This window comes from Sessilibacter corallicola (assembly GCF_021290925.1).
Taxonomy (GTDB): Bacteria; Pseudomonadota; Gammaproteobacteria; order Pseudomonadales; family Cellvibrionaceae; genus Sessilibacter; species Sessilibacter corallicola.
In genome coordinates this window covers 909387-967057 of the sequence record NZ_JAJSLX010000002.1, presented here as the reverse complement: position 1 = coordinate 967057, position 57671 = coordinate 909387, and the positions used below count along the sequence as shown (strand labels likewise).

General features: G+C 42.7%; 37 protein-coding genes. 15 read left to right on the top strand and 22 right to left on the bottom strand.

The features are described 5' to 3' along the window. Nucleotides 1-15: 15 nt before the first annotated feature. From LU361_RS11380 to LU361_RS11365, 4 genes are all read right to left on the bottom strand, one after another. Nucleotides 16-1761 (bottom strand): sugar phosphorylase, encoded by a 1746-nt coding sequence (locus LU361_RS11380; protein WP_233088965.1) that lies wholly within the window; start codon nucleotides 1759-1761, stop codon nucleotides 16-18. A 238-nt stretch (nucleotides 1762-1999) separates the two neighbouring features. Next, nucleotides 2000-3226 carry a glycosyltransferase family protein gene (locus LU361_RS11375; RefSeq protein ID WP_233088964.1) on the bottom strand — a complete coding sequence of 409 codons (1227 nt, stop codon included), beginning with the start codon at nucleotides 3224-3226 and terminating at the stop codon, nucleotides 2000-2002. Next, nucleotides 3219-4097 (bottom strand): HAD-IIB family hydrolase, encoded by an 879-nt coding sequence (locus LU361_RS11370; protein ID WP_233088963.1) that lies wholly within the window; start codon nucleotides 4095-4097, stop codon nucleotides 3219-3221. The genes LU361_RS11375 and LU361_RS11370 overlap by 8 nt, the downstream gene beginning before the upstream one ends. A gap of 239 nt (nucleotides 4098-4336) precedes the next feature. After that, nucleotides 4337-5269: a hypothetical protein gene (locus tag LU361_RS11365; RefSeq protein ID WP_233088962.1), complete on the bottom strand. Its 933-nt coding sequence runs from the start codon at nucleotides 5267-5269 to the stop codon at nucleotides 4337-4339. A gap of 1951 nt (nucleotides 5270-7220) precedes the next feature. On the opposite strand from LU361_RS11365, the gene LU361_RS11360 reads away from it, so the two are divergent. From LU361_RS11360 to LU361_RS11350, 3 genes are all read left to right on the top strand, one after another. Then, on the top strand, nucleotides 7221-8597 hold the full coding sequence (locus LU361_RS11360) for a uracil-xanthine permease family protein (RefSeq protein WP_233088961.1): 1377 nt from the start codon (nucleotides 7221-7223) through the stop codon (nucleotides 8595-8597). Between the two features lie 22 nt (nucleotides 8598-8619). Next, nucleotides 8620-10014, top strand: a complete 1395-nt coding sequence (locus tag LU361_RS11355) for an 8-oxoguanine deaminase (protein WP_233088960.1) — start codon at nucleotides 8620-8622, stop codon at nucleotides 10012-10014. A gap of 637 nt (nucleotides 10015-10651) precedes the next feature. Continuing rightward, on the top strand, nucleotides 10652-13210 hold the full coding sequence (locus tag LU361_RS11350) for a TonB-dependent siderophore receptor (protein WP_233088959.1): 2559 nt from the start codon (nucleotides 10652-10654) through the stop codon (nucleotides 13208-13210). A gap of 681 nt (nucleotides 13211-13891) precedes the next feature. On the opposite strand, the gene LU361_RS11345 is transcribed toward LU361_RS11350, so the two are convergent. Together LU361_RS11345 and LU361_RS11340 are read right to left on the bottom strand one after the other, a co-directional pair. Continuing rightward, nucleotides 13892-17038, bottom strand: a complete 3147-nt coding sequence (locus LU361_RS11345) for an efflux RND transporter permease subunit (RefSeq protein WP_233088958.1) — start codon at nucleotides 17036-17038, stop codon at nucleotides 13892-13894. Then, entirely contained in the window at nucleotides 17038-18228 is a 1191-nt protein-coding gene (locus LU361_RS11340; protein ID WP_233088957.1) for an efflux RND transporter periplasmic adaptor subunit, read from the bottom strand. The genes LU361_RS11345 and LU361_RS11340 overlap by 1 nt, the downstream gene beginning before the upstream one ends. A 373-nt stretch (nucleotides 18229-18601) precedes the next feature. Here LU361_RS11340 and chrA point away from each other — a divergent pair, with 373 nt between their 5' ends. Both chrA and LU361_RS11330 read left to right on the top strand, forming a co-directional pair. Continuing rightward, a complete protein-coding gene (chrA, locus tag LU361_RS11335) occupies nucleotides 18602-19792 on the top strand; it encodes a chromate efflux transporter (RefSeq protein ID WP_233088956.1) in 1191 nt (396 codons plus the stop codon). A gap of 19 nt (nucleotides 19793-19811) precedes the next feature. Next, the gene (locus LU361_RS11330) at nucleotides 19812-20228 is read left to right on the top strand and encodes a GFA family protein (RefSeq protein WP_233088955.1); all 417 of its coding nucleotides are present in this window, start codon (nucleotides 19812-19814) and stop codon (nucleotides 20226-20228) included. A gap of 71 nt (nucleotides 20229-20299) precedes the next feature. Here the strand turns inward: LU361_RS11330 and LU361_RS11325 are convergent, their stop codons facing one another. The 10 genes from LU361_RS11325 to guaB form a co-directional block, all read right to left on the bottom strand. Beyond that, on the bottom strand, nucleotides 20300-20947 hold the full coding sequence (locus LU361_RS11325) for a hypothetical protein (RefSeq protein ID WP_233088954.1): 648 nt from the start codon (nucleotides 20945-20947) through the stop codon (nucleotides 20300-20302). Nucleotides 20948-21579: 632 nt separating this feature from the next. Then, complete coding sequence (locus tag LU361_RS11320) at nucleotides 21580-22647, bottom strand: class II histone deacetylase (RefSeq protein WP_233088953.1); 1068 nt, start codon at nucleotides 22645-22647, stop codon at nucleotides 21580-21582. Nucleotides 22648-22818: 171 nt separating this feature from the next. Then, nucleotides 22819-25104 (bottom strand): TonB-dependent receptor, encoded by a 2286-nt coding sequence (locus tag LU361_RS11315; RefSeq protein ID WP_233088952.1) that lies wholly within the window; start codon nucleotides 25102-25104, stop codon nucleotides 22819-22821. Nucleotides 25105-25344: 240 nt separating this feature from the next. Next, nucleotides 25345-26385: an AraC family transcriptional regulator gene (locus LU361_RS11310; protein WP_233088951.1), complete on the bottom strand. Its 1041-nt coding sequence runs from the start codon at nucleotides 26383-26385 to the stop codon at nucleotides 25345-25347. A 556-nt stretch (nucleotides 26386-26941) separates the two neighbouring features. Further along, entirely contained in the window at nucleotides 26942-28234 is a 1293-nt protein-coding gene (locus tag LU361_RS11305; protein ID WP_233088950.1) for an NAD(P)/FAD-dependent oxidoreductase, read from the bottom strand. Between the two features lie 2 nt (nucleotides 28235-28236). Continuing rightward, nucleotides 28237-28659, bottom strand: a complete 423-nt coding sequence (locus LU361_RS11300) for a RidA family protein (RefSeq protein WP_233088949.1) — start codon at nucleotides 28657-28659, stop codon at nucleotides 28237-28239. 20 nt (nucleotides 28660-28679) lie between these two features. Beyond that, on the bottom strand, nucleotides 28680-29819 hold the full coding sequence (locus LU361_RS11295; protein ID WP_233088948.1) for an ornithine cyclodeaminase family protein: 1140 nt from the start codon (nucleotides 29817-29819) through the stop codon (nucleotides 28680-28682). A gap of 244 nt (nucleotides 29820-30063) precedes the next feature. After that, complete coding sequence (locus tag LU361_RS11290; protein ID WP_233088947.1) at nucleotides 30064-30768, bottom strand: helix-turn-helix transcriptional regulator; 705 nt, start codon at nucleotides 30766-30768, stop codon at nucleotides 30064-30066. Nucleotides 30769-31118: 350 nt separating this feature from the next. Continuing rightward, on the bottom strand, nucleotides 31119-32699 hold the full coding sequence (guaA, locus tag LU361_RS11285; protein ID WP_233088946.1) for a glutamine-hydrolyzing GMP synthase: 1581 nt from the start codon (nucleotides 32697-32699) through the stop codon (nucleotides 31119-31121). Between the two features lie 197 nt (nucleotides 32700-32896). Next, nucleotides 32897-34369 (bottom strand): IMP dehydrogenase, encoded by a 1473-nt coding sequence (gene guaB, locus LU361_RS11280; RefSeq protein ID WP_233088945.1) that lies wholly within the window; start codon nucleotides 34367-34369, stop codon nucleotides 32897-32899. A gap of 433 nt (nucleotides 34370-34802) precedes the next feature. Between guaB and xseA the strand changes: the two genes are divergently transcribed. The 7 genes from xseA (at nucleotide 34803) to LU361_RS11245 (ending at nucleotide 43815) form a co-directional block, all read left to right on the top strand. Beyond that, nucleotides 34803-36170: an exodeoxyribonuclease VII large subunit gene (gene xseA, locus LU361_RS11275; RefSeq protein ID WP_233088944.1), complete on the top strand. Its 1368-nt coding sequence runs from the start codon at nucleotides 34803-34805 to the stop codon at nucleotides 36168-36170. Between the two features lie 159 nt (nucleotides 36171-36329). Next, nucleotides 36330-36938, top strand: a complete 609-nt coding sequence (locus LU361_RS11270) for a hypothetical protein (protein ID WP_233088943.1) — start codon at nucleotides 36330-36332, stop codon at nucleotides 36936-36938. A 511-nt stretch (nucleotides 36939-37449) separates the two neighbouring features. After that, nucleotides 37450-37941, top strand: coding sequence for a cysteine peptidase family C39 domain-containing protein (locus LU361_RS11265; RefSeq protein ID WP_233088942.1), 492 nt, complete (start codon nucleotides 37450-37452; stop codon nucleotides 37939-37941). 402 nt (nucleotides 37942-38343) lie between these two features. Then, the gene (locus LU361_RS11260) at nucleotides 38344-40635 is read left to right on the top strand and encodes a winged helix-turn-helix domain-containing protein (RefSeq protein ID WP_233088941.1); all 2292 of its coding nucleotides are present in this window, start codon (nucleotides 38344-38346) and stop codon (nucleotides 40633-40635) included. A gap of 1267 nt (nucleotides 40636-41902) precedes the next feature. Continuing rightward, nucleotides 41903-42544: a helix-turn-helix transcriptional regulator gene (locus LU361_RS11255; protein WP_233088940.1), complete on the top strand. Its 642-nt coding sequence runs from the start codon at nucleotides 41903-41905 to the stop codon at nucleotides 42542-42544. A gap of 85 nt (nucleotides 42545-42629) precedes the next feature. Then, nucleotides 42630-42797: a hypothetical protein gene (locus LU361_RS11250; RefSeq protein WP_233088939.1), complete on the top strand. Its 168-nt coding sequence runs from the start codon at nucleotides 42630-42632 to the stop codon at nucleotides 42795-42797. Between the two features lie 109 nt (nucleotides 42798-42906). Continuing rightward, on the top strand, nucleotides 42907-43815 hold the full coding sequence (locus LU361_RS11245) for a hypothetical protein (RefSeq protein ID WP_233088938.1): 909 nt from the start codon (nucleotides 42907-42909) through the stop codon (nucleotides 43813-43815). Between the two features lie 77 nt (nucleotides 43816-43892). Here the strand turns inward: LU361_RS11245 and LU361_RS11240 are convergent, their stop codons facing one another. Further along, complete coding sequence (locus LU361_RS11240; protein ID WP_233088937.1) at nucleotides 43893-46394, bottom strand: ABC transporter permease; 2502 nt, start codon at nucleotides 46392-46394, stop codon at nucleotides 43893-43895. Then, nucleotides 46391-47095: an ABC transporter ATP-binding protein gene (locus LU361_RS11235; RefSeq protein ID WP_233089534.1), complete on the bottom strand. Its 705-nt coding sequence runs from the start codon at nucleotides 47093-47095 to the stop codon at nucleotides 46391-46393. Before LU361_RS11235 ends, LU361_RS11240 begins: the two co-directional genes overlap by 4 nt. Before the next feature lie 575 nt (nucleotides 47096-47670). Between LU361_RS11235 and LU361_RS11230 the strand changes: the two genes are divergently transcribed. Next, nucleotides 47671-48345, top strand: coding sequence for an arylesterase (locus tag LU361_RS11230; RefSeq protein ID WP_233088936.1), 675 nt, complete (start codon nucleotides 47671-47673; stop codon nucleotides 48343-48345). A gap of 269 nt (nucleotides 48346-48614) precedes the next feature. Here the strand turns inward: LU361_RS11230 and LU361_RS11225 are convergent, their stop codons facing one another. From LU361_RS11225 to recJ, 3 genes are all read right to left on the bottom strand, one after another. Next, entirely contained in the window at nucleotides 48615-48863 is a 249-nt protein-coding gene (locus LU361_RS11225) for a hypothetical protein (RefSeq protein ID WP_233088935.1), read from the bottom strand. Nucleotides 48864-49378: 515 nt separating this feature from the next. Continuing rightward, a complete protein-coding gene (locus LU361_RS11220; RefSeq protein ID WP_233088934.1) occupies nucleotides 49379-50242 on the bottom strand; it encodes a DUF3014 domain-containing protein in 864 nt (287 codons plus the stop codon). A gap of 27 nt (nucleotides 50243-50269) precedes the next feature. Next, nucleotides 50270-52021, bottom strand: a complete 1752-nt coding sequence (gene recJ / locus LU361_RS11215) for a single-stranded-DNA-specific exonuclease RecJ (RefSeq protein ID WP_233088933.1) — start codon at nucleotides 52019-52021, stop codon at nucleotides 50270-50272. A gap of 310 nt (nucleotides 52022-52331) precedes the next feature. Between recJ and LU361_RS11210 the strand changes: the two genes are divergently transcribed. Together LU361_RS11210 and LU361_RS11205 are read left to right on the top strand one after the other, a co-directional pair. Next, a complete protein-coding gene (locus LU361_RS11210) occupies nucleotides 52332-54788 on the top strand; it encodes a M1 family metallopeptidase (protein ID WP_233088932.1) in 2457 nt (818 codons plus the stop codon). A 108-nt stretch (nucleotides 54789-54896) separates the two neighbouring features. Then, a complete protein-coding gene (locus LU361_RS11205; RefSeq protein ID WP_233088931.1) occupies nucleotides 54897-55403 on the top strand; it encodes a DUF6702 family protein in 507 nt (168 codons plus the stop codon). 18 nt (nucleotides 55404-55421) lie between these two features. On the opposite strand, the gene LU361_RS11200 is transcribed toward LU361_RS11205, so the two are convergent. Then, on the bottom strand, nucleotides 55422-57563 hold the full coding sequence (locus LU361_RS11200; RefSeq protein WP_233088930.1) for a hypothetical protein: 2142 nt from the start codon (nucleotides 57561-57563) through the stop codon (nucleotides 55422-55424). Nucleotides 57564-57671 lie beyond the last annotated feature (108 nt).

The window sequence follows — 57671 nt, the reverse complement described above, 5'->3', positions numbered from 1 at the left end:
GTAATTTAAATAAAATTACAGGTTACTGATCCAAAGCGTTTGGTAAGGCTGAACTTCTATTCCAAGTTCAATAGAGTCGTAAACTGTACCTGTGATTAAATCACACCAGTTGTCAGTACTGATTAAATTGATGTCGGACAACGATAAATTAATCACTTCGTCACTGATATTATTAATGCAAAATATACTCTGACGTCGGTCCATACTTTGACGCCAGAAGCCAAACATTTGATCGCCCAGATGTAAGGTAAACTGAGTCGCATTCGGGTGAAACGCAGGTTGTTCCGCACGCAACTTAATTAAATGCTTTAATCGCGAGTAGGTTTGCGCGTGCTGGGTCCATTCTTGGCCCAATTGATTGACAAGCTCTTCGTAATCCCACTGATGGCGATTGATGGAGCGATTATGATTAGTATGTTTTACCTTTTCATAATCGTTGCCTGTACCCAACAAACTGTGAATATAAATACCTGGAATGCCTTCAAGAGACAACATAATGGCGTGGGCACAAATAAAGCGATCAATGCCCCATTTATCTGGACCTTTTACGGTTCCCTGCAAGGCATCGATCAATGCGATATTAATTTCGTAGGCTTTATTAACACCGCCGTTGGTCGCTCGCCAAGAAATTCGACCCCCAAATGATTGCATGGTGTTAATCAATGTATTCAGTTCTTCGTCTTTGAGAAGACCTTCTGCTGGACGCAAGCCGATACCGTCGTGAGAAGCAATAAAATTAAAATACGCCGTCCCGTTTTGCGCCGGCGGCATACTCATCATCCATTGTTTTAAATACTTACAATTACCAGTAACCAATGTATTGACGAGCAGCGGCGGCAATGAAAAATTGTAGATACAATGCGCTTCATTAGCGTTACCGAAATACGTTAAGTTTTCTCGGTTTGGAATGTTGGTTTCGGTAATTAACATTGCATGTTCAGATGAATGCTCAACCAGGGTTCGAATCAAACGCACCACTTCATGAGTCTGATCTAAATTAATGCACCGAGTCCCTAATTTTTTCCACAAGAACGCGACTGCATCTAAGCGAAATATTTTCACGCCTTTATCTAAATAAAGCCGAATAATCGCTATAAATTCTTTTAATACCTCAGGGTTTTTGAAGTTTAAATCCACTTGATCGTGGCTGAAGGTACACCAGACGTGTTTGATACCCTCATTAGTTTGCGTTTCTCGCAACAGCGGGCTGGTACGTGGGCGGACAACCTGTTCTATATCGTCTTTGGGATCGGCGGTAACGAAATAATCCAAACCAGGTTGACGCCCCAGTTTAAAATTTTCAAACCACAAGCTGCGACTGGAACAGTGGTTAATAACAAGGTCAGCCATTAAATGGTAATCGTCTGAAATCGACGAAATGTCTTGCCAGTCACCCAAACTCTCATTAACCGCTGAAAAATTAATTACCGAGAAACCATCGTCAGATGAGTAAGGAAAAAACGGCAGAATATGCACACTGGTAATCACATCATTACAATAATCTTGTAAAAACCCATGCAATGTCTGTAACGGTGGTTGATTCTCAGTTTTAATGCTATCGCCATACGTAATTAATATGACGTCTTCTTGGCTCCAATGGTTTTGATGAGCAACTGGATTACACACCTCACTATCGAGACGCATTATCGACATAACTTCGTCGGCAAGCGTATCTGTGGTGATGTCCAACGTAACATCGGAGTAAATAACCGATAAATGATGAGCGACTTTTTGTTTTAAGTGATCCATTATCTCACTCATAGATGTCCCAACTCCCTGCAATCGACAGTGTGCAAAAGTGAATTATGAAGCAGTTTTTTATTTGTTGTAAACACAAATATCGTTGCACTTAGTACTCAAACGAGATTTAAGGAACCGTTAAGCAGCCTTTGCCGTTTTAGAGCCGAATATTTCTATTACACAATCATAATCAACGTTTAAAAACTCACTCTTTATCACTGCCAATCACATGGAATTGAATCAAAACCGGGCCCACGCATTATTTACCAGAGAACTCCTTATAATCCAATTCTACTGCTTCCAATAACCGTTCTAGAACATCCGGCATCGCGCTGACTACTCGGTTCCAACTCGGAATAAACGGTGTTGTATTAGTACTGTCTAAAAACACTTGCCCGGCTTCCATAATATTTCGAGCAAACATTTCCACCGATTTCTCTTCTTCGTGCAGATCGTGTTTCAGTCCGTTCATCAACGCGTCGTTGTGATAGGTTTCAACAAAATCCAGAGCGATTCTAAAATAGGTTGCTTTAATACTGCGGAAAGTTTCGGGCGTAAATACTTCACCTTGCGTTGCTAATTTTCTAAATAGGGCTTTGGCAATATCAATTGACATGCGAGACAATCCGGTCGATTTGTCTCGTAAAGACAAATCCTGATGCTTATGATCGTATCGGTGTGCAATATCAACTTGGCAAAGTCGGTTGTGAGCGTAGTTGCGGTGCATTTCGGATAAAACACCAATTTCGAGCCCCCAGTCACTGGGAATTCTTAAATCGGTTAGTACATCTCGTCGAAACGAAAACTCTCCGGCAAGCGAATACCGAAAGCTGTCCATGTACTCTAGATATTCTCGATAACCCAAGACTTTCTTTAACGCCCGTAATAACGGTGTTACCAACAATCGACAAACGCGACCATTAATTTTATCGGCCGCAACACGCGCGTAATAGCCTTTGCAAAACTCGTAGTTAAAACGAGGGTTTGCAACGGGATAAATTAAACGTGCAAGTAATTCTCTTGAATAGGTCGTAATATCACAATCGTGCAGAGCAACCGATTCTGCTTTATCAACCGCCAGTGTATAACCCATGCAATACCAGACGTTACAACCTTTGCCTTTTTCTCTGGGCGCTAAACCTAATTTTCTTAAATCGTTATCAAGGGCCTGTAACCGAGGACCGTCATTCCAGAGAATTCGATGCTCTTGCGGTAACTCAGAAAAAAAGTTAACCGCTTTTTGGTATTGGGATTGATCGGCTCGGTCCAAGCCAATAACGATATGATTCAAATACGGTACTTTGCCTAATTCGCTCAAAATATTGGGCATGGCCGGGCCTTCAAGCTCGGAATACAAACTCGGCAAAATGAGCGCCATCGGCCGTTGCTTGCTGAATTTAACCAGCTCACTTTCAAGTTCTTCCAACGGTCTTGGAGACAAGTTATGAAGCGTAGTAATTACACCGTTTTGATGAAAATCAGCCATCGTTGTTAACCTCTTTCGGCGAAGTCATTACGCCTATCATTTTAAGTAATTCTTTAACCGCAACGTCCCAACCTTCAGGGCCGGTTGCACTGGTAATCATTGCTGGAACCCGGTTGTTCTCTGTCTGCTGAAACAACGGCGGCTCGTGAACAGGAGAGCGGATGATTACTGGAAAATTTGCCGCTTGCAGCATGGCAATGTCGTTACCGCTATCGCCGAGCGCAATCGACTTAATTTGTTTGCCATTTTTTTTCTCATACAACTTTTTAAGCCACAGCAACGCTTTACCCTTATCGACATTTCCAGACACGTGAGTAAAGCGCCCTCCTCTTAGCGTAAAACCACCAAGCTCGGTTATTCGGCTGCAAAACTTCTCTAAATCTTTTGCGTTACCGGTCCAATACACCGGTTCTCCATATTGGCGATCCACGGCAAGTTCAGCTTGCCCTAAACTTAACCCCGTAACTTCTGCCACACCTTCAACGCCCAATTCTGAAAAGGTTGAGAACTGACACGGAAACTCATCTTTAATGGAGAAAATCAGTGATTGCCAATAATGGCGATTGGGACAGAAGGATTTAATCCAGTAATCTCCCGCATCTTCAATATCATCCCCTTTAGAAATCATAGACGCTAATGGAAATGCCGCTTTAGGTAATACAACCGCAGCACCATTTTCAATGACAAAAGGACAAGCGCTTTTAATTTCTAATCGTAGTGGAATTAATTCGGAGAAAGTCTTACTGGTAATTGGAATCACAGGTATGGTTAGCTTTCGCAAGTCGACCAAGAGTTCATCTACGGGTTTATGACTGTAACTGTAGTGATCGAGCAACGTACCGTCCATGTCAGTAAAAATCATAACTTCCATGACGCACACCTAACACCGTAACTTAATATAACAACCATCAGCACATCTACTTATATACGTATTATATTTTTCTAGCATTTATGAGCCTAAATTTATTGCGTTAACCGCCCACAGGCTTAACAACAACTACACTAGAATAAAGAGAAGAATAAAACAATAATTAGAACCAATTGTTATCAGAACTGTGTTTTATATCTTCTCTAGTCAATGACTATAATTAAAACTTACTCACAAAAAATTTAATTGCTTTTAACTGCTTGCACCTCTCGGTTTTTTCCGAGATCAAAAACACAGTCACATCGATCCGGTAAATCATCCAGTAAATGTTCTGTAATTCTTTGGTAATACTGAATGAATCTTCTTATTTGCTGAGGACTCATAAATGAATAACTGTTCTCTTTTTTAGAGGCAGAAAAATTGGTATCGCTTTTCAAATGAGTTTCTAATTTTCTTTCTTGCTCTAAACGCCACTCGAACACGCTTTCAAAAGAAGGTGCTTTCAGCATCATCCAATAATCGATTTTAGAAAACAGCTCTTGGTATTCGCCTTGAAGACACTGATTGACATAATCACGCCAAATACCGCTTCGGTCCTCAAATTCTTCCAATTCATTCACTGGCGATTTAAGTTGTTTGTCATTCTGAGCGGTAGCACCCAAACACCAACCCTCTAATACAATCACGTCAGCTGGGGGTTCAACTTGGGTCCACTCATTTTCGTCGTAACGGTCGTCTAACGCTTTATTAAAGCGCGGAACCTTAACCTCACCAGACTGACTCGACAGTTGATTGAGCGTAGACGTTGCGAGTGAAACGTCGTGAGTTCCCGGAACGCCTCGAGTTAAAAACAAAGGATGAACGCGATCAGCCAGCTGTTTTCTTTCTTCAAGGGTTAAATAAAAATCATCAATGGAAATAGCGACGCATTTCTTTTCATATAATCTCGTGTATATATGAACGATCAAATCAGCCAGCGTACTTTTACCCGAGCCCTGGCAACCGTTTATGCCAATGACAAATGGTTCAGACCGAGATTCAATACGAGACAGCAACGCTTGAATTTGGGGGAAATACCAACGATGTACCGTATCTATGTAGGATTTTTTTAAACTGTGTAATTCAATAAACTCATTCAGTACTGTGTCGAGCTCTTGATTATTAATATTGTACAAAAAACCATCCTCTCTCAAAGTATTGCAAACGGAACATTTGACATTACATTATTGTGGCAATCTAAATACCTTAGATTTTTGCGCTGTTTCATGAAATACGATAATACCTCTCCTTAGTCCGCTCATTAATAAAATCGAAGCAAATAACACAAAAACACCATAATTTTTGCCATCAATGTTTATCAATTAAGTACTATCAACAACGTACTATTTTGAGCTGTTATGTATTTCTACCACTGTATTCAAACGAGTAATGCGATATTAATTTCTATATACAACCTAGAAAAATGGATTTCATTTATTCTTGGAGCATGTTTCATGCCGAGTTGATGTCGTTTTTATCTAACGTTCAATTATGCGGTTTTCACCGCACAAGGAAGTGACCAAAAACTCAGAGACGATCAAAATATTCGTTTGTTGGCAAACCAGTAACCTGCAGAATTAACAGCTGCTAAGTTTTTAACCCAATAATCTTGGTTCTTTCATAAAAAATTAAAGATTAGTTATAACGAGCGTTTTATTGCAGATTAATTAATCAGATGCTCCTTAACTAAAGACTACAAACCCAGAGTTGTTCGCTGAAAATAAATCGTAAAAGTGGTTTTTCATCTTGGTAGGTAATAATTCGGGAATATCGCGCACGAAACATCGGAATTTATTTCATACTCATTTAATTTATAATCAGCATTGCGAATAACACAGACACACCATTAATAAAATAAGATGGGATATTTCAAAATAAAATAATCAGCTTACAGAAGCCGGTATTTTTAAGTCGAAAAAATATCAAGTAGGAAGAATTTCACACAGAAGGTAATTTGCGACGGGCAAAACAGAATAGAAAATTCAATAGAATTTTACAAATAGAAAAGCGCGAATTATTACTTTTAAAAAATAATGGAATACCTGGCAATCATACAACGCCTAAATTCGCTTACGTAAAAACCGAGTTACGTCAAAACAGTTAACAAGGTCAGTTACATTAAATATTTTCTAACTCTCTCAGATGAAAAAACGGGGCCAGTGCACAGCCCCTTAAGAGCAAGCTTCATGAGAGAATACCCAATGAGAAGTCTCATAGGGTACGATTACTAGAGCAGTTACCGTGCCACCTTCGACTTAAGTTCTAAATTTACTGCGCTCGACTCCTTTTTTGGTAGCGGTTTACGGCCTACCCAAAAGAATTCTTGTCGGCTCAGGTAAAAAGGAAAGTGTTCTATTCACAATAAATGGCGCTACTCGTACAACTTGCTCACAGTCTGTTCGAATTTTTACCACTTCCAAGGATGGAATACCCCTAAGTACGGACCAATATCCAGCTTGATTAACAAGGGACCAATCAGAGGACCCTTAACTAAGTTCCAATATTGGGCGTTGGATTTAAGCCAACAAATAATTGCACCCTATTGAGACAGAAAAATTTAAAGATACCAATGATAAAAGTGCGTTGTTACTCGTCTGATGAATTGATCACGCATAAAACAGAAAAAACCGGTGACATCTTCTAAAAAGCAAACACTATCTACATCAGAGCATCGTTTATTCGATTATTTTATAACTCAAACTGTTCCATTCCAGGATCTGGATCAGTGAAAATAGAACAACCAATACAGATTCGGGCACACTTAGTGCAAACAGAATTTGAAAGCACCAAATTAGTACGACAGAAAATTCTGATTGGTTCCAATATTTGCTGCTGCAAGCTCAATGGTTTGCTTGCAAGGTAAAATTTAAGGTCGCGCTCATTGAGATTCAGTCGTTTTTCCTACTTTTGCTATTCCTGCTTTTATTAGTATTCAGTTGGGTATTAGTATTCGGTTGGATATTGGTATCTGGTTGGATTTAGTACTTGTTTGGTGCTTGGTTGGATTTAACCCGTTAGACCTCCATTGCCTGTTTTCCCAGAAGAAAGCACATCGTTCGTGGAGTTAACCAGAGATTGCCCTAATTTATGAAGACAGATTCCGATATTCTCTTTCACCTGGAAGAAAAACCACCCATCGCTCAATCCGTTACCGCCGCTGTTCAACATGTATTGGCAAGCTTTGTCGGCATTATTACTCCTACCTTGGTTATCGGAAGCACTCTCGGCTTGCAAGAGGAAATACCTTATTTACTGAGCATGGCGTTAATCGTCTCGGGTATCTCCACATTTATTCAGGTAAAAGGTATTGGCCCTGTAGGATCTCGATTAATTGCTGTGCAAGGCACCAGCTTTGCCTTTTTAGGTTCGTTGATTACCGTAGGCTTCACGGTCAAAAACAGAGGTGGCAGTAACGAAGAAATTATCGCCATGCTCAACGGGATTTGTTTCTTCGGCGCTTTTATTGAGATTGTTCTCAGCCAATTTATTCACAAACTTCGAAGAATCATCACACCTTTAGTGACGGGAATTGTTATTGTCACTATCGGCGTCTCGCTGATAAAAGTGGGAATGACGGATATTGCCGGCGGATACGGCGCCGACAATTTCGGGGCACCCTCCTTTTTAGCCATCGGCTTTTTTGTGCTTCTCATCATCATTGCACTCAATGCCAGCAGCAATAACTGGCTTCGGTTGTCGTCAATCTTAATCGGCATGCTCGTCGGTTCTGCCACCGGCTATTATTTCGGCATATTCGAATTCCAAGGCATTGCATCCACATCAACGTTTGTGATTCCGATTCCCTTTAAATACGGTTTTGCGTTTGATTGGCAACTGTTTTTACCGATTGCGTTTATCTATTTATTAACCGCCATTGAAACCTCGGGGGATCTCACCGCAAACTCGTTGTTTTGTGGCCTGCCTATTAAAGGCAAGAGTTACATCGAACGCATACGCAATGGCGTTCTCGCCGATGGCGTCAATTCGTTAATAGCCTCTGTTTTTTGTACATTCCCAAACACAACCTTTGGGCAAAATAACGCCGTTATTCGCTTAACCGGAATCGCCAGTCGTTACGTGGGCTTTTTTGTCGCGGCAATTATTCTTCTACTGGGGTTTATTCCTTTTATCGGAAACGTTTTGCAACAAATTCCAAAGCCTGTATTAGGCGGCGCCACACTGGTCATGTTTGCCACGGTCGCTGTGGCCGGAGTGAACATATTGGCGAATATTGAATTCGATCGTAAAAAATCACTCATCATTGCAACGTCTTTGGGGTTAGGTTTGGGTTGTATGATGGTTCCCAATGTATTAGCCAAAACGCCTTCTATTATTCAAATTTTATTTTCCTCTCCCGTTGCCATCGCCGGTATCACTGCAATCGTCATGCAGCTTATTTTTAGCGACGAAAAAACAGAGACAGAAATACTGAGTAACGATATCGCAGTCAACAGCGAAAAATAAAAACTAACCGCACGCATTAAACATGACTACTTCAGAAATGATTGCTTCACCCCAATCCAACCAAGTGCAACAGACTTTATGGTTGAAAAATGCTGACGCCGTATTTACCGGCAACCACGAAGATGCCACTAACGGTATTGTCGTCCAAGGCGATAAAATCGTAGAGTTAGTTGCCAGCAATAATAAACCGACGGTTCTCGTCGATCAGGAAATTGACCTGAGCGGCCGTGTACTCATTCCCGGATTAATTAATTCGCACCATCATTTTTACCAGACATTAACACGGTGCCTACCCGCCGCGTTGAATAAACCATTGTTTCCTTGGTTAACCAGTCTTTATAAGGTCTGGCAAAATCTAACCCCGGAAATGATCGCCATATCGTCAAAATTGGCCGCGCTGGAATTAATGTTGTCCGGTGCAACTACAGTGTCTGATCACCATTATGTCTTCACGCCCAGCATCAGTAACGCCATTGATATTCAAATAGAGGCGTTAACATCGCTCGGTTGTCGCATGCATCTCACACGTGGTTCGATGAGTTTGGGCGAATCTCAAGGCGGATTACCGCCGGATTCCGTGGTCGAAAATGAAGATGTGATATTAAAAGAAAGCGAGCGTTTAATTACCTCTTACCATGAACGCAAAGATGGAGCGATGATTCAATTAGCACTGGCTCCTTGTTCACCTTTTTCAGTTTCAAAAAATTTAATGATTGAATCGGCTCAAATGGCAGAACAATACGATGTCTTGCTTCATACACACCTTGCCGAAACCGAAGACGAAAATGATTTTTGCCTGGAAAAATACGGTGTGCGACCTCTGGATTATCTTGAACAGTGCGGTTGGTTGAATTCACGAACTTGGTTAGCTCACGGCATTCATTTTACTGACGAAGAAATTAAAAAACTCGGGAATGCAAAAATAGGTATTGCCCACTGCCCAACATCGAATATGTTATTGGCCTCGGGCATGTGCAAAACATTAGATTTACAGCAGGCAGGTTGTCGCATCGGTTTAGCGGTAGACGGTTCGGCATCAAATGATTGTTCAAATATGATTACCGAAGTCCGGCAATCACTTTTGCAGCAACGCCTTGTGTACGGTGCGGAAAAAATCACCGCCGAAACTGTGCTCGGTTTTGCCACATCAGGCAATGCTTCTGTGTTTCATCGCTCGGACATCGGAGAATTATCCGTGGGTAAACAAGCGGATTTGGCCATTTTTAATTTGAACGAACTCAGGTTTTCGGGCGCTGGCGATCCGCTTGCTGCATTAGTAATTTGTGGTGGTCATCGCGTGGAAAAATTAATGGTTGCCGGGCAATGGGTTATTAATAATTTTGAGCACAGCGCAATCGATGCAGAAGAATTAAAAAGTTTGCACGGTCAATTAGCCAAACAATTAAGAAACCACTGATAAATTAGGGTTTAGAAATTTCTGATAAATAATCGCTTTATTCGGAAGTTCTTTTCGAGTGATTCCTTTTAAAAGGTTTTTTTGAGAACTTCTTTTCAAGAGGTTCTTTTTTTACGAGACTCTTTTTAAGAGCCTCTTTCTTTAACAGACTCTTGTTAAAAAGTCGCTGATTTAACAATTTCTGCCCTAATAATTTCCTAACATCAGAAGAGTAACACCCATAAATTTACGTCAATCAAGCTAAAACATTATCTAAAAAAATTCTAAATCATTTGCACCAAAATACTTCACCTGCATCGAGCGTGCATCATGATTGAAAGCGCACTCACTATTAACGACTAGAAATTTTAAAAGTTAGGTAATACCGACACTTCTGCGGCGCTTATTTCATCAGCTTTCCGCATTTTCTGACCACATAGACAAGTATATGGCACCATTTATGCAAACTAACTGCTGAATTATTGGTGAACATTACTTAGAATTCGCATTAACCGATTCAAACGCCGAGTTGTACTCATTAACAGTTAACGCTGCTTTGTAATTGAACAAAACTTAAACTAAACCAAGACAAAGAAGCTTGGTTAAAACACTGAAGAGTTTGACTTTTATATCAGGAAAACTCATCGCTATCCGTTACATGCCGAAGTATGTAAACACCCAGGAATCATTTTTACTCGAGCCATCCACAAACAACGGCTCGGTAATCTATTACACGCCTTTAGGGGGAACCATGAAGAAAGCAACATCCTTTAACCTATTGCCACTTACAGCGGCCGTGGCACTCGCTTCTGTAGGAGCAATGACTTCCGTCGTCGCGCAGGCCCAAACCAACACTGACGGAATTGAAGAAGTGATTGTTGAAGGTTCTCTCGGGAGTTTGCCTGGTGAAGACGTAGAAATTTTTGGTTTCGGAAAGTCTCTTTTAGAAACACCAAGATCCGCGTCTACCATCAGTGCTGAACAGCTTGAACGTTTTAATGTCGACGATATCGACGAGCTGGTTGCCTTTGCACCAGGTACATTTACACAATCCTTTTTCGGTGTTGCCGGATCATTGGACGTTCGCGGTACTCCGGGCGAAACCTATTTCCGTGGCGTAAAACGTCTGGACAACCCAGGTAACTACCCAACACCCATTGGTGCATCTAGCCGTGTTGATATTGTTCGCGGTCCAGCGTCACCGATTTTCGGTCCAGCAAAAATTGGCGGTTACTTAAACTTCAACCCTAAATCTTCCCGTGCCGATGGCGGTCAATATTTAACAGAGCACGAAGGTGCAGTGAGTTATACAACCGGCAGCTGGGACAAAGAAGTTTTCACAGCAGAAGTTGGTGGCCCACTGGCTGAGAACGTTGGTTACTACCTCTACGGTGAATATGAAGATTCTGGCAGTTACTACGACAATACCGCAACCGAGCAAACCATTTTGCAAGCGTCATTTGATATGGACGTTAGCGACAACCTTCGCCTGCAATGGGGCGGTATGTACCACGATTTCGAAGGTAATCAGGTTGCCGGTTGGAACCGCTTGACTCAAGATTTGATTGATAACGGCACTTACATTACAGGTACACCAACGCCGCTTGATACCGACGGCGACGGCTTTATTTCGCACCAAGAATATTTTGCAGCACCAGTTAGTCAATTCTTCTTTGGACAAGATTCAATTACCGCAGAAGCACTAAACCCAGAATTAGCACTGCAAAATGTTGGCACCGCTCAGCTTGATGGCAGCGACGTTCTCGTAGCCGAAGATGATACCTTAGAAAACGAAGCAATTACGTTGTACTTCGATATCATCTATACCACCGATAGCGGTTGGGAAATTAAAAACCAATTGTTCTACGATGCCTACGACAACTTAAATGAAAATGCTTACGGCTTTTCTCAGTTCCACGATTCATTTGTTATTGAAGACAAATTAGTTTTTTCAAAAGCGTTTGAATTCGACACATTTACAACTTCGTTGCAGTTATCACCTTCTATTCGTTACACCGACTTTAAACACGGCGATGACTTTACCAATGAATTTTTTGACCGCCGTGATCTAACCGGCCCATCCACCTCATTGGACCGCAGATTATTAGCCACACAAATTAACGATGATTACACCGAATACTACGAAGGCGACTACATCGACTACGGTCTTGCTGTGTTAGCCGATTTTAGTTTTGATTCAGGAATCAGCGTTGTCTTAGGTGCACGTTACGACTTTATCGATATTGAAAGCAGCACGCCGGTAGACTTGTTATTATTAAATAACCCTACCTCCGGTTTTGGTACTGTTTCTCCTGACGGCCAATTCTTAGTTAGCCCGTTCGCAGCTGATCCATTGAACCCAACCCCTGGAGACATCACTGCACCTATTAGCGCAGAAAATGAAGAAGACGCGGTTTCTTGGAACGTCAGCTTAAGCTACGACTCTCCGATTGGTTTAATTCCTTACGTTACCTTCTCAGAACAAACTACCGTTATTGCCGGTCAAGGTGCGGAAATTAATACCGCAAACGTTGCTAGCGGTGCGTCGGTTGACTCCTCAACTCTTGAAGAATTTGGTTTAAAAGGCAGCTTCTTAAACGATAGCCTTTACTTTGCTGTTTCTTACTACGAGCAAGAGCGTACCGACTTTAACGCCCAAGCCATCGTAACTAACTCTGCTGATTTAACCGAAGGTTTGGAAGCTGAAGTTCGTTGGGTTGTTAACGAAAGTCTTGTATTAACCGCAGGTTATACTCGCGTTGAAGTAACTAACTTGGATGCGGAATCAAACGGTAACGGTCGCTTTAGTTTCTTTGGTGCCGAAGATTTACCAGAAGGTGTTGATCCTTCGTTAATTTACGGCGGTGTTGTTAACGGTATTTCGTTCTCACCAAATGCTCGTAAAGCCGGTATTCCAGAAAACATTTATACCTTAACCGGTACTTATGATTTCGGAAATGGATTTGCGGTAAACTCCAGCATTATTCATTCTGAGGAAACCTTCTCTGGCTTCTCACAAGCCGTAGAATTACCGTCTTACACACTTGTTAATGCCGGTGTGTTCTACGAAACAGATCAATTTACTTTCAGCCTTACCGGGAAAAACTTAACGGACGAAGAATATTTCCGTGCTAACTTCCCGAATCTGTTCGGTAGCCAAATTGTTTTACCAGAACTTCCACGACACTTCCAAGCAAGTGTTGCTTACAAGTTCTAATATCGGATAGACGATAACAACGTCGGTGTGGACACAGTGTATGTGTTCACACCGACGGTAAGGCCAAATGTAAAACCTTCTGAAGTACTCTTAAAGAACACACGCTCAACATTATTGTTTGCTTCAACAATTAATACCGACACCCGGATATCAATACAACACCACCTAAAAATAAGTTACTCAGCATTCACTGAGATAAACTTAAATTTAACTTAATCCATGTTTATTGATAGATTGAAAGCCTGAATAAAAATATTTTATTTATTATTCAATTCGGTAGGCAGTTCATTCAAATTAAGAATTTAAAACGCATCATATTAATTTGAAATTGATTCTTGATCGGTAAATTTTTCTACAAGACAGAACTAATTTTTATCGATAACTAAGTCTCATAATTCATTATTATTATTGAGTAACTTAAACACTAATTCGTTTCACTAAGTAAGCAACTAGTTTTATCTGAACCTATTTGCTCGTTCGTGATCTCTCCTGCAGCCCTCTTCGGGGGGCTTTTTTTACGCCTTTTATTTTAATCTTTCCTAATCTAACTTCTGATTAATTTTAAACAGAAATTCAAAAATAAGATTTCAAAATTTTATTCTCAGTAACAACAAGAAATTATGGTTATTCTTGTCGCTACCGAAAACAATCAATTTATTTAATAACTCTTATTTTCAAGTTTTATACTTTCTCCGTCACAGCTACTGGTGCGCCAACCTCGTCGAGGGTTTGGTTTTCGGAGACAGCTTTCTTTCTTTTTGAAAACAAGTGAATAATATCTTCACCCACCAAATACAATGCGGGTACAAGCAGTAGCGTCACGAAGGTTGCCACCAGCACACCGAATGACAAAGAAATAACCGTCGGGATTAGAAATTGCGCCTGAATTGATCGCTCAAGCATCATAGGCAACAGTCCAACAAACGTGGTTACTGAGGTCAGCAAAATTGGGCGGAAGCGACCCACCGCCGCAATAATTATCGATTCTTTTGGCGATTTTCCTGCTTCTCTTGCACGATTCACCGCGTCTAATAATACGAGGTTATCATTGACAACCACACCCGCTGCGGCACCAATTCCAAAATAAGAAAACAGCGCCATGGGAACACCCCACAAAATGTGGCCAAACACAGCACCCATAAATCCAAAGGGAATTGCGGTTAACACTAACAATGGGTGCCAGTAGGATTTAAAGGCAATGGCTATCAGTGCGTACATTAAAAATAAGGCAATCACATACAAGCTGGTAATTTCTTGAATAAACTGTTTTTCACCTTCGGCTTCACCAATCGCCCCTAGCGCCACGCCCGGAAAATCTTGCTTCCATTGCTCGAAGAAATTTTCATCCAAATCGGTTTGAATTAAATTTCTTTGATCGCCTGAAATTTCGGTACTGACAACGGCGGAACGCTTTCTTTCGCGCCGATCAATGCGATTCACACCAGGGAAGGTTTCGATTTCAACCACGGCTAATAATGGTACTTCACGGCCATCGTTCAAACGCACTCGGAAATTTTCCAAGCTTTCTAAATTTGTACGAGTACGCGAGGGGTACCGTACCATGACGCGAACGTCGTCGCCGTCTCGGGCAAGCCGCTGCACTTCTTCACCGTAATACGCCTGACGAACTTGGCGAGAAACTTCGGCGAGAGTAATGCCCAGTTTTTCTGAACCCGGCAGTAAGTGCAGTCGGTATTCTTCGGTGTTGGCTTGAAGGTCGCTGCGAACATCGTAGGTGGCGTCGTACTCGCGCAGTTTTTCTTCCAACGCTGCAGCCGCCTCACGAAGTACAGACATATCGCTGTGACTGACCGAATATTCCAGATCGGGCTCCCAGCCGTTTAGCGAATGATTAAATGAAACTTGCTCAGCATCGGGAATTTCACCCACTAATTCGCGCAGGCGATCAGCGGTTTCTTTTGCCGTTAAATGACGAACCTCGGGCGGAACAAGTTTAACGATGGCAATAACATTGTCTCGACGTGATCGCGTATACCAATTTTCGATTAGTTCGCCACTGCCACCCGATTCTAGCGAAAGCGATTTAACTTCAGAAACCAATTGCTCTTCGGCCGTTTGCAATTGTTTTAATATTTCTAAAGCTCGGGTGTAAGGTGTGCCGTCAGGTAAATTAACGTCAACCACCACCACGTCGCTTTCAATATCGGGCATAAAATCGAACTTCAACCAACCGCTGGTAAGAATGGTTAAACTCACCATGAAGGCGCCGAAAAATATTGCCACCGTGGTGTAGCGATGAAATAAGGCGGATTCCAACCAACGACGATACGTTGTGTCGGCGAAGAAAACTAAGCTGTGTTCAATTCGACCTTGAAGTCGCGTAAACCAGTTGGTCTTATTTTTGGGTGGCTCTAACTTACGTAAATGCGCAGGAAGAATTAAAAACGCTTCAATTAAAGAAAAGCTCAGCGCGCAAATAATAATGATTGAAATTTGACGCGTAATTTGTGCATCTTCGCCAGAAATAAACAGCCAGGGTGCAAAAGCAATCATTGTGGTTAATACCGCAAAAACCACCGGCTTAATCACCAACTGCGTTCCAAGAATGGCGGCATCAGCGCCACCGTTGCCCCCGCCTTCACGGTGAATACTTTCACCAACCACAATGGCATCGTCGACAACAATACCCAGAACCAATAAAAACGAAAACGTGGAAATAAAATTAATCGAAACGTCGGTATAGGGCAGCAAAATAAAAGCACCGCAGTAGGCGGTTGCAATACCAACGGATACCCACATAGCGACTTTAGGCCGCAAGGTAAGTAACAACACCAAACACACCAACAACAAACCATACAGGGCCGAATTAGTGATGGTTTTCATGCGGCTGTTGTAGGCATCAGCGCTGTCGTCCCACAGGGTTATTTTCATTCCTTCGGGTAACGTTTGCTGACGATTATCGATCCATTCGCGCAACGATTTACTGGCCAATACCACGTTCATATTTTCGGTGGTCATCGGCTGAATTAACACAGCCGGTTCGCCGTTTAACGTAGCTAAAATATCTTCGTCTTCGAAGCCGTCAACAACTGTAGCGACGTCTTTGATTCGAATAATACCGCCAGCATCATTTTGACGAACAATAATGTTTTCGAACTCGTCTTGAGTGTTGGCAATATTTTTGGCGCGCAGTTGGATGTCACCGGTATTGGTGCGAACTCGCCCGGCAGAGGTGTTTACCGAACTGGCTCGAATGGCTCGTGCGACATCATCAAAATCAATTCCGTACTGTCGCATTGCCGCTTCGGATAATTCCACCGAAACTTCTTCTTGGCGAATACCAAATAATTCGACCACAGAAATTCCTGGCAACAGAGCAACTTCTTCTCGTAAATCTTCAGCCAGTCGTTTCAGTTCACGTTCGGTAAAGCCATCTCCGTGCACGGCGATACGTTGCATTTCGTTGCGGTAGATATTTTGGCTCACACGCGGTGGTTCAATATCAGAGGGGAAGCTGCGAATGGCATCAACTCGCGCGCGAATATCATTCATAAACTGAATGGTGTTGGTACGCGGTAAGCCCTCAACGCGCACCGTTGCCAAGCCTTCGCTCGCGGTAGAACGCAATCGCTCAACGGAATCCATATCGGTGATTGCTTCTTCAATACGCATCACCAATTGTTCTTCCACTTCTTGTGGCGCCGCACCCGGCCATGTGACATTGATAATGGCTTCGGTTACACGAATGGTTGGGAAAAATTCCCGCTCCATTTTCCAAAAACCTAACATGCCAGAAATAACGATCCCGATCATTAACATATTGGCGGCAACGGGATTTTTTACCCACCAAGCAATGGTTCCTTTCATTACTGAACTGCCTCCGCTTGACCGGCCGATTGAAGCGCCGAACCCGACTCTAACGGCGATACTCGCATACCTTGGATAGGATCGCGGACCGCAGACACAACAACCTGCTCACCCAAGCTGAGCCCCGCCGTAACAATTACTTCGTCTTCCGAAGAGTGCTGGATAGTAACCTGGCGAATATCGAGCTTGCCGTCGTCAACTACATACACTTTGCTGCCGGTACGTAGGGCGTCTCTCGGAATCGCTAAGCCCTCGTCCACGGTTTGGCCTTCAATTTCTACGGTAACGTATAGGCCAACGGCCAGAGGCATGCCTGAAAGGGCAATGGTTTCTTCGCTGTAGGGTTGATCAACATGAACCGTTGCAAAAAGAACACGTGTATCGGAATCAAACGCCGATTCAACACGAATCAGTCGACCTTGCCACTGGCGCACTTCGCCAGCGACCTGAGCAAACACACGCGCTTGGGGGGCATATTCTTCGGAGGATTGGAAACCGATTGGCAAACCTAAGGATTGCAGCTGTGTATCAGTAAGAGGCACACGAATTTCGGCAAGTTCGGTTGAAAAAGCTTCGGCAAGGGTTGAACCGGCAGTAACGTATTGGCCCAAGCCCACAGATTCGGATCGGATTCGACCGGAAAACGGCAGCGATACTTCAGTTCGCGCTAAGTTTAATTCTGCCTGTTGCAAGAGCGCTTGTGCCGCTAACAGCCCCGCTCGCGCTTCAGCTAACTGCGGTTGCTTCAATCCGAGAGCAGACGCATTTTTGCCCGCCAACTGTTGTCGGGCAACTTCAGCGTCGGCAATGCCTTGATCGACAATGGTTCTCTGGCGCGCAACTTCGGCTTGAGCATTAATCACAGCAATCTGGTAATCGCTATCTTCTATTTTCAGTAGAGTTTCGCCAGCCGAGAACACGCCGCCTTCGGTAAATTCAGGAGACACCGAAACAATTTTTCCGCTCACCTCTGCAACAAGGTTAATCTCGGTACGCGATTGCACTTCACCTTGGGTGACGATATTAAGCACGCCTTCGCCAGTTTTAACTCTGTCGACAAACACCGATCGAGCACGCGGCTCCTCAACACTGGTTTCAGGTTCCGGCTTATTGGCATTTAGAACAAACACAACAGCAATAGTGATTACTATTACACCAACAGGTAATAATGCGCGGGGCATCCGCATCATGAGAATCACTCCATTTACAGGCTATACACAAAGAATAGAAATTATTTTTTATCTTGGGGGCTTGGACGTCGGTAAATACGAAAACGTTTATTAACAACCACTGTTATTTTTGTAGTGCGCGATCGACAATCACAATGGACAGCAACCTGCGGTTAGACCATTATTTTTATTCAACCAGTAGACGATTGAACTGGGGTAACTAGCAAACCTACGCATATATTAGTAGCTGCGTATTCTAATTATAGGAACCTCTGATTGCAGTTAGAATGCTAATACAAATTAATCAGTGAATTATAGACAGCAAAAAAATCAGCCCACAAACCTGTACAATGACGCAAATTTTCCACCTTGATTAAATCTGTTCGCACAACACATGAAAAACACCCACTCCATTCGCGTTATTGACGTATTACTGACCTTTTTAAAATTAGGATGCACATCGTTCGGTGGGCCTGTCGCTCACCTCGGCTATTTTCGTAAAGAATTTGTCGAGAGAAAAAACTGGCTAAATGAAAACCAATACAGTCAACTTTTGGCAATTTGCCAATTCCTGCCAGGCCCTGCGAGTAGCCAAATGGGATTCGCCATTGGCTTGATTAAATCGGGCTGGTTAGGTGCCATCTCTGCTTTTATTGCATTTACGTTACCGTCTGTTCTGCTCCTCGTAGTATTCGCAAGCTTGTTACCTAGCCTAGAATCCGACATCGGACAAGCAGCAATTGGCGGGCTTAAAATTGTAGCGTTTGTGGTCGTTGCCGACGCAGTGCTGGGCATGTCGAAAAAACTGTGCGCACATACACTCACCCGGCTGTTGGCGTTAGCATCCGCCAGTGCTGTCTTGTTGTTCGACAGCGCCGTGGCTCAGTTGCTGGTGGTCATCATCGCCGGTGCAATAAGCAGCGTTTTTCATCATCCAGAGAGCACCCCACAAAACCACAGCTTGCCGGTGAGCTACGGACGGAAAACGGGAACCGTATTATTTGGTATTTTTGCGGTATTGTTGGCGGTGCTTTTATTAGTACCTTTTAATTCGGTGCTAGTCACAATTGCGGAAGTTTTCTATCGAGCGGGCGCTCTGGTGTTTGGTGGTGGCCATGTGGTGTTACCGCTTTTAGAAACCTCAATCATTGATAATCAATGGCTCACTCAAGAACAGTTTCTGTCGGGTTATGGCGCCGCTCAAGCTATTCCAGGTCCCATGTTCGCACTGTCTGCTTACGTTGGTGCTTTGGTTCCCGGCGCTGAAAATTCAACGCTTGCCGTTGCCATCGCCGTAGCCTTTATGTTTTTACCGGGTTTTTTACTGGTATCGGCAGCGCTTCCTTTTTGGCAATCAATATCGAGTAACGCAAAAACAAAAGGCATTATCGCAGGCGTGAACGCCGCCGTCGTCGGAATTTTAGGCGCAGCACTTTATGACCCAATTTTTACCGCTGGGATTCCCAGTGTTAACGAAGTGATTATTGCAATTATTGGCTTTGGTATTTTGAACAGCTTAAAACTGTCGCCACTATATTTGGTGATTTGGTGTGTCCTTGCCAATATGACAATGACATTAATTTAATAAAAATTTAAAGAAAACAATGAAACCAAGAATTGCACAGTGCTGTTGCGGAAAAACAAAAATCCAAGTTAAGGCGAACCCTGTTATCCACAGCGTGTGTAATTGCAATAACTGCAAACAAAGAACCGGTAGTGCCTTTGGAATTTCTGCGTATTTTTACGATGAAGACGTGAAAATTATTGAAGACGCAACGTCAGTATACGTACTGAAAAATGATCTCGGTGAACAAAAACGGTATTTTTGCCACCAGTGCGGAACAACCTTATTTTGGAAGGCAAGCGTCTTCAGAGGAATGACAGGGATCGCCGGCGGGTGTTTTACCGAAGATCCTCTACCACAACCAACATTCAACGCTGATCTAAATAATCAATGCGCCTGGGTTAGTTTTCCGCCTGAAATGAACAAACCTCTTACCAAAGACGATTTGCCTACTTAGAATTTGTTATTTCAGAGGGTTTGTTTTTCAGGAGGCTGTTATTTCAAGTTTTTTATTTCAGGGGCTCGTTCTCAGTCCATAACAAACTGAAATTTACCGGCGTAGTATTTTATCTCTTCCAAATTTAACGACGACTTTTCAGGAACAACAAACAAAGCCTGGCGGCCACAAACATCGCTGCGCTTGAGATAACGTTCCACAAAATGATAATGCGGTCGATTGGTGTAATCGTCGAAGATAATTTTTGAGCCTTCACGAGCAGACAGCAAAGAGGTTAAAAAGCAGCAAACACGAAAACGGCCATCGACAAGAATTAAATCTGGTGAAATACCCTGCTGCCAAACCCAATCGGTATAATCAGAAAAGTTTTCACATTTTTCATGACTGATTGGACGCCCCCACTTACCGAGCTGTCCTAAATCGGCATGGTGCAAGTGGATAGCACGATCACTTGGGCAATCGTCTTTTACTTTTTGAATCCATTCACCGCTACTGTCTGTGCTGTAAATTTTTGCAGTTGTATTGTTGGCTACCCAAATTGTAGAAGCACCACAACCGTATTCAGCGTAAATTTCGCAGTCTGAAATAACCGACTTGAAAATTTCGTCATCGCCTTTAAACAATGTTGAAGGCGTTGTTTGTTGGCCTGCTATTTTCGCAAGCCCTAATGTTTTGTAGAGTTTTGAGGAATGAACTCGACGCCGTATTTTCTTTATCATTCACGCACTTCCAAAGGTTCAAACAGGCGTACACTTTAACCTTAACCGCCACAAACCTACAATGCTTGCTGTCACGAGTTACAGATTTAAACCCATAAAAATAGACAGCAATAAAATTTTGTCGATGAATTTCAACGGGTTAGCAACTTAACGCTTTGCACAACTTTATTAACGCAAATATTTTGATTTTAAAAAAGCCAATTTCTTATTAAAAAACATCAATGTATGCACTTATTTGACGCACATTCTGATTAACCAAGATAACTGTCTCAAAAACTCACATATTGTTAAATCAGAACCACTCTTAACTTGGCGTGACGTTAAAAATACTTCCCACGAAAGAATAATCTAATAATGTGACACAAATATCATTTTCTTTAATTACTGCTGGCGAAATCTACACAAACCCTTGTGACAAAAATACTCAATAAGTGAAACAATTATAGCGCCAAGCAACGACTGTAGCGGATCATAGAGATAGGGATATTAAAAGAAATCCCAAAAAGAAAAGCCCAGATAACTGGGCTTTTTTAGTAATGTTATCCCAACCTGAATTGCGGATGAGGTGATTTTATTTTTATTTTCCGTATACCCAAAAAACCAAATTTCTACCAAGAGCCAAATTTTCCCAATCAAACTATATTGTCGAGTAGGTTTTCGGCAGCACTGATTGCAACATCTTGGTGAGGCTGTAACTCTTGCCCTCCCATGACAGACATCAGCCCATAAAACGGATCTTCCACACCAGTTTTTACACCTGAAAGCTCCTCCATTACAGCCAGAGCATAAAAAGGTGTATTTGCAGGACTATAGCCGCCTTCGTGAAACATCAGTAACTTACCATCGCACAACCTCTGCGCAGCAGTCATCAGCTTTCGAGTTAGGCTTCGATAACCTTCACTGTGCATAATCATCCTACCTAAAGGATCGTGCGCTCCGGCATCAAAACCACTGGGCACCATGATCAATTGAGGTTTGTAGGCTTCCAACGCAGGTAAAACAACGCGATCAAAGGCCGCTTCGTAGGCTCCGAAACCCGATCCTGGCGGCAATGGAATGTTGATATTAAAGCCCTCCCCCTCACCCTCTCCGTTGTCCTTGATATTTCCAGAACCCGGAGGGAAACAATTGTCTTGGTGTACGGATATTGTTAATGCTCTTGGGTCGCTATAAAAAGCAGTCTCCTGACTGTTCCCATGATGTACGTCCCAATCAACATACGCGATGCGCTCCACATTACATTCATTGAGGGCGTGCAAACCGGAAATTACTCCATTGGCAAAAATACAAAACCCACAGGATTCATTTGCCAAAGCGTGATGCCCAGGAGGTCTAACGAGAGCGTAAGCATTATCAACATCGCCATTTAATACCGCTTCCATAGCGGTAATGACACCGCCTGTGGATAACAACGCAATCTCATAGCTACCTCTGCCCACCATAGTAAAACCACCAGCATCGCCACCATGACTGTCACTCAGCTTTTTAATATGCTCAAGGTATTCAGGCGTATGGAATCGAAGCAATTGCTCTGTGCTTGCAGGTGTTGGTTTAAGGTGCACCAAAGATTCACTTAAACCGGATACCTCTAATAAATTCCGAATACGACGTTTAGTTTCTGGGTGCTCATAATGAGAATCTGGTTGAACGGGGTTACCATCTGGCATAATTCCCGCGTAAGCACCTGTGTTGTGCCACATATATAATTCGTGAGATACAAAGCCGGTCGTCACTTCAAAACTCCAGTAAACTTTTTTAATTAACGCAAGACTGATTTAATTGCTCACGCACATGACAATTTTTATTTTTGGAACAAGATAATAATTCCGCTGAGGCCAAAAATGGCCCTATCATACAGTGGCCATCTTTAATTAAAATCGGTAGCCAACCGTTAGACCTGCGGTGCGTTGTTCGCCATAAATATTGAGCGCAAAGCCGGGTCCAGGAAGATTGTTAATGTAAACAAGGTATTCTTCATCAGTTAGGTTTTTAACCCAAACGGAAAAATCCCAATGCTCGTCGGCGGACTGAATTCCTATATTTGCGTTCACAACGGTGTAAGCTTCTGCGGTATCGGATCGTTGATTGGTGACTTCTAAAAAGCGATCGTCTACCCAACGAAAATCCAAATAAGCAGCCCAATTAATATCGTCATTAATAGCACCCACATATTCGAAGGAACCATTGAGCTGATGTTTAGGAGAATTAACCGGAACATTACCTTCCAGAGCAACAGGACCACCTAAAGCAATGGTCGTCACGCTGCGATCAGTTTCAGTGAACTCGGCATCCAAATACGAATAACCCAGTTTAACTTCTACATTATGGCTAGCTAACCAGGTTAACTCGGCTTCAAGGCCATACACGTCAGACTCACTGATGTTACGAGTGATGGGAACGACAGGAGACACAGGATCATCAACGTTAATTTGACGATCATCGTAGGTATAGAAAAAACCTGCTGTATTAAAACGGAGGGTATCAGAAAGGTCGGATTTAAAACCAACTTCTAACGACTGAACAGATTCTTCTTCAAACTCAACAATCGTGCCGCCAAAGGGAACACTATAACCGCCGGTTCTGAAACCGCTCACCAAGTTGGCATAGAGTAGAGTGCTGTAACCAAGATTGTATGATAATCCGAGACGATAGGACGTGTCTTTATCGGTTCGATCATCATTTACTGAGTCAACCGCAGCCAATAAAGTACCATCTACCAAGGCCGCACCTGTTACCGCATCAATCTCGGTTTCATCATTAGTATGGCGTCCACCGAGAGTGAACACTAAATTGTCAGTAACGTTGTAATCCAAATTAAAATACACCGCTAACGACGTAACTTGCTGGTCAAATCTGCCGAATAATGAAGGCGGCAATCCGGCTGAAATCGGAGCGAGGTTAAATCCTGTTTCAGAAAAATCCAGCACATCTTCCTGAAATAAATCTTCGTCAGAATAAAAAATACCCGCAACGTAATTCAAACGATCATCAAGTGCTAGGCCTGTGAGACGTAACTCCTGACTAAACAATTCCAATTCGTTCCGATAAAAAACATCATTGCTGGCGATTGGTGTGCCATCGGCGTCTTCTTGATTAAAGCGATCGTATTTATCAAACGCAGTAATTGACGTAAATGTCGCATCTCCAAAGTCATGCTCGACACGTAAATAACCGCCACTAAAGTCATCGTCTTTTTTGGGAGCCGCATTTTGGTTGATGGTATTTATGTCGTTAGGCTCACGTTCGATACCGTCATCACCCGTTACACCCAAAAATTTAACACAAGCTCCTGGGTTAGCTTGGGCAGCGCCCGACAAAATTTCCGGACAGAAACCACCGCCGTCTGCCAAACTATTAAATATTCCGGGGCTCTTATACCCCTGTAATTCAGATTGGTCATCGCCGGCATAAATCAGCGTACGAACCGTCGTCAAATCGCTAACGTTCCACTCTAACTGAGCCCGAACTTCGGTTACATCAGGTTCACCATGATCATCTCCAGTAAACTCATTAAATTGGGCACCACCGCTACCAAAGCCACGGTAAAACGATAAACGGCCGGCTACAGAATCAGACAACGCACCGGTCAATGCGCCTTCTAAGCTGAAGCGAGAATGCTCATCACCCGAGGCTCGAACATAACCTTCGGTCACATCGCTGGGTCGATTGGTATAGTAATTCACCGCACCGCCAGTGGTATTGCGTCCAAACAAGGTGCCCTGCGGTCCTTTCAAAACCTCAATTCGACCGATATCAAATGACGGCCTAGCATTGGCCCAGTTTTTACTCACATAAACTTCATCGTTATGCACTGCCACCGGAGGGTTGTAGTTACCTGAGAACTCATTCAAGCCAATGCCGCGAATAAAAAAGGATTGGAAATAGCTGTTGTTACCGTAAGATTCTACTCCTGGCGCTTGACCAGCCAATGCGCCAACATCCGTAGCAAAACGAGTCGCGTCTTCCTCGTCAAAGGCATTCACCGCAAACCCAACATCCTGTATGGACTGTTCTCTTTTTTGAGCTGTTACGACAACCTCCTCCAGTGAAGGAAGAGCACCACGTTCTTGAGCAGAAATAGTTAAAGGGGCAAGAAGTAATGACCCAGACAACGATAGAGTTAAACAATTACCGCCATATTTAACCAAACCAGACATTTTTAATCCCCTAATCAGTCATTGTTAAAAAAGCTTTTGTATTGATTACGCGCTCTATAATTCGCAGTTCGCATGCTATGACATTAATTATTCTCGACCGGGGAATCACTGACAGTCGCGGACAAAGTGATGACATTATCGGCAATCGTGTCAATTTTTTATTTTCGCGATTGCACGGTGAAGGGAAATAAAAAGACTCGTCTGGAAACTTTCTTTTCTACAGTAATTCAATGAATAAATTTAAGAAGGAACACTTATTGGGTAGGTTTCGTTAGATTTATATTCAGCAGGTGTTTTACCCGTCCAAGAACGGAATGCACGACAAAATGCACTGGGCTCCGAAAAACCAAGTTCGTAGGAAATTTCTGTGACAGATAATTTGGTGTATTTTAAAAAATACTGCGCACGACGTTCTCTTGCCTTCTTTTTCATTTGTTTGAAGCTCAACCCCTCTTCCAACAAACGCCTTCGAAGTGTTCTTTCAGTCATCAATAAACTGTTGGCGACTGATGTCATCGTTGCTTCCTGTTTTTTTATTTGCAGCAAAATTTCCCGAGATACTGTATCGAAAAAATCATAATGGCCACTGCCTTGTGAGTAATGATTTTTTAGAGAGTTGCAAAGAATCTCATACAACAAATTATTTGCGGTTGATAAAGGTTTCTTAAGAAATGACTCGTCAAAAAAAATACCATTTAGTGGTGCTCTGTAGCGCACAGGTGCGCCATAGAGTTCACTCATAAAATGTCTTTCGTCTTCACATTCGCTGCCAGAATGCGTAAACCAAATATTCTTTATTGGCATAGTCATTCGCGTAGCTTTTTGCATAGCAAAAACCACATAATAGATAAGATATTCGTTGAGATACTTTAGGTTGCAACCGGGAGGTGAAATTAATTGAAGTGAGAAAAAACTTAGATTGTTCTCTTTTGTTAAATCTATACTGATTGCGCTATCTACGTATTTATCATACCGCACAAGAGTGGACAGACTATCCTCTACCGTGGGCGCAGCCATTAACGCTAACGTAATAACACTGGCGCTTTCAAAATGATAACCCCGGCTTAACTCTACGCCAAAACTGGGATAATCAGTGGCGTTGGCAACCACCTCAAAAAGCTTAGCAATTTTGCTAACGGGTATAGAGGGCGCGAGTTCACCATCATCGCAAACGGAGAGATTCGCCTCAGCAAAATAAGGTCTAGGATCGACCCCCCGATCGAGTAAGAAGTCGCGAATATAGGCGATAAACCGTGGTGATAAAGAAGGCTCAACGTCCATAAACTCCTCTGCAAATATTACAGTGGTTGCTGGTAATAAGAGTTAGCGACTCGCGGATAAAAAGCATTCTTTTATCGAGTAAAATGACAACCCAAAAGACGTAATCCGCTGTATCAGCTAAAAAGTTTTTGCGCCAATTACAGCAACGCGATTTTATTTTTTAAATGGCAACGATCTCGAGTTTAATCGCCATACCCGAAACCGATGCTCATATTACTCAAAGCAATAACCTGACCATTTTTATAGAAGATAGACAAGACAAAAGACATAGATGGACTGATGAAAGCCCAATCAAATTTAATAAACACCGTTGCTATCGCGTATCCAGCCTTTCGAACTGAACACGTTCGGCTGGTCAATTTGTCGATGAGTAATAACCTTAAATCCTTCTATGGTCACAGCACCAAGCATCAAACAGAGCACTTTTTAATCATTTCTCAGTAGCATGCCCAAAATCGGGCACGCACTACAATCACCTTAATTAAAGAGCAATAAGATATGGTTCTTGAATTAATACATAACCAATAAATCCCGAGTAGAAGCTCAAAAAATGCCGTTAAAAGCGATTAAACCGATAAGGAGCTGGATCGACCAAAGGCTGGTTATTGCATACTAGGTCGGCAGCTAACTGGCCCGCTGCCGGTCCGGTACCAAAACCGTGACCTGAAAAACCGGTAGCAACAGTCAAACCCACAATGGACTCAATGCGGTCAATCACAGGAGTGGAGTCGGGTGTGATATCCATTTGACCAGCCCAAGCTTCGTCAATTTCTGCGTTTTCGAACATTGGCCAAACCTTACTGAGGTTCGCCAACGCTTCAATATTTACCGCCGAATTGGCGTTAGGATTGATCGTTCGTATTTTTTCAAACGGCGATAGATCATCACCCTTCCAACGCCGCGCGAGCTTGAGATCGTCGATAAATGGCCTGCCTAACCTAATTCTCAATGCACTCCCAAAAGCGCCAAGCTGGCTCATGTAATGCCGACCAATCAGTAAATGATCGAGCAGAATTGGCGAATCAAGAGCACTGCGCTGGGTAATAACGTAGCCGCCATCTTTATGTTTGCGAAAGGAAAAATCCGGCCCCCCCGTAGCAATATTGGTGGGACCGTTAATTGGTTTGGTACGTAACACCGATAAAATCAGCGGCAACGTAGGCAAAGAGATACCATGATTGCCTAAAAACCGACGAGACCAAGCACCACCGGCAAGCAGAACTTGGTCACAGCGAATTTCGCCTTTTTCAGTCAATACGCCTGTCACCCTTCCGGCACTTTTGACTAAGGTACGAACCGCACAGTGTTGCACGAATACCGCACCTTGTTTGATCGCCGCACTCGCCATCGCGCTGGTAGCTAAAGCAGGTTCAGCCACTCCATCGCTGGGCGTATAAATCGCACCCAACCAATTACCCTGGCAACCCGGCGCTTGTTGATCTAACTGTTTACGACTTAACAGTTGCGAACCCAGATCCAAGTCTTTTACCGACTGTAACCAAGTTTCATAACCGGCAACATCGGCTTCACTGCCCGACAGAAACATAATCCCACGGCGCTGATAACCAACATCACATCCCACACGTTCTTGCATTTGTGCCCAAAGTTGATCGGCCGCTTGAGCCAAAGGCACGTCACTGGCGTGGCGGTTCGTTTTGCGGACCCAACCCAGATTGCGCGAAGACTGCTCACCGGCAATATGACCTTTTTCGAGTAGCACGACAGGAATATTGCGCTCTGCCAAAGTAAGTGCAGCGCTCACACCCACAATACCGCCCCCGATAATCACAACGGTAGAAGAAGCAGGCAACTTATCTTGCGTTGACACCGATCTAAGAAGTAATGACATGTTTACTTATCCAGGTGAAGGTAATTAACATCCGCTTTAGAAGCGCCTCGATAAGCAGTCACTTCTACTTCTACCTGGTAACTATCGGAACCCAATGGCGGACATGTCGCAGTATTAGTTGGATCAATACCACGATACTTGGTACCGATATGGGTCATCACTTTGTGAATATCCTCCCGGTTTTGGATAAATACGCGCGACTGAACCACATCCGCTAACGTGGCATCAACGGCGGCAAGAGCACGCTCAATATTGTTAAATACCTGATCGACCTGCTCGAAAATATCTTCGGGAATTTTCCCCGTATCAGGATTACGACCAGCAGTATTCGACACCAGAATCCAGTTATCCACCACAACCGCACGCGAATAACTGGCGATCTCTTCAAATTTGGAACCGGTTTTAATTTTAGTAATGGCTGACATTGGCAACACTCCGATCAAACTTATTTAAGAACAGGCTCGTCCCACAGATTGAGCTTTACACCAATGTTTTGAGCAATTGCGTTACGATAAATTTTGGTGCCCCAGGCAACATCTTCGACCGGTATTCCACCCACAGAGAGAATAATAATTTCCTCTTCATTTTTTCGGGCAGGCGTATCACCGGCCACAATTGCACCCAGGTCCTCAAGTTCACTCTTATCCATTAAACCGTCGGCGATCATGTCCATAAAACGCATGCCCACTAAAGGAATAACATGGTGAGAAGGTTTAGGAACTTCTTCGTACCAGGCTTCATAAAGGCCAATGCTGTCCATAACTTTGCGCACACCGGGGCCACTCATGCCTTCGTCAAGGCTGCAACTGGCAGGCATAGCCAAAAATGCACCGGGTTTCAGCCATTCACGTTTAACAATCGGGTAGGTGGATGGATCTCCAACTTCACCCGAATTGCAGTAGGTAACCAAATCAGAATCACGTGCCACGGCTTCCACGGAATCGACAATCTCAATATTGATAAGCTGCGGGTATTCGGCTTTTACCCAGGTTAAAAAGCTGTCGAGACTGGCCTGACCACGCGCCTTAATTTTTATCGTATCTAAATTTGGGCAAGCCGCCATGAAAGACGCGACAGTGGTTTTACCCATCACACCAGGCCCGAGCAAACCAATCACTTTAGAATCTTTGCGTGCCAGGTATCGAGCCCCCACTCCAGGGATCGCACCGGTACGGTACGCCGACAGTAAATTGGCTGACATGTAAGCCAATGGCGCTCCAGTATCGATGTCGTTGAGGATAAACATCAAAATTGAGCGCGGCAGCCCCTTTTCACGGTTGGCAATATTTGAGCCGTACCATTTCACACCACAGGTTTGAAAATCTCCGCCAAGGTAAGCAGGCATTGCCATTAATCGGCGATCAGCGGTAGGTTTGGGCATCGAGGGAAAAGGTGATTCATCGGGAAAAGTAATCATAGCTCCATGAGAATCACTGTTTGGCCCCGCCATGCGATAATCGCCGCGGTGCAATAACTCAAACATTTCTTCCATTGTATCGACACAACCTGGCATGTCCGTTACGCCGGCTTTAATCATGTCTTGTTCTGATAGGTAGATGAAATCAACTCGTGTGTTATTAGTCATAATGGCCCCGTCCCGTAGAAACGCATTTAGATGCATATTTTTATGCTCAGTAGCGCTTGAGATTGTTACGTTGAAATTTGAAATCGTCGCTTTAATTTCCAATTAGCCTTCACGCGTTTAAAACGCAGAAAACCTTCAGAACCCGTTTTATTTAACGCGGCTCTGAGAATTAATAAGTATGGCGAGAAGTATTAAAGGGAAATTTTTAAGGGATGGGTATCATCTATACAGATGAGTTTGGCGCTTAATTGAGTGAGTTCATTAACTTAGATATCAGTTCACTGGTGGAATGAACATTAGTCTTACTGTAAATATTTTGTAAATGGGTGCGAAGTGTGGGCAAGCTTATTTTTAATTGTGCGGCCAAAACTTTATTACTGACTCCGGTTAGAGCCAACTCGACCACATCAATTTCTCTAGCAGTAAGATCAAAATCACTGACGAGGCTCTGACGATTGTGCATTCTCTTGGGAAGATAAACCTGACTAAGTGTGAATTGAACAAAAGGCTGTAAATTAGTCAGCAGTTCCACTTCGTGCGGTGTGAAAGGTCTGTGCATGTCTCTTCGCAACAGCGTTAAAACAGAAAATATTCGCCCTTGCTGACGAAAGAATATATCAGCGTCGTGAAAAAAATTATGAGGTTGAAAAAAACCTAGGTAGATTTTGCTGTTTTTCCAGTGGATATCCGGCATTAATTGAGTGTTGGTAACAATAACTCTGCTGCTGTCTTCAAAACGGGAAGGATGCATCGGATCGCAATGCCAGGCTTCGTCGGTATATGCTCGGGTCATATTGATTACATCCTGACAAGAACCTACTTCCGCCTTAAACCCGCCATCGCCAGGAACATAAATGTGAAAGCGCAAACCATCCACTGGAACTAATTTATCAACCATTTCAAACAACGGCTGTTGAAACTGCATTGGTAAATGCGCTGATACTTTCATTCAAGAACTCCCACTCAATTGTCCTCTACGGTTTCAGCAAAAATAGCGCCAGTACACGACTAAAATCACTGTGGGAGAGCGGTAAAGAAATAGAGACTCAAAGAAAATCCGTTATTTACAGCTTATTTAAAGCTATTTTGTTTTTGCTATTTGAAGCCAGGAATTCAAAGGCGGGAGTTAATATAACCAGTGATCAGTGCATCTGATCTGCACTCTGATGGATCGGCAGCAGACGTTTGATATTTTTGAGAGAATTGATTGTAGTTTTCAAACGAAAAACCCATTGATAACAATGGGTTTTTATTAAATAAATTACTGTCTGAAAATATCCGACGCAGAAAGACGCAAAATTATTCCCACTCAATCGTCGCAGGTGGTTTGCTGGAAATATCGTAAGTGACCCGAGACACATCTTCAATTTCATTGATAATTCTGCTGGATACTTTTTCAAGCAACTCATACGGCAAATGCGCCCAACGAGCCGTCATGAAATCGACGGTTTCAACGGCGCGAATAGCAATAACCCACGCGTAGCGTCGACCATCACCGACGACACCAACCGATTTAACCGGAACAAATACTGCAAATGCCTGACTGGTTTTATCGTACCAGCCGAAGTTGCGCAGTTCTTCGATAAATATCGCGTCTGCTTCGCGCAAAATATTGGCGTATTCTTTTTTCACTTCACCCAGAATACGTACGCCTAAACCCGGCCCAGGGAATGGATGACGGAAAACCATCTCATGCGGTAATCCCAGTTCAAGACCAATCGCTCGCACTTCGTCTTTAAAGAGTTCGCGTAAGGGCTCTACAAGCTCTAACGCCATATCGTCTGGCAAGCCGCCAACGTTGTGGTGAGATTTAATAACGTGCGCTTTGCCGGTTTTCGCCGCGGCAGATTCAATAACATCAGGATAAATCGTGCCTTGAGCCAACCATTTCACATTGGACAATTTCGCGGCTTCTTCATCGAACACTTCAATAAAAGTATTACCGATAATTTTTCGTTTCTGCTCTGGGTCTTCTACGCCTTTTAAGCGTGATAAAAACAGCTCTTCGGAATCCGAACGAATCACTTTAACGCCCATGTTTTTGGCAAACATGTCCATAACTTGGTCGCCTTCGTTCTTACGAAGCAAACCGTTATCGACAAACACACAAGTTAATTGATCGCCAATGGCACGGTGCAATAAAGCTGCAACTACGGATGAATCAACACCGCCAGATAACCCTAAAAGCACTTGGTCGTCACCAACTTGTTTTTTCACACGGGCAATCGCATCATCAACAATATTGGCAGGTGTCCAAAGCGGATCGCAGCCGCAAATTTCTAACACGAAATGTTCAAAAATTCGTTTGCCTTGTTTGGTGTGAGTAACTTCGGGGTGAAATTGAACACCGAAAAATTGTTTTTCTCGGTGAATCATACCGGCAACTGGACAAGAGTCGGTGGATGCAAAAATTTCAAAGCCTTCAGGAACCGAAATAACTTTATCGCCGTGGCTCATCCAGACATCAAGCAACGCGTTACCGTCGTGATCAACGTGATCTTTTATATCGTGTAACAGTGGATTTTCTGAATTTACGGTGATCTGCGCGTAACCAAATTCACGGTGCTCGGAACCTTCAACTTGACCGCCCATTTGAGCCGCCATGGTTTGCATACCGTAACAAATACCAAGAACTGGCAAACCGAGTTCGTAAACCACTTCTGGTGCTCGGGGTGAATTCTGTTCCGTAACGGATTCTGGACTGCCTGCGAGAATGATGCCTTTGGGGTTAAAGTCACGAATCTCTTGTTCGCTCATATCCCAGGCTCGAATTTCACAATAAACGCCAACTTCACGAATTCGGCGCGCAATTAACTGTGTGTATTGCGAGCCAAAATCCAAAATAAGCAATCTGTGTGAGTGAATATCATAATCAGTCATAGCAGGTTCCCAAAATATGCGACCGTCGTTTGCGGTCATTAATCCCACCACCCCTACTCAGGGTACTTTCGAAAAGAGTTAAAACCTCTGATACACACTGAAAATCTATCAAGACAAATCAGATTGTGTGTAAAAAAGGTTTCCTTAAAAACAAAACGGGGCCGCCTGGGCCCCGGATTTCATAATAAGCGTTCTGACTAGCGCCCGCCGATTGGATAGTTAGGCGCTTCTTTTGTAATTTGAACATCGTGTACGTGGCTTTCGCCCATGCCCGCAGCCGTAACTCGAACAAATTCTGGCTGAGTGCGCATTTCCGTAATGGTAGCTGAGCCGGTATAACCCATTGCAGAACTCAAACCACCCATCATTTGATGAACAATCACTGACAAAGGACCTTTATAAGGCACTCGACCTTCAATACCTTCAGGCACTAACTTCTCTACCGCACTGCCATCTTGGAAGTAACGATCCGAGGAGCCTTGATTCTTCGACATTGCACCCAACGAACCCATACCACGATACGATTTGTAGGTTCGACCTTGGAACAGCTCAACCTCACCCGGCGCTTCTTCGGTACCGGCAAACATCGAACCCATCATGACACAGCTAGCACCGGCAACAATGGCTTTGGCAATATCACCAGAATAGCGAATACCGCCGTCAGCAATCACTGGAACACCGGTATCTTTTAGCGCTTCGACGACATTGGCAATGGCAGAAATTTGCGGAACACCAACACCACTAACAATACGCGTGGTACAAATAGAACCTGGACCAATACCGACTTTTACGCCATCTGCACCAGCATCCACTAATGCGAGCGCACCAGCACCAGTGGCAACGTTGCCGCCGATAACTTCAACATTTGGGTAGTCTTGCTTGATCTTTTTAACGCGATCGAGAACATTTTTTGAATGTCCGTGTGCAGTATCAACCACAATAACATCAACACCAGCGTCAACCAGAGCAGCCACACGGTCGTCAGTGTCAGGACTGGTGCCAACCGATGCACCAACACGCAGGCGGCCTTCTGGATCTTTCGCGGCATCTGGGAAAGCTTCGGCTTTATTAATGTCTTTAACGGTGATTAGGCCGACAAGATCAAAATCGTCGTTGACCACCAACACTTTTTCAATGCGATGCTTGTGCAGCAAGGTTCGGATTTCATCCGGTGACGCACCTTCTTTTGCAGTAATTAGCTGCTCTTTTGACGTCATAATATCAGACACGGGGGCATCTAGATTGGATTCAAAACGGAGATCACGGCTGGTCACAATGCCCACCAAATCGCCGTCTTTTAATACGGGAACACCGGAAATATTGTGCTCTTTAGTCAAAGCAACCAATTCACGGATTGTCGCGTTGGAATTGATGGTAATTGGGTCTTTAACCACACCGGCTTCAAACTTTTTAACCGCTCTCACTTCGCGGGCTTGTTGCTCGATGGTCATGCTCTTGTGGATGATGCCGATTCCACCTTCTTGTGCCACAGCAATCGCCAAACGAGCCTCGGTTACTGTGTCCATCGCCGCAGAAACAAGCGGGATATTCAACTGAATTCCGCGCGTGAGTTGGGTCTTCAAAGACACGTTTTTTGCGGTTACTTCCGAATAACCTGGAACCAACAACACATCATCAAATGTTAGGGCTTCTTGAGCAATGCGTAACATAGAAGCTTTTACTCCCGAATATATAAATAGTATGTAGAAATGACCGTTTAGCGAGTCACTTCTACTCGACCTCTGTGGGTACGTAAAAATCTAGGAAATTTTGATACATGTTAATTATCGTAATAGAGAATCAGAAATTCCACTGACGCCCTGTTAACCACATGCCATCTGAGTGAGCACTTCAATCAATGCAAAATCTACTGATAAATAACGACAATTACAGCGAATAAGAAGTCATTATCGATCAACTTGCTTACCGCTATTAGTAATTCCTTACCTCACCAACCTTATAATAGCTGCGGTTAATGGGTAGCTCTTAAATAAAACCGGCGATTATAAACGCCCTGAACACAGTTGAAAAGAACCAAAATTACTGAGAATTTGCCATGTTTCCCTTTCTCAGAGGTAAACCTTAGTCTTACAATACGCCGCCATGAATACAACGAATCCCTTCCAACAGCCACAAGCAAACGACAGTCAACGAAAAATCTTATCGGTGACTGAACTCAATCGATTAGCCAAATCGACACTCGAACAAATTCCGCTGTTGTGGATTGAAGGTGAAATCTCGAACTTTGCCGCACCGTCTTCCGGGCACTGGTATTTCAGCCTAAAAGACAAGAGCGCCCAAGTCCGCTGTGCCATGTTTCGCAACAGAAACCAGTCGGTTCGCTTTCGCGCCAAACAAGGCACCCAAGTTCTGGTGCGAGCAAAAATTAGCCTCTATGAAGGTCGCGGCGATTACCAGATAATCGTTGAACACATGGAAGAAGCTGGACTTGGAAAACTGCATCGAGAGTTTGAACGCCTAAAGCATAAGCTGTCTGAGCAGGGACTGTTTTCGGCCGAGCATAAAAAACCGATTCCAGAATGGCCGTTGCACATTGGCGTGGTAACTTCACCAACCGGTGCGGCGGTAAGAGATGTGTGCTCGGTATTAAAACGCCGCTTCCCAGCACTGCCAGTGACGGTGATTCCAACATCAGTTCAAGGTAATCAGGCCGCACAAGAAATCATCGCTGCACTTAAACTGGCAGAAAACTCCGGTTTGTTTGACGTGATATTACTGACCCGAGGTGGCGGCTCGCTGGAAGACCTTTGGTGCTTTAACGATGAGAATTTAGCGCATGCAATTTTTGATTGCCCTATTCCTGTAGTGAGCGCTGTCGGACACGAGATTGATTACACTATCTCGGATTTCGTCGCTGATTTGCGCGCACCGACACCCTCGGCAGCGGCAGAAATGCTCAGTCCGAATGTGAATGAGTACATCGCTCGATTGAATACTCAGGTTAATAAATTAACCCAATTAATGCGGCATTCAATTACGTCACAACAGATGACGGTAACCAACCTGCGCGCGCGCTTGAAACATCCGGGTGAAAGGCTTCAAAACCAAGGCCAAAAACTGGATTTATTGGAACTCAGAATGCATCAAGTGATTCAAAACTTATTAACTAAAAACAAACAGTCGCTGACAAGTTGCAGCCAACGAATTGCGTTAACATCGCCAGAAAAATCCATTCAACAAAATAGACAAGCCATTAATGCACTGGATAAACGATTAACACTGCAAATCGACCAACGTTTAATTGCTCAAAACGCTGCCATTGAAAATGCAGCAAAACGATTACATTCGGTGAGCCCGTTGAATGTCTTGAATCGTGGTTACGCAATGGTTACCGACCGAAATACCAAGGTAGTGACTGATTCCAATCAGGTTGCCGTTGGCGATCGAGTCAATATTCGCCTGGCAAAGGGTGAACTGAATTGTGAAGTCGTCGAGCTTCAAGATAAATAACATGTAACAAAAATGAAACACAAACCAATTGATGGCCAATAATCAGCAACAAACTGCAACTTGTTAACACTGTTAAGTTGAAAACATTCAACGTATATTGTCTTCGAATATAAACGCAGCAATACAATACGCAACTCACGACTAAAAAAGGAATTTAGTGTGAACTGGGACACATTTACAAACTTAAACATTCATTGGCATCCAACCATCGGCGATCCGACACCGGCGGGATGGCTAACTGTTGGCCTTTATCTTTTCTCGGCATTGCTCGCATTGGTCATTACATTAAATTCCCAGAAAGTTTTTTTTGATGAACAAAATCGACAAAAAGCTTTTTGGTTTATTGCATCGCTAGTTTTGCTATTTTTATCCGTTAATAAACAACTGGATTTACAAACGCTATTTACCGAACTGGCTAGAGCAATTGCTATCGAACAAGGCTGGTATAAAGAAAGAAAAATAATTCAAAAACTGTTTATTTTAGGTATTTTTGTTTTATCGATTATTTTATCCATTTACTTAATCTATTTTTTCCGAAAGAGCCTTAAATACAATTTAGTCGCTATTTTAGGTATTTCTTTGGTATTAACCTTCGTTATTATTCGAGCGACTTCTTTTCATGCATCAGATGTATTAATAAATTATCGCTTATTCAATTTAAAAATGAATTGGATTTTAGAATGCTCGGGAATTGCTCTTATCATTATTAATGAAATTTCGTTACTAAGTCGGTTCAAAACAAATACCACCGAAATTCCTACCTCATAAAACTCTATAATCACAAATACCCACAAAATTCATTCGCGGAGTTTGCTAATAAAAATTCAGCAAACTCTGCTCTTTAGCCCCTCTCTTGTTAAGTTATATAAAGCTCCCCATACATACATTAGCTAAAAACTAAATACCGAAAGAAATAATAAAAAAAGAAGTCATTAAAAATAAATTGTGTCATTTCTTACAGCTTAACCAGTGAATAATTTTTTTACACTATGTTTCTTAATCTCTGACTAAGATGAAAAAATACTATCCCGCTGATCTTTTGCATCATAAACCAAGCAAATTGCTTAAAAACTATTAGATTGATTAACAGCAATTATACGATCAACACAAGTAAATCACGGTTATCGTAGATAAGCGGTAAAAAAAGAAAAGTAATTAACGCTAAACAGCGACTACTGTTTGCGGAACACCTAAATAATTTAAAATATTCATATTCGAATAAATTAATAACTCGCAATTCATTATTTTATTCTAGAAGAATAATATCAATGCGTACTTTATGGAAATCTTCGAATCAATAACAACAAAGTTAAGAACACTTAATCTATCGCGATTGCCTCTGGTAAGACAAAAGCAACACTGTGACTGCGGAATTGCCTGCATGGCGATGATTGCCAACTATTACGGCAGGCATGCGCACATGAGTTCTATTCAATCGACGCTTGAAACGAATGAGAACGGTATGTCTGTGCGAGAAATTATCGAATGTGCTAATCAGTTAAATCTCGACGGCCGTGTACAAAAAATAAACGCAAAACAATTGAGGAAGATTTCACTGCCGGCCATCCTGCACTGGAACGGCAATCACTTTGTTGCACTAAAAACGGTCAACTTTGTCGGCGCAAAACTACACGACCCCGCCATTGGAAAAAAATTTGCTTCATGGAGCGAAATTAATCAACGCTTCACGGGCATTGTCATTCACTTAAAACCAAAAGAAAACGCCAACGCAATTCGAGCCCCCTTCCTAAACTCATACAACGAGTTATAAAAATTCGGAAATCACCCGATATTTTCTTACGCCTACGAATAAAAATAGACTCACATTTAAGCAAAGCTCATGTAAACTAACCAACGGCTTTTGTTGTCTATTACTCCCTACAAATTTTATTAGTTCAAATTATAAGCATTAATAATCGATAATTATTGATTTCAATAAATAAATATCGTTTTGGACTATTAGATTTCTATAATCATTAATTATATTTAAGATCGATTAATATAAGACGAATAGACTCTGTGCTTCGTTAAGCAGATAGTTTAGTATCGGAAATTAAAGCGAAGGATAGTTTTGGACTCGAAAGGGGTTATGTCGAACACAAACACTATATACAAGTTTGGTCCATTTCAGCTAGAAACGGAATCTGACATTCTCTACAGGGAAGGAAGAGAATTGTCTGTAGAACCCAAACTTATCGAAGTACTCTGCTACTTAATAGTGCAGCGTGACCGTTATGTACCACTGGCTGAACTCCATGACGAGTTGTGGGCAGGGCGCATCGTCACTGATACAGCAGTAAGACGGACGATTAGTAAACTGCGGTCTATTTTAGAAGACGACACATACAACCCACAGTTTATAAAATCTCTTCCCAAACGCGGCTATAAAATGGTCGCGTCAGTAGAAATCTTGTCAGAGCTGACAGGTATACAGCACGATACTATCACGCAGGCCGCTGCTGAAAACCTTTCGGCGCCAAAATCATCAAATGACTACATTAATGATGATAATAGTGCCAACAAAGAAAATTTAGGTCAAAGTAAAAACTTACAGGGTGAGACAAGCCCAACTTCGCAAATCCCGGAAATCTCAACAACGGATGAGAGCGATAAGCCCGTTGACAGTGCTATCCATACACCAACGCATTCAGTAGACGAGCAAGTTTTAGAAACTCGTGGGGCTGGCGTATCACTTGCAGGTAATGCCACATCGCAAATTAACCGTCCAGGTTTTAAAATAACGGCATTGCAAATATGGTGTATTGCAATACTCGCCATCGTAGTAACCGCACTAGCAACCATTGATATTGATCAGGTCATAGAACAACAAAGCTCCGAAAACGATTCTCTCGTTAAGTCCATTGAAGTCATCGAAACCTTCCCTTCCAATAAAACCGATTTTGATATTTCAGACGATGGAACCAAACTCGCCTTTACCGCAAGAATGTCTGAAAATATGGGTTACCAGTTGTTTATTAAAGACTTGGTGTCTGGATCGATAGAACAATTAACCGATAGAGAAGAAAATTTAGAAGAAATTCAGTTTTTACCGGGATCTCAGGAAATTGTTTATACCTCAATTGAGGAAGACTCGTTTGCCCTTAAAAGAAGGGCGGTAAATAAAGATAATAAAGAAATTGTTACAACTCTTTATAAATCTGAAAGCTTTATCGCTGGCCTTTCTAGGCAAGATTCAAAGTCCTCAATATTTTTCAGAAATTACGATTTAGAAAATGGGCACGAAAAAATAAGAAAATTGAATACTTTATCTTCTTCCTTAGAAGAATTTAGCATTGTTGACAATTCTGGAAAAAGTATAGAGCAGTTTCGCTATTCACCTAATGGAGAAGCCTTAGCTTACTCCATTCAACATCAAAGAGATAATCCTGAACTCCAGTTTATAGTAAAACACCTGGATACAAACACAGAACAAAATATAGATTTTTCAAAAAACCTAGGTCCTCAATTTCTAAGAAAGTTTGAGTGGTTAGATAACAGACACATAGTCGTATTAACCTCAAAAGCTATCTATAAATTAGATTCAATTACATTAAAATACGAACAGATACTGCCAAATTCTTACAATCGTTACTGGAATTTGGAGGTAATATCTCCGACAGAAGTACTACTTATTCGAAACGAGCCTCTCAAACGCTACGTTATCGAATTTGATACAGAAACAATGGAGGTTCTCGACCAATTTAATATAAATTCGCTTAGGCGGCCTACCTATGGTCCTAACGGGTCTTTTTACGCGACAAGATTCAATGAAGATGACTACACACTAATAAATTACGATCCTAAAACCAGGAAAGAACAAACTCTGTTCAACTCGGAAGTTTTTCTGTTAGTAATTGGCAACTTAGATGATCGGTTTGAAGATTTGTTAATTAAAACTGCCGATACAGCTTTTATATATAATACGAAAGACAAATCACGAAAAATAATCATCAAAACCGGCTTTCCAATAATTACCTTTGAACTATCTAACTCAAAAACACGAGCTTTTTACAGTGAAATTATCGAAGGCATAAGAAAAGTAGGGTACTTTGATCTGCTCAGTGGAGAAAAAGTATTTTTGATGGAAAATGTTTTAATGGCAGCAGAAAGCAACGAAGGTGGTTATTTCTTTGTCCAAATCGATGGATCAGTTTTAAAGACAGACCAGAACTTAAACAAAATTGCAGTAATTGATACACAATTCCCTGACAGATTCAGAGACGTTTCTGGTAACTATCGACTTCAAATTCGTGATAACAAAGCATTTTGGGTTCAAATTAAAAATGCCGAACGAACTTTTAACGTCCTAAATTTAGATACAAACATACTCAAGATTCAGAGCTTTCCCCTACAGAATACTATACCCATAACATTCATTTCGCCTGACGCAAAGAAAATGATTTTGATTAGGGAAGAAGAACGTTTAGAAATCATTGAAAAATTGACGTTAAAACAATCACCATAACCCTTAAAGGTATGAAATATTAACCATCGCTAAGATAACATTCATAGATCATAGAATAGTTATAGCAAAACTAATTTTTTAAAACATATAATCAGAATAAGTTTGAAGAATATTTTTCTGCTGCGAATATAAACTGTAGTTGGGAACTACCAACTCTACATTTTTAAAACACATTGGAGACACTTACATGAGCAATGTAAAGAGTGCTATTTTATTTACAGTGGCCGCAATTATCTTGGGATTAGGTTCAACTGTACATGCGTCAAATACAACCTCAACACCCACTTTTGAAACATTTAAAATTTCTATCTCGTTTGGCCCTACCCCATCAGGAGCGACTACCAACCCAGATTTAGGTTGCGGCCCCTGTCACGCAAGATAGATCTTGATAAACAAATCTAATAAATACTGAGTCAGATGCTCACTCGTACTCCTCGTATCAGTGAGCGGTCTGATACACCCTCTAGCCGTAAACCCTCCTTTTCAATACTCTTCAAGCCATAAATATACACTTATGGTCAATTATCAAATCACTTCTTTAAGTATTACAGCTATCTAACAAAGCAAACCTCTCCCTGCCACACACCAAGCACTCTAAGTAATCCGTTTATTGCAGCTCAATATTTTATCAGCTGCCCACTCGATTATTACCACTAGGCTCACTTACGTGTTACTGGGTTTTAGGCGGCAACAAATCACATCACAAAAATGACGTTTTCAACACTGTTGGATCAAAAGATACACAGTCGAAAAAATAACGTGAGCTATAAGGAAGTAAGAACTTGTGTAACGGCCAATATTCTTAACAGCAATGAAACTAAAACTGCTTTATAAGCATTTATAAAAATTGGCGATTAAGTATACGAAAAAAGAGAAAGTTATCTTGGTTATACGTAAATTTCTATAACCAAGCTATAACCTTATAAGAAAATAGCTAGAAAAAACAATAAGTTAAAGGAGTTATCACAAAATCTCAGATAACTGTCAGAAATTACACCCAAGTCATTCCATCGTTATCGCCTATGACCACTTGCTAACGTAACTTATGTCATCAGATGCCAGCGAGAGAGATTCTATCGATCTCATTAATTATCGTAACTGTCAGTTATCAGAGCTTTTATTACGAAATGGCATTACGAACAAAACACAGTAAGCGGTGTAATCGCGACAAAACGAAAAATATTTAATCATCTGTAGTTACTCGTTTTCCCGCCTTGCATCGTTACTCAAGCTTTTAAGTTGTTTCAGTTATATAGGTGCGTAGTTTATGGACAGGCTAGAACATTATATTCGTGAGTTCGAAGGAATCACTGACGCTGAAGATTTGCAGCATACTTTCTTAACCATAGCGAATGATTTCCAATACGCTAGTTGTGCGTTAATCAATTCCAGCGAAGCCGACGAACTCAAGAGCGATCAAACCGTTGGTATTATGTCTGACTACATGGCTAGCTGGATTAACAGCCAGTCACACCACCTAACCCGTGCCTTCAACACTGGCAACTGCCCGATTATGCTGAAAGCCGTCAAACCAAACTTAGATGCACCCAATGGTTTTGCGATTGCTCTCGGCAGCGCTAACTATCAACGTTCTGTCGTAGTAGTGGAGTTTCCAGAACAATACTCCCAGGAGTTAATCGAAAAAGTTTCCTGGTTTTGGCTAATTTTAAGCCACTATGCACTGAATGCGCTCAGCCGTTGCAGCGCTAAGATGGCGGTGAATTTCACGCCGCGTGAAATTGAATGTTTACGCTGGGTTTCTAAAGGCAAAACTTCCTGGGAAGTCAGCAAAATATTGGGTGTCAGTGAAAGAACCGTAAATTTCCACATCCAAAATTGCATGAAGAAAACAAACAGCGTCAATCGTCAGCAGGCAGTCACAAAGGGTTTAATGGGCGGGATTATTTGATCGCCCCGGTTCAGAAAACGACAACCCATACCAACGCATTAGCCAATTGAAACAGCACGAATTATCCGTATTTGAGGTAACCCAGATGAACGCCAAGGTACAATTTGATCGCTTAACACAGCACGATTCTCACGCCGCGCAAACCGTTATTAATGTTAATACCCAATCTAATGACGCCCGTGAGGAACACAGAGAAGAATTGAAATCACTTTTCCGACTGGAAGAACTGATGGTTTCTTGCTCAAAATCGTAAGCCTACATCTGCGCTGAGCTTAGAGGCCAACTATTGACTGATTTGGTAATAAACGTATTGTGTTGATTTGCTGTCCAACACTCACCTTTAATTACTCACAATCTACACAATGACGGTCTCTCCCTACACACTTGAAAGTTATAATTCGATAGAAGCTTGGTTGTACCACTGGGGATGTCAGTACAAAGAACATTTCCAGTCAGCTCGCAATCGTATCGAGCCTGTGTATGAAGCTGAATTTGCCAGTTTTTCTGCGGTATCTAAACGACACTGGCATCACCGCCGTGATATCCCCCAAGATTTATTAACGCTGCCCAGAAGCCTCTGGCGTGGCGCGAATAAATTGGTTAAAAGAAATACAGAAGAAACTTCTGCAACACCGACCACCGGTAAATCAGAAGCAGTTGCGAATATCATTGAGCACGAACTCCTCAAACTTACCGATTTGCAAACTGCCTTTGCAGACCACCTCATTAAACACCCCAATTTTATTCGAGCGGATTTAGAATCTTTAGAAAAAACTCTGTCTCAAGTGCCGGTTGATATCGCCCGACAGAAATTAATGCGTGGCGTTGATAGCTTGTCTCAAACGCATGAAGGCGGCAGAGATTTTTTATTGTTTGTCGCCATTGGTTTGTTAGGAAGAGGTATTGTCGATAAGGCCGCGTTTGGCAGTGCGGCTGCTCTAGGTTCTGCTGCGGCAACGTCCATCTATTTAAGTAAGCAATCTTTTCTTGCCAGTGTTTGGATGAGTTGGGCGGGCACGCCAACTTGGGTCAGCGCAGCAGGCGCCATCGGCGGTGTTGGCTCCACAATCTTACTCACCCCATTAATCGCGCCACTAACCGAGTACAGTGTCAACAAATTAAGAGCGAAAAAATTATTGCACGGCATTGTTAATCAGGCAGAAAGTAAAGTTGCCATTAACGAAAAAGATCTCGCCAAGTTTGCCGGCCAATTTGGCACCTACGCACAATTGTTACCGGATTTGGTTCAGATTCTTAAACACCTAAAATAAAAAACCCCGTAATAAACCTCACAGATAAACTTATAAGATTTCTCACGGGGTAATCGAGCTGACATTGAATCCGGAATTTAACTCTGTAGCTCTCTCAATACCAAAGCAGGCGCGACGGTAACGGTTCTTCGACACGCAAATGCGCCTAAGGCACCGATAAAAATACTGCCGGCTACGGGGCCAATTAACCACATTAACCCATGAAAATACGCGGTTTGACCGAATATTTCTGACTGCAGAAAATACAAAATTAATTCTGCGCCCGCTGCGGCCATTAAACCTGAGAAAAAACCAAGCACGGAAAACTCTATCCACAAACTTCCGACAATTAATTTTCCTCCACTACCCAGAGCACGTAATATACTGGCTTCTTGCATTCGTCGCGCCATACTCGCGCTCACAGCGGCAATCAGCACCAGAACGCCACCCAGTAAAACCACCCACAAAACGAGTTCAATACCCCGACTCACCTGATCAACGATGGCTTTGATTCGATCAATAATTCGATCAACTTCTAAAATCACCAACGTTGGGTACTTTCTTAAAAACTCGTTGATGAATCGCTTATCTTGGTTGGGTACATAAACACTGGTTAAATAAGTGGGTGAATACCCTTCCAAGGCACCCGGTGAAAACAAGAAATAAAAGTTTGGGGTTAACGCATCCCAATCTACGGTTCGAATGCTGGCAATGGTCGCTTTTAACTCTAAGCCGCCGAGACTAAAGTGTAATTCATCACCAACTTTCGCCCCCAATTCTTGAGCGGTTTGGTATTCAATGGAAACACCGTATTCAGCATCGTTCGGTTGCCATTGATCCCACCATTGGCCATCAACAATTTCGTTGTCTGGCGCCAGTTCGTCTGCCCAACTCAAATTCAACTCTCGTTGCAGTGAATCGGAGGTATGGCGATCGTCTTCCTGATAGCGGTACTCGTTTTTTCCAACCAATCTTCCGAGCACCATAGGATACAAAGGATTAAATTCGAAATTTCTGGCTTCGAATTCTTCGGTAATAGGATCGCGTTCACTGGCATTGATGTTTAACACAAAGTGATTGGGTGCGTTTTCTGGCAGTTGCAATCGCCATTCATCAATTAAGCTGGTACGAACCGTAAACAGCACCATCAACAGCATTAATGCGCACGAAAACACGACAATTTGAGTTGAGCTGTGGCCGCGATTACGCCGCAAATTAGACATTGCCAAACGCCAAGTGCTACCGGCTTTAGAACCCAATTGGCGACTGGAATTTAACAACACCAAACTTAAGCTGACGGCAATTGCCAAAATTCCGATTAAGCCAACGACTACGGTTAATGTCAGTTGTAAATCGCGACTGTAGAGACCAATCAGTAAGACAACGGCAGCCAAACCGATAAGACCACGTGTCCACACGCTTAATTGCTCAATGTTAATTTCACGTCGCAACACACGCACTGGCGAAATTTTGGGTAACGGCCACAGCGGTGGCAACGCAAAACACAACAGACTCACTAATCCGGTAAAAATACCCAGTCCATAGGCCTGCCAAGAAGCGCCAATTAATACAACGTTAAAAAGTGTTGCTAAGGAGCTGGCAATAAATCGATGCAAGATTTCACCGGTAACCAGCCCGGCAAACGACGATAACAAGCCCAGGGCAACCAGTTGCGAAAAATACAAACGCCGCACTTTTACCGCGCTGGCACCTAAACTTTTGAACAAGGCAACGGCGTCAACATTTCTTTCGGCAAACTGCTGTGCCGCGATAGCAATAGCAACACCCGCCAACAGCACACCAATCATTCCAGATAACATCAAAAAGCTTTTGCCGCGATCCAGCGCCGAACTGATACTGCGCTGGGAATCTTGCAGTGTGCGAATTCGATAATGGTCACCCAAAACCGGGGTGATGTTATCAACCAACTGCTCTAACGCTGGCTCCTCACCCGAGAGCAACCAGCGATAAAAAATACGACTTCCCGGCTGAACGACACCTGTGTCGTCCATATCTTGATAGTTCATCATTACCCGAGGACCGGCAATTGAAAATCCTTGGCCGCCATCGGGCTCATGGATCACAACCTGACTGATCCGGAAATCTTTGTTGCCCACCGACAGCGTATCGCCCAACTCCACCCCTAAAATAGGCAGTAAACGAGAATCTACCCAGACTTCTCCCGACTTCGGAATTCCCTGAGCGGCGACGACATCGTTACCCAGTGCAAACGGTACGTCACTGACTTCCAATGTACCGCGCAGAGGATAACCCTCAGCCACGGCTTTGATGGACGCCAATTGCATTTCGTTTCCGGCAAAGACCATAGAGCTGAATCGAGCTGTTCGACTTTGCTCAATCGCAGATTCATCAATATACGTTTGCCAATCTTCGGGAATGGGAAAACGACCGGAAATCACTCGGTCGGCAGCAAGGTAGGCGTTGCTCTGTCGTTGCAGCGATCGATCCATACGATCGGCAAACACGGCAATGGCGGTAACGACTGTAACAGCCAACACGATTGCACTGGCGAGTACTTTCAGCTCTCCGCTGCGCCAGTTACGCCATAACAGCTTCAGCGATAGTTTTAACTCGTTCACTCGCTAAGCTCCAATCCGATTGCGGCGTTGCTGCTGTTTAAGTCAGAAACCACGTCACCTGCAGACAGCGTAATTTGTCGCTGACATCGATCCGCCAGACGCTGTTCATGCGTCACCAATACCAGCGTAGTTTTCTGCTCAACGTTGAGGTCAAACAACAATTCAATAACTTTCAGGCCAGTGGCGCTGTCGAGATTGCCGGTTGGTTCGTCGGCAAACAGAACCTTGGGCTCACTGGCGAAGGCTCTGGCAATCGCAACACGTTGTTGCTCACCGCCGGATAGCTGCTTGGGATAGTGGTTGATACGATGGCTCAAGCCAACGCGTTCTAGGTAGGTTTTCGCCCGGCCGCCCGCATCGGCGACACCGTGTAATTCCAGCGGCAACATAACGTTTTCAAGCGCGGATAAGCCAGGGAGAAGTTGAAACGACTGAAACACAAAGCCAACACTTTTTGCTCTGACCTGCGCCCGCCCTTCTTCGTCCATGCTCGTGATGTCGTCTCCGGCGAGTTTTATCTGGCCCGAGCTTGGCACATCAAGACCCGCCAATAAGGCCAGTAAGGTCGATTTCCCTGAACCCGAGGCACCCACGATGGCAATGCTTGTTCCTTCTTCGACATTTAAATCCAAACTCTCAATAATCGTTAGATCGCCATCGACGGAGCGGACAGTTTTATTGATATTTCGTGCTTCAATAATGTGCAATGGGTTCTCCCTAGGCCAGAACAGCTTTCCATAATCTGGCGAATGTTTAATGTTTTGATATCAACGAATAATACTTAAATGGCCGTTCAACTGACCACTGTCAATCGATAAAATCACCGTTGCTTAAGACTAACTGCCGTGACGCTGTTGCATTAAGCAAATCACCCTCCACTGAGGTGAATTTAGATGAGCCGTTTCAATAGACTTATCGATCACCAGTACTGTCGATCACAAGTACTATCGATAACCAGCACCATGTTCAATTGTGTACGAATAGAAGTGCTTACCCAGTTTGATGAACAAACGTATTTTCAGCTCTTTGACGCACAATTCTCTTGCTAGGTTTGAATTGGTATACACTTTGTAAAAAGGCATATAAGAGCCATCAAGAGTTGTTGAGAGCCATTGAAAACTAGTAAAAGACATCAATTATTGCCTGCTCAGGCCCTAGAGTTTAACTTAGTATTAGAACTGAACCTTGAAGCAATTGTGAACTTTAACAAGCCGCATGAATCCATGTTTAACATCGCGTGATCATCGTATTTATAAACGGCCAAACAATAATTATCATGAATTTTATGCACCACAACATCAATGCAAAGCACGACACATCACGCCGAGTCTTCTCACTGACTCTGACACTCATCGCCGTATTTTTTTCAACAATCAGTTACGCCAAAAGCGTGTTGATCCTAGGAGACAGTATCAGTGCGGGGTACGGAATAAATCCGCATGCAGGCTGGGTAGCATTGCTCGAACAGAAATTATTGTCGGTTTCTGACGACAACGAAGTCAATGTCATCAACGCCAGTGTCAGTGGTAATACCTCCAGCGACGGCCTTGCCAGACTGCCAAAACTCATCGAGGCACACACTCCAGATATTATTGTTGTAGAACTGGGCGGCAATGACGGCCTTAGGGGACATCCATTAAAAGTGATGGAATCGAATTTAAATTCGATCATTGCATTGGGGAAAAATGCGGGCTCAGAAGTTATCTTAGCCGGTATCGAAATTCCACCCAATTACGGGCAGCGTTACACCGACGAATTTAAAAAAGTGTTTGTGCGTGTCGCAGAAAAAAATGACGTGCCATTTATTCCATTTATATTAGAAGGTATCGCACTTGAGCCTGAACTTATGCAAGATGATGGCATCCACCCCACAGAAGACGCGCAGCCGCTGTTGCTAGAAAATATATGGCCAAGCCTAAAAGAAATATTAATTCCCAATCTTTCAGAATAAAGTTGTAGACCTAAACTAAATTACCAACTGCTACAATAAAGAAGGCTACAACAAAGAAAAATAAGAGACAAAATTCAACAATAAAAAGTTAAAAGGAACTGCAAAAGAAAAATGGAAAAAAGAAAAGAAAAGAAAAGAAAAAATAGAAATAAATTAAGACAAAATACTAGAAATCATATGGGATGAGTTAATTCAACAATAAATGATACAACTAACCCATTCAACGTCCATGTCACTGACAACTCCATGCACTGTCGCCAGCGAATCATTTAACTTGCAATCGAATACATCTGCTCATCTTCGACTTTGGTGACCAAAGCGTAACATTGATGTTCCAATGCCCAAGCAAGTGTTTGTTGCCAACGTTCAGCTTTCTCAGAATCGGTGCTGTTAGCCCAGAGATCAACAACTAATGGTTTCGGAGGATGCGTTCCTTCCTGACCATTTTCAACCCAATTCCTTTTTAACTTTACGTAAATCTTATTCCAAATAAGTGGATCTGGACATATTTTTTGCATGCCGCCCCCTTTTACCTTATTTCAAGTTAAAGTATGAACAGTAGTTTGTAAGCACGGGAGAATACTAGCGACTCGCTAAATGTTTGTGAAGAATTGATTGTTACAGAATTTTGTCAAAAAGATAACAAACTCAAGAACTGGAAGGATTAGTACAAATATTTTATCTATAGAAATCAGGTAATTAAAAACATTTTTGCATAAAAACTAAGTTTTATGAAAATTTTTTAAATGCAGTATGAATTTTTTATTACAAAAAATAACGTATATACCTCATATAAACATTGAATTCCTTTGTATATCCTATGAATTAACATTACATTCACAAGAGATTTAACGGATCGTTAAACCTCAAAAATGAACCAACTTTCAAAGCGAAAAAAACGTACGATATTCCGTCGATTTCCACACTGATTGTTAACACTACAAAGAGGAATCGAGTGTTAACAGAATCAAAACTTGTACGAAACTGCAACAACCTTTAATTAAAGGCTCGTTTTTTGCTCAGGGTAAAATTACTACAACGATAATAATTGAGTCTTAACTTTACGGGCGTATTTTTGAAGTGCTGCGGTGTTTTCTGGCCCCATTCGTATCATCAATTTATCGAGTTGTGACAGTGACTCTATTTCTTCATCTGCAAATTGATAACTCACCGTTTTTGCAACAAGCTCAATATCACCGGGAAAAATCGGTGCTTTTAAAATATTATCTAAAGCTTTGATGACCGTATTGTCCAAGTTTTCCGGTTTATTGCCCAACAACCCGTAAGCCTCTTCTAACAATGGGCGAAAGAAATGAAAAACATTCGCAAGCTCTTCGGCAGGTACTGACTCAATTAACTGGACGTAGTGATTAAATCGCTCGTAACCTTTTGTATCTAAAAAATATCGCTTACCATTTTTTATTACAGGAAACTTCTCTTTCGGCGTTTCAACAGAAACAATGCCACGAATTAAATTGCCTTTAGACAATCCATCAATAACTGTAATCCAACGTTGGATTAATTGTGGCGATTGCAGCCATAACAAAAAATCCGTCGATTCATTAACCCGAGTTAATTGCTCACGAACAACGGTATCGCTACCGTCTAAATCGGGCAGTTCGGCGACCTCTTCTTGCGATTCAGTAACTTCTGGTGTTTGTTTTTCTGGAATGTCGGGCTCGGTTGGTTCCACAACTTCGGCAACCACAGGTTTGGGGTCTGATTGAATTGGTTGTGCCGCTTGAGGAACTTCGACGTCAAGAGAAACAACAGTTTCACTTTTTTCTTCAGTAAAAATGGTGGAATAAATCCAATAAGAAATGCCCGAGAGCAATAACAGCCCTAACAGTAAATAAACCCAAACTCCCGAATTCGATGTTTTATTTAACTCAGACATTGATTTTCCCTTTTACTTTTTTATTACTCATTCAAGAGCTTGCAAAAATTCAATACGCAGTTGAACTGACTCTTTTCCCCGAAATTCGTTCACGTCCAATTGATAAGCCGCACGAATACGCCGTACGTTAGGATCAGGCCAACACTGTAAATTAACGTTAAAAGCAATTGCATCAATAACCGTTTGCGCATTCGATGCAGGAGCCACTGTCATTTTAAGATGTTTTTCACCAACCAAGCGCTGGGTCAACAATAAAAATTCACCATCAAATGTGGGTTCAGGAAAATTTTGCCCCCAAGGACCAGCATTACGCAATTGGTGTGCATTTTCCAAATTAAATTCTTCGGGTGTTAATTCTCCATCAGAAAAAATTTGTGCCGTAAAATTTTCTTGCTGGGCCACTCGTCGAATTTCTGAATCAAATGCCGCGCAAAATTCGGAAAATAGATGTTTTTGTATGGTTAAACCCGCAGCCATTGCGTGGCCACCGAATTTTTCAATTAACCCGGGATTACTCGTAGCTACCGCGTCTAGGGCATCGCGAATGTGAATGCCTGCAATGGACCGCGCCGAGCCTTTGATTTCATCGCTGTTGTCTGATTGAGCAAAGGCGATTACCGGGCGGTGAAACTGATCTTTAATTCGAGACGCTAAAATACCAATAACCCCCTGGTGCCATTGTTCGTTGAATAAACACATGCCCCAGGGTTGTTCATCTTCGTGCAAATTTTTTAATTCTGCTAAGGATTTTAAAGCTTCTTGTTGCATCGAAGATTCGATCGCGCGTCTGTCTTGGTTAAGATCATTCAGTTCAGACGCCAACTCTCTGGCCTGATCGTAATTTTCGGCAAGTAAACACCGAATGCCAAGACTCATATCGTCCAAACGCCCGGCTGCGTTAATTCGAGGAGCAACACCAAAACCAATATCCGAGGCAATCGCCGATTCAATGGAACGTTTTGATACATCAAATAATGCTCGAATTCCGGGTCGAACACGACCAGCACGCATTCGCTGTAAGCCTTGATGAACAAGCAGCCGATTTTGATCATCCAAGGTAACGACATCGGCAACGGTGCCAAGAGCAACCAGGTCTAAATAATTTGCCATATTTGGCTTTTCAATTCGTTGTCGCTCAAACCAACCGTTTTGATCCAATAAAGATCGAACTTGCGAAAGCACGTAAAAAATGACGCCAACACCCGCCAAGCTTTTGCCGGGAAAATTGCAACCGGGTTGGTTAGGGTTAACGATCGCCTGAGCATTGGGCAAGGTATTACCCGGCAAATGGTGATCGGTAACAACCACACGTATACCTAAGGAATTAGCGCGCTCCACGCCCTCTACCGAAGAAATTCCATTGTCTACCGTAACAATAACGTCGGGGTTTTTCTCGGCGGCAACATCGACAATTTCTGGCGTTAAGCCATAACCGTAATCGAACCGGTTAGGAACTAAATATTCGATCGATTGAGCACCCATCGCATGTAACGCGTGGGTTGCTAACGCACTGCTGGTGGCGCCATCGGCGTCGAAATCACCAACAATTAATATCCGCTCACCTTTTTCAATTGAGCTGGCCAGAATTTCACCCGCTTTTTTAGCCCCCAACATAGTGGCGGGAGAACACAAATTACTTAAACGGTAATCCAATTGGCTTTGATCAGTAATACCCCGGTGTGCAAAAACTCGCATTAATAACGGTGAAAAACCATCCAACTGAATGGCTGACGATTGGGAAAATTCGCGGCGTTTTATTTGCGGTTGTTTCTGATTCATTCACTCGATGCCTGGGACGCTGACTTGCGATCAAAAAAATGTCGATACTTTAACGAATTCACTGAGATTAAGTAACTCATCACACTCACTAGAGTAGATGATAGCGGTAGTAACTCTTTGATAGATCATTAATTTCCTGACCAAATGCACAATCGCTATTGCGTATATTGACTAATCTGACATCTCTTCAAAACAGTTAAGTTATGTTATATCGCTATATTCTTCGCGATTATAGGTGAAGTTTATAAGCTTAAATTCGTCTTGCGCTGATAAAACTACCAAGACGAGCTACAAACAAGAGGATCTCCGATTGAATTTTTCACTACGAGTATTGTTATTAACATTAACTATTAGCTCAAGTTTTAGCCAAATAGTTTCAGCGAATGTTGTCCAACAAACGAAAGGAGACTTCGAAGACAAATTTCGACAACTGGACGAAATTCTGCCAACCCCGAATGTCTATCGCAATGCCGCAGGTGAACCCGGAGTCCAGTATTGGCAGCAAAAAGTCGACTACAAAATAGATGTAGTCCTGGACGAAGACAAACGCTCACTGTCGGCTAAACAGGTCATCACCTACCACAACAATTCTCCGTACAAATTAAAGTACTTGTGGATTCAACTTGAACAAAACCGCTTTAAGCCCGATTCCATCGCCGAAAAAACCGTAACCTTCGGCGGTATTGGTCGACGTGGACCCAGCACTCGTTCCGCATCAGACAGCAAGCCTGCCGGTATCAGCCTTGGCGAATTACGTCGCCAGCAATTTTACGCCGACAATAACCCCGGCTATAAAAAGATTGTTGTCACCGACGCCTCAGGTGAAGAACTTAATTACGTTATTAATGGCGCCCAATTGCGTTTGGATTTAGCTAAACCGCTGGCCGGTGGTGAATCGACTACCTTTAATATCGACTTTGCCTTCGATATCTTAGAAGAAGACGCCGTCAGAGCACGTGCTGGTTATGAGCACTTCCCGGACGACAAACGCAAAGGCGGCAACGACATATTTCTACTTGCGCAGTGGTACCCACGCGTTGCGGCTTACTCAGATTACGAAGCTTGGCACAACAAAGAATTCTTGGGACGCGGGGAATTTACCTTAGAATTCGGTGACTACGATGTGTCTATTACCGTTCCTGCCGATCACATTGTTTCCTCGACCGGTACCTTGGAAAACCCAGACGACGTTTTAACCAAAGTACAAAAAGAGCGCCTCGAAAAAGCGAAAACCGCAAAACGCCCAGTATTTATCGTGACCGCTGAAGAAGCACTTGAGAACGAAAAAGCGGGAACGTCAAAAACCAAAACTTGGCGCTTTAAAGCAGAAAACGTGCGAGATTTTGCCTGGTCTTCATCGCGCAAATTTATGTGGGATGCGAAAGGTCATCAGCAAGGCGGCGACGAAATGCCGTTAGTTATGGCCATGTCGTTTTACCCGAAAGAAGGCGGTGATCTCTGGAAAAAATACTCCACCGAAGCCGTTGTTCACACACTAGAAGTGTACTCACGTTTTTCATTCGATTATCCCTACCCGGTGGCACAGAGCGTTAACGGTCCTGTTGGCGGCATGGAATATCCCATGATTACCTTTAACGGGCCGCGCACTAAATGGCATAAAGACAAAACCCGAACCTACACACTCAAAGAAAAACGCTTTTTAATTGGCGTAGTGATTCACGAAATTGGTCATATTTATTTCCCTATGTTGGTGAACTCTGACGAGCGCCAATGGACCTGGATGGACGAAGGCATCAACAGTTTCCTCGATGGTGTTGCAGGTCGTGAATGGGATCCCAATATTCCTTGGCAAGTTGAGCCTCGCGATATCGTCGATTACATGAAATCGAATGTCCAAGTACCGATCATGACGCAATCCGACAGCGTGTTAAAACTCGGACCGAACGCGTACACCAAACCTGCTGTGGCTCTGAATATTCTGCGCGAAGTGATTTTAGGCCGAGAATTATTCGACTTCGCCTTTAAAGAATACGCTCAGCGTTGGGTGTATAAGCGCCCCACTCCTGCCGACTTCTTTAGAACCATGGAAGAAGCTTCAGGTGTCGATCTTGATTGGTTCTGGTACGGCTGGTTCTACACCACCGATCACGTCGACATTTCCATCGATAAAGTCTACAAACTGCGTTTAGATACTCAAAACCCAGACATCGATTTTGATCGCCGCCGCAAAGAAGAACTGGACAAGCCACCTTCACGTTTTGTTGAGACCAACAAAGCCGAAGGACGCGAGCTTTGGATTGATAAAAACCCAGACATTCGTGACTTCTACGACGAAAATGATCGCTTCATCGTTACCAACAAAGAACGCAATAAATACCAGCAAATGTTGGCCGACTTAAAACCTTGGGAGCGAGAAGCATTAGAGCGTGCCGTTAAGGAAGACAAAAACTACTACGTTATGGAGTTCTCCAACCTAGGCGGCCTGGTTATGCCGATCTTATTACGCTACACCTACACCGATGGCACTCAAGAAGACGAAATGATTCCAGCGGAAATTTGGCGTCGCTCTCCTAAAGCGGTACAAAAATTATTGGTTACCGATAAAGAGCTAAAAAGTGTGGAAGTCGATCCGGGTTGGGAAACCGCTGATGTCGACGTAGAAAACAACCATTATCCAAGACAAATCATTCCGTCACGAATCGAATCGTTCAAAAGTAAGAAAGACGAACGTCCGGTTGCTCGTGACATTATGCACGACATCAAAACTAAGGTTGAAAAACCCAAAGTTAAAGAGTACAAAAAATAGTATTGTGCAAAACCCTAAAAACGCCGCTTATTGCGGCGTTTTTTTAAGTCACTCTATTAAGTAACTCTCTTAAGTAACTCTGGCTTCAAGTAAAAAAGAAACAAATTTATGCATCAACACACGTTTTCTCTAAAATCGTTATTGTGGATTATCACTGCGTTCTGGCTTAGCAGTGCGGCGATGGCGCATCAGCAAAAATACGCAACCACCACAGTCAGCCTTAACGCTAGAAATGGAAACCTAGAAATCGTGCATCGGTTTTTGGTTCACGACGCAGAGCATGTGGTAAAACACCTTTTTTCCAGCGACGCAGACTTTAACAACCAACCTGAAACGCAAAAAAACTTTGCTAACTACGTTGTTGATCACTTCAATATCAAATTAAACGATCGAGTACCTGCATTAGACGTAATTGGATTTGAATCAGACGAAAAATTCTTTTGGGTTTACCAAGAAGTTGTAAAACCCGAAAACATTACCCAAATACAAATTCGTCAAACCGCTCTTCATGAAACCTGGCCCAGACAGGTTAACCTCGTAAATATTGAAGGTTTTGGCAAGGTTAACAGCATGGAATTTCGCAAAGGCGATCAATGGAAAACTCTGGATTTGTAACCCAAATGCCCAGCTGTTTTACAGCAATTGTTTTTGCTCGTACACAATACGCTCGCTGAACTCTTGCTTTGAGCGATCACGAAAAGACTGCGCTGCGCATATTTCTTCAAACCAAGCTCTGGCATCGGTAAAATCCAATTCACAACCATAAACATACAACTTAGCCATTTCGTATATGGCTAAGTTTGCATTTTTATCTAACGACTTTTTGTAATAAGCTTTATTTACCACGGAGCGATAGATTTCTGCGTTGATTCCGTCACCGGCCGCACGTGTAAAAAATTCAAACCAGCGCTTGTTGTACGCTTGTATCAAATCTGTGAACTTGGAGTTTTCATCTAAAAACTCCAGCATATGATTCACTACATCCACAGAATTTAAATTTCTAATCAATCGCTGCAACGCGTAATAATCTGGCGTCTCGGTATTTTCTACAAATAAAAACCGGCTGATAGATTGCCAATAGTTTTCGACCAAGGTATCGGGAATAGATGCCATATGATCGCGAATGACTTCTCGGCTTCCAGGCGCTAAGGTAGTATCTTGCAATCGACCTTCGAGTTGTCGAAACGTTGCCTGGCTGGTGACTTTCCAGTCTTGCTCAGAAAATAACTCGGAATGCTCTCTGTACAAAGGCGACAATATCGACGCGCGAATCACCGGATCTAACGTGTTTAAATCTGACAGCGAATAATTCAAACTTCGATTTAATGTAAGAAAGGACTCAACAGAAAACTGGTGATGTCGGTATAAATCGAAAAATAATTGAATATTATTAAGTTGATCATCAGATACATTTAATTGCTGTTGGATTTTTTCAAGACTTAAATAATCACCAGGTTCATCGCCAACCTGACTATAAATATCTGCGTCTTTGAAAAAATACACCAAGATGGTTCGAGCAATAATAGGGAGATTTTTATAATGGGAAAGCGGTGGATATTCCCGTTTGCTGTCTGAGGCAGTTACAGAAACCAGCTTTCCGGGAATATCATCTATATGAATCGCAACACCAGAAGAAACCGCCGAATCCGAATAACAATTCATCGATGAACGTTCGTCGTTCATCGACACCCAACCGGACGGTAAATCAATATCAATTTTGCTGGTTTTACTCAACGATAAAGACTCGCGAATGGGCGCGTAATTCACCAAATACTGAGTACTCTTCCAATTGGCTACAAAAACGGTTTCTGTTTCGTAGAGGTTTGCAATTAATTTAAATATCGCGTGACACTGCGTTGTTGAAACCATTGGCCCATTGATCGTGACAATATAAGGAACGGTTTTTCCCTTAACACGAATTTCTATCAGAAAAACATAACCAATGGGCGACTGGTCAGTCTCTACATCGTTGAACACCCAAAACAAACGAGTTGATTTTAATAAACCGTAAAACGGCACCGTTACCATACTGCAATCTTTAGCAACTGCGCCGCGTAACGGTGTGTAAACCGGCGGAACATCTTCCAATCGCAAAAAACGGCTTTTTAAATTTTTACGACTCACCGAATGCAGGCGTGTGGCCGGAATGATGGTCTTTGGAATGAATTGATTTTGCGTATTGTTGGAGATTTTCTCGATCTCCCCCATTCCCGAAATTGCCTTACAACGATGAATTAATGGCTGTAAGTGCACATTAAAATGATCGGTATACAAAGCCTGTAATTCAACGGGAGACACAGTGCGCGCGTAGTTACTGTTGAATAATTGAGGATTAATTGCTTGGCCCAATTGATCGTAGATTAACGGCGAACAACGAATGAGCTTTTTAGCTAACGCTGAAAAATTTGGCGATTTATTTTTCAGCACTAACAAATCGTTTTGAATATTATCGAGATGAGATAAAAACGGTTTCAGCTTGGCAAAGCAATCGTCGTAAAAACAATATAAGTCGGAGAGTTTTCTTTCATCGTAGGCGGAATCTGAATTTTCAACATAGTGAGCCGTTACCGATAATGATTCTCCAACATCTAAGGTGTGGGTAATATCAGGATGCAACAGCGATTTCTCAATCGATTGATCAACAATTGAAACGAAATTTCTATTGTACAGCGCATTAGCAGTGGGAAATTCAGGAAAACGAAGAATCAAGGGGGCGAGAATATCTAGGATACGCCGGGAGCGATTGCCCACTTCACCGCCATCACCATTGTGCATAATCATCTCCGAACGTTCAAAAGCCACTCTTTTGTTGTTAACGCTTTTATTGTCACTAAACCCAGCGAAGCTAGCCTTAGCATACAAAACAATCCCATGAATATAAAA

Excerpts from the sequence above, each read along its gene's own strand:
- LU361_RS11380 (WP_233088965.1), bottom strand. The coding sequence starts at position 1,761 with ATGAGTGAGATAATGGATCACTTAAAACAAAAAGTCGCTCATCATTTA.
- LU361_RS11375 (WP_233088964.1), bottom strand. The coding sequence starts at position 3,226 with ATGGCTGATTTTCATCAAAACGGTGTAATTACTACGCTTCATAACTTG.
- LU361_RS11370 (WP_233088963.1), bottom strand. The coding sequence starts at position 4,097 with ATGGAAGTTATGATTTTTACTGACATGGACGGTACGTTGCTCGATCAC.
- LU361_RS11360 (WP_233088961.1), top strand. The coding sequence starts at position 7,221 with ATGAAGACAGATTCCGATATTCTCTTTCACCTGGAAGAAAAACCACCC.
- LU361_RS11355 (WP_233088960.1), top strand. The coding sequence starts at position 8,620 with ATGACTACTTCAGAAATGATTGCTTCACCCCAATCCAACCAAGTGCAA.
- LU361_RS11350 (WP_233088959.1), top strand. The coding sequence starts at position 10,652 with ATGCCGAAGTATGTAAACACCCAGGAATCATTTTTACTCGAGCCATCC.
- LU361_RS11345 (WP_233088958.1), bottom strand. The coding sequence starts at position 17,038 with ATGAAAGGAACCATTGCTTGGTGGGTAAAAAATCCCGTTGCCGCCAAT.
- LU361_RS11340 (WP_233088957.1), bottom strand. The coding sequence starts at position 18,228 with ATGATGCGGATGCCCCGCGCATTATTACCTGTTGGTGTAATAGTAATC.
- chrA (WP_233088956.1), top strand. The coding sequence starts at position 18,602 with ATGAAAAACACCCACTCCATTCGCGTTATTGACGTATTACTGACCTTT.
- LU361_RS11330 (WP_233088955.1), top strand. The coding sequence starts at position 19,812 with ATGAAACCAAGAATTGCACAGTGCTGTTGCGGAAAAACAAAAATCCAA.
- LU361_RS11325 (WP_233088954.1), bottom strand. The coding sequence starts at position 20,947 with ATGATAAAGAAAATACGGCGTCGAGTTCATTCCTCAAAACTCTACAAA.
- LU361_RS11320 (WP_233088953.1), bottom strand. The coding sequence starts at position 22,647 with ATGTGGCACAACACAGGTGCTTACGCGGGAATTATGCCAGATGGTAAC.
- LU361_RS11315 (WP_233088952.1), bottom strand. The coding sequence starts at position 25,104 with ATGTCTGGTTTGGTTAAATATGGCGGTAATTGTTTAACTCTATCGTTG.
- LU361_RS11310 (WP_233088951.1), bottom strand. The coding sequence starts at position 26,385 with ATGGACGTTGAGCCTTCTTTATCACCACGGTTTATCGCCTATATTCGC.
- LU361_RS11305 (WP_233088950.1), bottom strand. The coding sequence starts at position 28,234 with ATGTCATTACTTCTTAGATCGGTGTCAACGCAAGATAAGTTGCCTGCT.
- LU361_RS11300 (WP_233088949.1), bottom strand. The coding sequence starts at position 28,659 with ATGTCAGCCATTACTAAAATTAAAACCGGTTCCAAATTTGAAGAGATC.
- LU361_RS11295 (WP_233088948.1), bottom strand. The coding sequence starts at position 29,819 with ATGACTAATAACACACGAGTTGATTTCATCTACCTATCAGAACAAGAC.
- LU361_RS11290 (WP_233088947.1), bottom strand. The coding sequence starts at position 30,768 with ATGAAAGTATCAGCGCATTTACCAATGCAGTTTCAACAGCCGTTGTTT.
- guaA (WP_233088946.1), bottom strand. The coding sequence starts at position 32,699 with ATGACTGATTATGATATTCACTCACACAGATTGCTTATTTTGGATTTT.
- guaB (WP_233088945.1), bottom strand. The coding sequence starts at position 34,369 with ATGTTACGCATTGCTCAAGAAGCCCTAACATTTGATGATGTGTTGTTG.
- xseA (WP_233088944.1), top strand. The coding sequence starts at position 34,803 with ATGAATACAACGAATCCCTTCCAACAGCCACAAGCAAACGACAGTCAA.
- LU361_RS11265 (WP_233088942.1), top strand. The coding sequence starts at position 37,450 with ATGGAAATCTTCGAATCAATAACAACAAAGTTAAGAACACTTAATCTA.
- LU361_RS11255 (WP_233088940.1), top strand. The coding sequence starts at position 41,903 with ATGGACAGGCTAGAACATTATATTCGTGAGTTCGAAGGAATCACTGAC.
- LU361_RS11250 (WP_233088939.1), top strand. The coding sequence starts at position 42,630 with ATGAACGCCAAGGTACAATTTGATCGCTTAACACAGCACGATTCTCAC.
- LU361_RS11245 (WP_233088938.1), top strand. The coding sequence starts at position 42,907 with ATGACGGTCTCTCCCTACACACTTGAAAGTTATAATTCGATAGAAGCT.
- LU361_RS11230 (WP_233088936.1), top strand. The coding sequence starts at position 47,671 with ATGAATTTTATGCACCACAACATCAATGCAAAGCACGACACATCACGC.
- LU361_RS11225 (WP_233088935.1), bottom strand. The coding sequence starts at position 48,863 with ATGCAAAAAATATGTCCAGATCCACTTATTTGGAATAAGATTTACGTA.
- LU361_RS11220 (WP_233088934.1), bottom strand. The coding sequence starts at position 50,242 with ATGTCTGAGTTAAATAAAACATCGAATTCGGGAGTTTGGGTTTATTTA.
- recJ (WP_233088933.1), bottom strand. The coding sequence starts at position 52,021 with ATGAATCAGAAACAACCGCAAATAAAACGCCGCGAATTTTCCCAATCG.
- LU361_RS11205 (WP_233088931.1), top strand. The coding sequence starts at position 54,897 with ATGCATCAACACACGTTTTCTCTAAAATCGTTATTGTGGATTATCACT.
- LU361_RS11200 (WP_233088930.1), bottom strand. The coding sequence starts at position 57,563 with ATGCACAATGGTGATGGCGGTGAAGTGGGCAATCGCTCCCGGCGTATC.